The organism is Bdellovibrio bacteriovorus, from assembly GCF_001592745.1.
Lineage (GTDB): Bacteria > Bdellovibrionota > Bdellovibrionia > Bdellovibrionales > Bdellovibrionaceae > Bdellovibrio > Bdellovibrio bacteriovorus_B.
The window spans coordinates 1-57671 of record NZ_LUKD01000006.1 but is presented as its reverse complement, the minus strand read 5'-3'; the positions used below and the strand labels follow the sequence as shown (position 1 = coordinate 57671).

Annotated in this window: 58 protein-coding genes and 1 tRNA gene (1 of these 59 running past the window's edge); 39 read left to right on the top strand and 20 right to left on the bottom strand. The window is 43.0% G+C overall.

The window, feature by feature from the left end; genetic code table 11:
* The 4 genes from AZI87_RS13345 to rsmG form a co-directional block, all read right to left on the bottom strand.
* A protein-coding gene (locus AZI87_RS13345) for a TrmH family RNA methyltransferase (protein WP_063208122.1) crosses the window boundary here: on the bottom strand, positions 1-282 show its 5' portion. It extends 474 nt beyond the left edge of the window; the window shows 282 of its 756 coding nt (coding positions 1-282); it begins with the start codon at positions 280-282; its stop codon lies off the left edge, out of view.
* An 11-nt stretch (positions 283-293) separates the two neighbouring features.
* Entirely contained in the window at positions 294-710 is a 417-nt protein-coding gene (locus tag AZI87_RS13340; protein ID WP_063208119.1) for a hypothetical protein, read from the bottom strand.
* Positions 707-1831 carry a winged helix-turn-helix domain-containing protein gene (locus tag AZI87_RS13335; protein WP_063208117.1) on the bottom strand — a complete coding sequence of 375 codons (1125 nt, stop codon included), beginning with the start codon at positions 1829-1831 and terminating at the stop codon, positions 707-709. The genes AZI87_RS13340 and AZI87_RS13335 overlap by 4 nt, the downstream gene beginning before the upstream one ends.
* A gap of 75 nt (positions 1832-1906) precedes the next feature.
* Entirely contained in the window at positions 1907-2758 is an 852-nt protein-coding gene (gene rsmG, locus AZI87_RS13330) for a 16S rRNA (guanine(527)-N(7))-methyltransferase RsmG (RefSeq protein WP_063208114.1), read from the bottom strand.
* 111 nt (positions 2759-2869) lie between these two features.
* Between rsmG and pheS the strand changes: the two genes are divergently transcribed.
* From pheS to AZI87_RS13310, 4 genes are all read left to right on the top strand, one after another.
* On the top strand, positions 2870-3895 hold the full coding sequence (gene pheS / locus AZI87_RS13325) for a phenylalanine--tRNA ligase subunit alpha (RefSeq protein WP_063208111.1): 1026 nt from the start codon (positions 2870-2872) through the stop codon (positions 3893-3895).
* Positions 3892-6336, top strand: a complete 2445-nt coding sequence (gene pheT / locus AZI87_RS13320; protein ID WP_063208108.1) for a phenylalanine--tRNA ligase subunit beta — start codon at positions 3892-3894, stop codon at positions 6334-6336. Before pheS ends, pheT begins: the two co-directional genes overlap by 4 nt.
* A gap of 126 nt (positions 6337-6462) precedes the next feature.
* On the top strand, positions 6463-6801 hold the full coding sequence (locus AZI87_RS13315; protein ID WP_063208455.1) for an integration host factor subunit alpha: 339 nt from the start codon (positions 6463-6465) through the stop codon (positions 6799-6801).
* Positions 6758-7312, top strand: coding sequence for a MerR family transcriptional regulator (locus AZI87_RS13310; protein ID WP_253696814.1), 555 nt, complete (start codon positions 6758-6760; stop codon positions 7310-7312). The genes AZI87_RS13315 and AZI87_RS13310 overlap by 44 nt, the downstream gene beginning before the upstream one ends.
* On the opposite strand, the gene AZI87_RS13305 is transcribed toward AZI87_RS13310, so the two are convergent.
* Positions 7305-7709, bottom strand: coding sequence for a hypothetical protein (locus AZI87_RS13305; RefSeq protein WP_063208106.1), 405 nt, complete (start codon positions 7707-7709; stop codon positions 7305-7307). The genes AZI87_RS13310 and AZI87_RS13305 overlap by 8 nt on opposite strands.
* A 116-nt stretch (positions 7710-7825) precedes the next feature.
* Between AZI87_RS13305 and AZI87_RS13300 the strand changes: the two genes are divergently transcribed.
* Complete coding sequence (locus tag AZI87_RS13300) at positions 7826-9028, top strand: hypothetical protein (RefSeq protein WP_063208103.1); 1203 nt, start codon at positions 7826-7828, stop codon at positions 9026-9028.
* Here the strand turns inward: AZI87_RS13300 and AZI87_RS13295 are convergent.
* The gene (locus AZI87_RS13295) at positions 9025-9756 is read right to left on the bottom strand and encodes a substrate-binding periplasmic protein (RefSeq protein ID WP_155722572.1); all 732 of its coding nucleotides are present in this window, start codon (positions 9754-9756) and stop codon (positions 9025-9027) included. The genes AZI87_RS13300 and AZI87_RS13295 overlap by 4 nt on opposite strands.
* 168 nt (positions 9757-9924) lie before the next feature.
* On the opposite strand from AZI87_RS13295, the gene AZI87_RS13290 reads away from it, so the two are divergent.
* The gene (locus AZI87_RS13290) at positions 9925-11979 is read left to right on the top strand and encodes a S9 family peptidase (protein ID WP_063208097.1); all 2055 of its coding nucleotides are present in this window, start codon (positions 9925-9927) and stop codon (positions 11977-11979) included.
* 39 nt (positions 11980-12018) lie between these two features.
* Here the strand turns inward: AZI87_RS13290 and AZI87_RS13285 are convergent, their stop codons facing one another.
* Entirely contained in the window at positions 12019-12252 is a 234-nt protein-coding gene (locus tag AZI87_RS13285) for a hypothetical protein (RefSeq protein ID WP_063208094.1), read from the bottom strand.
* Positions 12253-12465: 213 nt separating this feature from the next.
* Here AZI87_RS13285 and AZI87_RS13280 point away from each other — a divergent pair, with 213 nt between their 5' ends.
* The 3 genes from AZI87_RS13280 to AZI87_RS13270 all read left to right on the top strand — a co-directional run bounded on the left by AZI87_RS13280 (position 12466) and on the right by AZI87_RS13270 (position 13383).
* Complete coding sequence (locus AZI87_RS13280; protein WP_063208091.1) at positions 12466-12933, top strand: hypothetical protein; 468 nt, start codon at positions 12466-12468, stop codon at positions 12931-12933.
* Between the two features lie 3 nt (positions 12934-12936).
* Positions 12937-13164, top strand: coding sequence for a hypothetical protein (locus AZI87_RS13275; protein ID WP_063208088.1), 228 nt, complete (start codon positions 12937-12939; stop codon positions 13162-13164).
* A gap of 142 nt (positions 13165-13306) precedes the next feature.
* A tRNA-Pro gene (locus tag AZI87_RS13270) sits at positions 13307-13383 on the top strand.
* Between the two features lie 27 nt (positions 13384-13410).
* Here the strand turns inward: AZI87_RS13270 and AZI87_RS13265 are convergent.
* Positions 13411-14307, bottom strand: coding sequence for a LysR family transcriptional regulator (locus tag AZI87_RS13265; RefSeq protein WP_063208085.1), 897 nt, complete (start codon positions 14305-14307; stop codon positions 13411-13413).
* Between the two features lie 645 nt (positions 14308-14952).
* Here AZI87_RS13265 and AZI87_RS13260 point away from each other — a divergent pair.
* The 4 genes from AZI87_RS13260 to AZI87_RS13245 all read left to right on the top strand — a co-directional run bounded on the left by AZI87_RS13260 (position 14953) and on the right by AZI87_RS13245 (position 17868).
* Entirely contained in the window at positions 14953-15465 is a 513-nt protein-coding gene (locus AZI87_RS13260) for a mobile mystery protein A (protein ID WP_063208082.1), read from the top strand.
* Positions 15422-16009, top strand: a complete 588-nt coding sequence (locus AZI87_RS13255) for a mobile mystery protein B (protein ID WP_063208079.1) — start codon at positions 15422-15424, stop codon at positions 16007-16009. The genes AZI87_RS13260 and AZI87_RS13255 overlap by 44 nt, the downstream gene beginning before the upstream one ends.
* 56 nt (positions 16010-16065) lie before the next feature.
* Positions 16066-16815 (top strand): tyrosine-protein phosphatase, encoded by a 750-nt coding sequence (locus AZI87_RS13250; RefSeq protein ID WP_063208076.1) that lies wholly within the window; start codon positions 16066-16068, stop codon positions 16813-16815.
* A 63-nt stretch (positions 16816-16878) separates the two neighbouring features.
* Positions 16879-17868: an HD-GYP domain-containing protein gene (locus AZI87_RS13245; RefSeq protein WP_063208074.1), complete on the top strand. Its 990-nt coding sequence runs from the start codon at positions 16879-16881 to the stop codon at positions 17866-17868.
* On the opposite strand, the gene AZI87_RS13240 is transcribed toward AZI87_RS13245, so the two are convergent.
* Entirely contained in the window at positions 17865-18383 is a 519-nt protein-coding gene (locus AZI87_RS13240) for a hypothetical protein (protein ID WP_063208071.1), read from the bottom strand. The genes AZI87_RS13245 and AZI87_RS13240 overlap by 4 nt on opposite strands.
* A 100-nt stretch (positions 18384-18483) precedes the next feature.
* Between AZI87_RS13240 and AZI87_RS13235 the strand changes: the two genes are divergently transcribed.
* The gene (locus AZI87_RS13235) at positions 18484-20814 is read left to right on the top strand and encodes a fatty acid cis/trans isomerase (RefSeq protein WP_081112230.1); all 2331 of its coding nucleotides are present in this window, start codon (positions 18484-18486) and stop codon (positions 20812-20814) included.
* On the opposite strand, the gene AZI87_RS13230 is transcribed toward AZI87_RS13235, so the two are convergent.
* Complete coding sequence (locus AZI87_RS13230; RefSeq protein WP_081112229.1) at positions 20799-21392, bottom strand: histidine phosphatase family protein; 594 nt, start codon at positions 21390-21392, stop codon at positions 20799-20801. The two genes, AZI87_RS13235 and AZI87_RS13230, sit on opposite strands and share 16 nt — an antisense overlap.
* Positions 21393-21446: 54 nt before the next feature.
* On the opposite strand from AZI87_RS13230, the gene AZI87_RS13225 reads away from it, so the two are divergent.
* Positions 21447-22172 carry an EI24 domain-containing protein gene (locus AZI87_RS13225; RefSeq protein ID WP_081112228.1) on the top strand — a complete coding sequence of 242 codons (726 nt, stop codon included), beginning with the start codon at positions 21447-21449 and terminating at the stop codon, positions 22170-22172.
* A 35-nt stretch (positions 22173-22207) separates the two neighbouring features.
* Complete coding sequence (locus tag AZI87_RS13220) at positions 22208-22657, top strand: Fur family transcriptional regulator (protein WP_063208065.1); 450 nt, start codon at positions 22208-22210, stop codon at positions 22655-22657.
* On the opposite strand, the gene AZI87_RS13215 is transcribed toward AZI87_RS13220, so the two are convergent.
* Complete coding sequence (locus AZI87_RS13215; RefSeq protein ID WP_063208062.1) at positions 22658-24166, bottom strand: PAS domain-containing sensor histidine kinase; 1509 nt, start codon at positions 24164-24166, stop codon at positions 22658-22660.
* A gap of 115 nt (positions 24167-24281) precedes the next feature.
* On the opposite strand from AZI87_RS13215, the gene AZI87_RS13210 reads away from it, so the two are divergent.
* From AZI87_RS13210 to pstB, 4 genes are all read left to right on the top strand, one after another.
* Positions 24282-25280, top strand: a complete 999-nt coding sequence (locus AZI87_RS13210; protein WP_063208059.1) for a PstS family phosphate ABC transporter substrate-binding protein — start codon at positions 24282-24284, stop codon at positions 25278-25280.
* 72 nt (positions 25281-25352) lie between these two features.
* Positions 25353-26228 (top strand): phosphate ABC transporter permease subunit PstC, encoded by an 876-nt coding sequence (pstC, locus tag AZI87_RS13205; protein WP_063208056.1) that lies wholly within the window; start codon positions 25353-25355, stop codon positions 26226-26228.
* Positions 26228-27145: a phosphate ABC transporter permease PstA gene (gene pstA / locus AZI87_RS13200; protein ID WP_063208053.1), complete on the top strand. Its 918-nt coding sequence runs from the start codon at positions 26228-26230 to the stop codon at positions 27143-27145. The genes pstC and pstA overlap by 1 nt, the downstream gene beginning before the upstream one ends.
* 5 nt (positions 27146-27150) lie before the next feature.
* Positions 27151-27918: a phosphate ABC transporter ATP-binding protein PstB gene (gene pstB, locus AZI87_RS13195; protein ID WP_063208451.1), complete on the top strand. Its 768-nt coding sequence runs from the start codon at positions 27151-27153 to the stop codon at positions 27916-27918.
* A gap of 9 nt (positions 27919-27927) precedes the next feature.
* On the opposite strand, the gene AZI87_RS13190 is transcribed toward pstB, so the two are convergent.
* From AZI87_RS13190 to AZI87_RS13180, 3 genes are all read right to left on the bottom strand, one after another.
* Complete coding sequence (locus AZI87_RS13190) at positions 27928-28233, bottom strand: BrnA antitoxin family protein (RefSeq protein WP_063208050.1); 306 nt, start codon at positions 28231-28233, stop codon at positions 27928-27930.
* Between the two features lie 186 nt (positions 28234-28419).
* A complete protein-coding gene (locus tag AZI87_RS13185) occupies positions 28420-29367 on the bottom strand; it encodes a hypothetical protein (RefSeq protein ID WP_063208047.1) in 948 nt (315 codons plus the stop codon).
* A gap of 30 nt (positions 29368-29397) precedes the next feature.
* Entirely contained in the window at positions 29398-29781 is a 384-nt protein-coding gene (locus tag AZI87_RS13180; RefSeq protein WP_063208044.1) for a hypothetical protein, read from the bottom strand.
* A 336-nt stretch (positions 29782-30117) separates the two neighbouring features.
* Between AZI87_RS13180 and AZI87_RS13175 the strand changes: the two genes are divergently transcribed.
* Complete coding sequence (locus tag AZI87_RS13175) at positions 30118-30429, top strand: hypothetical protein (protein ID WP_063208041.1); 312 nt, start codon at positions 30118-30120, stop codon at positions 30427-30429.
* Positions 30430-31506 carry an NAD-dependent epimerase/dehydratase family protein gene (locus AZI87_RS13170; RefSeq protein WP_063208038.1) on the top strand — a complete coding sequence of 359 codons (1077 nt, stop codon included), beginning with the start codon at positions 30430-30432 and terminating at the stop codon, positions 31504-31506.
* 22 nt (positions 31507-31528) lie between these two features.
* On the opposite strand, the gene AZI87_RS13165 is transcribed toward AZI87_RS13170, so the two are convergent.
* Positions 31529-32209, bottom strand: a complete 681-nt coding sequence (locus AZI87_RS13165) for a phage tail protein (protein WP_063208035.1) — start codon at positions 32207-32209, stop codon at positions 31529-31531.
* A 423-nt stretch (positions 32210-32632) separates the two neighbouring features.
* On the opposite strand from AZI87_RS13165, the gene AZI87_RS13160 reads away from it, so the two are divergent.
* The 3 genes from AZI87_RS13160 to AZI87_RS13150 all read left to right on the top strand — a co-directional run bounded on the left by AZI87_RS13160 (position 32633) and on the right by AZI87_RS13150 (position 36818).
* Positions 32633-34114: an LTA synthase family protein gene (locus AZI87_RS13160; protein ID WP_253696812.1), complete on the top strand. Its 1482-nt coding sequence runs from the start codon at positions 32633-32635 to the stop codon at positions 34112-34114.
* 261 nt (positions 34115-34375) lie between these two features.
* Positions 34376-35821 (top strand): hypothetical protein, encoded by a 1446-nt coding sequence (locus AZI87_RS13155; protein ID WP_155722571.1) that lies wholly within the window; start codon positions 34376-34378, stop codon positions 35819-35821.
* 139 nt (positions 35822-35960) lie between these two features.
* Complete coding sequence (locus AZI87_RS13150; RefSeq protein WP_063208027.1) at positions 35961-36818, top strand: FkbM family methyltransferase; 858 nt, start codon at positions 35961-35963, stop codon at positions 36816-36818.
* On the opposite strand, the gene AZI87_RS13145 is transcribed toward AZI87_RS13150, so the two are convergent.
* From AZI87_RS13145 to AZI87_RS13130, 4 genes are all read right to left on the bottom strand, one after another.
* On the bottom strand, positions 36815-37552 hold the full coding sequence (locus AZI87_RS13145; RefSeq protein ID WP_063208024.1) for an SDR family oxidoreductase: 738 nt from the start codon (positions 37550-37552) through the stop codon (positions 36815-36817). The two genes, AZI87_RS13150 and AZI87_RS13145, sit on opposite strands and share 4 nt — an antisense overlap.
* A complete protein-coding gene (locus AZI87_RS13140) occupies positions 37549-38796 on the bottom strand; it encodes an FAD-binding oxidoreductase (RefSeq protein WP_216635268.1) in 1248 nt (415 codons plus the stop codon). The genes AZI87_RS13145 and AZI87_RS13140 overlap by 4 nt, the downstream gene beginning before the upstream one ends.
* Positions 38797-38852: 56 nt before the next feature.
* The gene (locus AZI87_RS13135; RefSeq protein WP_063208018.1) at positions 38853-40268 is read right to left on the bottom strand and encodes a UbiA family prenyltransferase; all 1416 of its coding nucleotides are present in this window, start codon (positions 40266-40268) and stop codon (positions 38853-38855) included.
* Between the two features lie 90 nt (positions 40269-40358).
* Positions 40359-41687, bottom strand: coding sequence for an O-antigen ligase family protein (locus AZI87_RS13130; RefSeq protein WP_063208015.1), 1329 nt, complete (start codon positions 41685-41687; stop codon positions 40359-40361).
* Positions 41688-42524: 837 nt separating this feature from the next.
* Between AZI87_RS13130 and AZI87_RS13125 the strand changes: the two genes are divergently transcribed.
* The 14 genes from AZI87_RS13125 (at position 42525) to AZI87_RS13060 (ending at position 56409) form a co-directional block, all read left to right on the top strand.
* On the top strand, positions 42525-43508 hold the full coding sequence (locus AZI87_RS13125; protein WP_081112226.1) for an NAD-dependent 4,6-dehydratase LegB: 984 nt from the start codon (positions 42525-42527) through the stop codon (positions 43506-43508).
* On the top strand, positions 43501-44643 hold the full coding sequence (locus AZI87_RS13120) for a LegC family aminotransferase (RefSeq protein ID WP_063208012.1): 1143 nt from the start codon (positions 43501-43503) through the stop codon (positions 44641-44643). The genes AZI87_RS13125 and AZI87_RS13120 overlap by 8 nt, the downstream gene beginning before the upstream one ends.
* Positions 44640-45230, top strand: coding sequence for an acetyltransferase (locus AZI87_RS13115; protein WP_063208009.1), 591 nt, complete (start codon positions 44640-44642; stop codon positions 45228-45230). Before AZI87_RS13120 ends, AZI87_RS13115 begins: the two co-directional genes overlap by 4 nt.
* Positions 45223-46230 (top strand): N-acetylneuraminate synthase, encoded by a 1008-nt coding sequence (gene neuB / locus AZI87_RS13110; protein ID WP_063208006.1) that lies wholly within the window; start codon positions 45223-45225, stop codon positions 46228-46230. The genes AZI87_RS13115 and neuB overlap by 8 nt, the downstream gene beginning before the upstream one ends.
* On the top strand, positions 46223-47389 hold the full coding sequence (neuC, locus tag AZI87_RS13105) for a UDP-N-acetylglucosamine 2-epimerase (RefSeq protein ID WP_063208003.1): 1167 nt from the start codon (positions 46223-46225) through the stop codon (positions 47387-47389). The genes neuB and neuC overlap by 8 nt, the downstream gene beginning before the upstream one ends.
* A gap of 17 nt (positions 47390-47406) precedes the next feature.
* On the top strand, positions 47407-48459 hold the full coding sequence (locus AZI87_RS13100; RefSeq protein WP_063208000.1) for a nucleotidyltransferase family protein: 1053 nt from the start codon (positions 47407-47409) through the stop codon (positions 48457-48459).
* Complete coding sequence (locus AZI87_RS13095; protein WP_063207996.1) at positions 48452-49378, top strand: Gfo/Idh/MocA family protein; 927 nt, start codon at positions 48452-48454, stop codon at positions 49376-49378. The genes AZI87_RS13100 and AZI87_RS13095 overlap by 8 nt, the downstream gene beginning before the upstream one ends.
* Positions 49375-50076, top strand: coding sequence for an acylneuraminate cytidylyltransferase family protein (locus AZI87_RS13090; protein WP_063207993.1), 702 nt, complete (start codon positions 49375-49377; stop codon positions 50074-50076). The genes AZI87_RS13095 and AZI87_RS13090 overlap by 4 nt, the downstream gene beginning before the upstream one ends.
* Positions 50063-50818 (top strand): oxidoreductase, encoded by a 756-nt coding sequence (locus tag AZI87_RS13085; protein WP_063207990.1) that lies wholly within the window; start codon positions 50063-50065, stop codon positions 50816-50818. Before AZI87_RS13090 ends, AZI87_RS13085 begins: the two co-directional genes overlap by 14 nt.
* A gap of 33 nt (positions 50819-50851) precedes the next feature.
* The gene (gene hisF, locus AZI87_RS13080) at positions 50852-51712 is read left to right on the top strand and encodes an imidazole glycerol phosphate synthase subunit HisF (protein WP_063207987.1); all 861 of its coding nucleotides are present in this window, start codon (positions 50852-50854) and stop codon (positions 51710-51712) included.
* Entirely contained in the window at positions 51709-52335 is a 627-nt protein-coding gene (gene hisH / locus AZI87_RS13075) for an imidazole glycerol phosphate synthase subunit HisH (RefSeq protein WP_063207984.1), read from the top strand. Before hisF ends, hisH begins: the two co-directional genes overlap by 4 nt.
* A gap of 7 nt (positions 52336-52342) precedes the next feature.
* Entirely contained in the window at positions 52343-53557 is a 1215-nt protein-coding gene (locus tag AZI87_RS13070; RefSeq protein ID WP_063207981.1) for an N-acetyl sugar amidotransferase, read from the top strand.
* Between the two features lie 612 nt (positions 53558-54169).
* Positions 54170-55057, top strand: coding sequence for a hypothetical protein (locus AZI87_RS18155; RefSeq protein WP_155722570.1), 888 nt, complete (start codon positions 54170-54172; stop codon positions 55055-55057).
* A 2-nt stretch (positions 55058-55059) separates the two neighbouring features.
* On the top strand, positions 55060-56409 hold the full coding sequence (locus tag AZI87_RS13060; RefSeq protein ID WP_063207976.1) for a hypothetical protein: 1350 nt from the start codon (positions 55060-55062) through the stop codon (positions 56407-56409).
* Positions 56410-56464: 55 nt separating this feature from the next.
* On the opposite strand, the gene AZI87_RS13055 is transcribed toward AZI87_RS13060, so the two are convergent.
* Complete coding sequence (locus AZI87_RS13055) at positions 56465-57367, bottom strand: hypothetical protein (RefSeq protein ID WP_063207974.1); 903 nt, start codon at positions 57365-57367, stop codon at positions 56465-56467.
* Between the last annotated feature and the right edge of the window lie 304 nt (positions 57368-57671).

Here is a 57671-nt window from a genome sequence, read left to right as displayed (position 1 = left end):
ATTATAGTGTGTGCCAATCACATCGACTTCGTTAAAAAGAGCTTTGGGAAGTTTGAAGACCGGAATGCGCTGACCTTTTAAAGAGGCCGCCGTCATTGTCAAAGATTTCAGATCTTCATGAACCAGTTCTGCCTTCACTTTGAAATTTGGGTTTTCTAAAAACTCACCAATCAGTTTTTCTCCCATCAGGATGAACTCGTGGTGTTTTTTGATTCCGCGGGCAGAAGATAAATCCACCCAGCGGCGAAAGTGGTCGTTGCTTTTCGAACTGATCTCAATCACGGCGCAAATCCTTATTTCTGACGATACAGCTTCACGTCAACGTAGCGGTTGTGACCTTTGGCAATACGGAGTTTCGTGCCTTCATAGTCTTTGTAAAGAACGATGGCTGCCGAGTGGTTGGCATCCATGACCAGCTTACCCCAGAAGACGTTGTCTCCACGGTAAAGGGAGCCGACAGCTTTGTGTGTGAAAACAGCACCAGAAGAAATCGCGATGGAAGCGCGTCCGATCTCTAACGGATCTTTTTGAATGTTGATATACCAAACGGCATTGTGTTCGTAAGCGACCCAATCACCATAGATGGTCGTTTCATTCAAAGCTTCGCGCACCACACTGGTTGGCCAAGGAACGATAGGTCCATCGCCAGGTCCGGCAAAGCTGAAAGAGGTCATGATGAAGACGGCCATAAAAGAGCTTAGGAGTTTCATAGTGGAGCTTCCTCTAAATTCTTAAAATGAACATGGGTTTGTGAGTTGAAGTAATAACCTTTGCGATCACGCAGGATGTAGCGCGGACTTTCTAAGTCCGGCTCTAGCAAAGTGCGCAGACGTTTGATCGAAACATAGATCAAATTGTCATGCAGATCGGGGTCGTAAACTTGCGACCAGATTTTTTCCGCTAAATCTTCCTTTGAATAGCGTTGGCCTGGATGTTTGATGAACATCAAAGCCATATCAAAAAGAATATGCTGATTCTTAAAATCAATCGGGCCTTTAGTTCTTTCGCGCACAAATCGATTTTTTTCGTCGATCTCAAAGTCATAGTGAGCTTTATGATTGCGCTCGCTTTCCGGATAGACTTTGAGGATGCGTTTATAAAGGCGTGGCGTCTTTTGCGGATTTAAACCTTTTAAGGCCAGCTCGGCATAAAGGCGGTAGTGCTCGTGCTGTTGTTGTGCGCGGGCTACGAGTGCCAGCTCTCCTAAAACAGAGGAAATCGACGTTTGGTAACCATGACGTTTTGCCGTCTCATAATTTTTCCAAAGCGTGTTTAAGGCTGCTTCGTACTGTTGAGATTCAATATAAATATAACCGCGAACATTGTTTGCAATCAGGGAAAGCTCGGGATTTTCTATTTCCGCCAGCAGAGTTTCGATCTTGCTTAAAAGCTGAAGGGCTTGCGTGAAAGTTTTTTGATTGAATGACAGTTGGAATGCATTGATTAAAAGCGCTCTTGCTAGAACTTCAAGATCGCGACTGTGGGTTGCTTTGTTGATCGCCGAATCCAGATAGGCTTGTGATTCAGCCGCTTTTCCCTGAGCTAAAAACCAAGAGGCAATCAAAGTCTGCACAGAGGCTTGAAGAGACTCAGAAAGTTTGCCCGAAGCCAAAAGCTCCAAAGCTTCGAGCATGACTTTTTCAGCCGTGGCAATGTCTTCAAGCTCAATACAAGATTGAAGATAAACTCGCGCGCTTTCAATCCAGAAGGAATGTTGTTCCGTCTTCGCAAATGTATGCAAAGCTTCCGCCGCCGTTTCACGAGCCTCTGGCATATCCCCATTGCGGGACTGCAGTTTGGCTAGTTGTAAAAGGTGGGGAAGATTTGTCATCGTTCGGGTTTCTATTTCTATGGGGAAAGAGAGTCAATTCTTAAAATTTCTTACTTGCCGCGAGGGAGGCGTGGGTTAAGTGTATTTGGCCCAACGTCTTTTCTCGTCTCCGGAAAGTTCGTCAAATAAAAGCTCTTCGCCTTCATCCTCTTCAGGCAGAGGCTTGTTTTTGATCTTTTCGTAAACAACCAAGCGACGCTCATGCGGAGTTTGGGGAAGAGTGTAGGCGACGTCTTCAACAAGTTTGTAATACTCAGACCACTCAGTTTCTTTAAAGGCTTTGATTTCTGGATCAACTCCAGGGCCTTTCATGAAATAAACGCGGCCGCCCGTTTGAAGGCAACTGATCACGTTCCCCAAAGTATTGCCGATATCTTCCACCGCGCGAGTAATTGCTCCATTCACGGGATACATGCAGTGTTGGTTGATATTGCGACCCAAAATATCGAGGTTTTGAAGCTTCATTTCAGAGCGGACGTGCTTTAAAAATTCCACCCGGCGCTGAACGCCTTCTCCCAAAAGAATTTTTTCGTCGGGAAGCATGATTTTTAAAGGAATCCCCGGAAAGCCTGGGCCCGTGCCTACGTCTAAAAGCGGAAACTGGAGTTTCGTGTATTTCAGGATGATGATGCTATCGATGAAATGTTTAATAGCGACGTCGCGCAGTTTCAGCAGGCGAGTGAAATTCTCTTTTTCCTGATTTAACATCAAAAGACGGTAAAAATGTGCCAATTGCATGCGCTGCTCGTGGTTCACCATATCGAAACCGTGATTGCGGAAGACATCGGCCAGGCGGTCGTTGGCCTCATTGAGCTCATAAATCAGCTCAGGCTTCTTATGACGACCCATGTTCGAAGGGGAGAAGTTTCCACGGGCTTCTTGACGGGCTTTATAGGGACTGTAGTTCGATTTATTTTTATGCGCCATAAGGGTCCTGGGAAGATAGGGGGAAAGCCCTGAAACCTCAAGGATTTTCTGCGCTGTGTGTAAAAGCTAAATGCTTGAAAATACGGGCCTCTGAGGTGATTATGAGACCCTATGTCCACGACCAAACTTGATTCCATCAAAGATACAGCCCTGGCGGCTTTTAAAGCTGCTCCAACATCTAAAGACCTCTACGACCTCAAGGTTCAATACCTGGGGAAAAGCGGTTCACTTACAGAGATCATGAAAGAAATGGCCTCTTTGCCGAAAGAGGAAAAGCCTCTGTTTGGTAAAAAAGTGAACGAGGTGAAGCAGCTTCTTGAGGCTGCTTACACGGAAGCCGAAGACACTCTGAAGAAAAAAGAGATTTCGGCAAAAATGGCGGCCGAAGAAATCGATCTGACTTTGCCTGCGGCTTCGCAAGCAAAAGGCTCGGCTCACCCAGTGAATATCGTCGTGGAAGAAATCTTTACGGTGATGGCGCGTTTGGGTTACAGCGTGCGCACCGGTCCACTTATCGAAAAAGATTATTATAACTTCGAGGCTTTGAATATTCCTGCCGATCACCCTGCGCGTGATATGCAAGATACTTTCTTTATCGATAAAAGCCATGTTCTTCGCACGCACACATCTCCGATTCAAATCCACTCTTTGGAAACCGAACAGTTGCCATTGCGTGTGATTGGTACGGGCCCGGTGTTCCGTTGTGATAGCGATATTTCACATCTTCCAAACTTCCATCAAATTGAAGCTTTGTGTGTGGATGAGAAAGTTTCAATGGCCGATCTTAAAGGCACGATCAGTTTCTTCGTTCGTGAGTTCTTCGGTCCTGGTTTGAAAACAAGATTCCGTCCTAGTTTCTTCCCTTTCACCGAACCTTCGGCAGAGGTGGATTGTTCATGCCCCATCTGTAAAGGAAAAGGCTGCAGTCTTTGTAAACAATCGGGCTGGATTGAAATCGGCGGTTGCGGTCTTGTGAATCCGAAAGTGTTCCAAGCGGCGAAAATCGAATATCCAAAATGGCAAGGTTTTGCGTTCGGCTTCGGTGTTGAGCGTATGGCGATTATTAAATACGGCATCGAAGACATTCGTTTGTTCCCTGAAAATGATGTGCGTTTCTTAAGGCAGTTTGTAAAATGAAGATCAGTTTAAAATGGCTCCAAGATTATGTTGATGTGACTGAGTTCTTTCAAAAACCGGAAGAGTTGGGTGAAGCTTTAACTCGCGCCGGTCTTGAGGTGGAAGAAATCACCAATCGTGCGAAAGACTTTAACCACGTGGTTGTAGGTCACATCTTAGAAAAAGATAAACATCCCAATGCGGATAAACTTTCTTTGTGCCGCGTTTCTACAGGTGAAGGTGTTGTTCACCAGATCGTGTGTGGAGCGCAAAACCACAAAGCCGGGGACCGTGTGATCGTGGCTTTGCCGGGGGCTGTATTGCCAGGTAACTTTGCGATTAAAAAATCTGCGGTTCGTGGTGTGGATTCAGCAGGCATGCTTTGTTCTTTGAAAGAGCTAGGCTTAGCGAAAGAATCTGAAGGTATCGCGATTCTTCCTGCAGATGCTCCGGTCGGAAAACCTTACGCAGAATACGCGGGTTATGACGACATCACTTTCGAATTAAAAGTGACTCCCAATAGAGCGGACTGCTTAAGCCATTACGGTTTGGCGCGTGAAGTGGCTTGCCTGTATGGTAAAGAGTTGAAAGTTCCAAAGGCCGAACCAAAAGTAAATTCGCAATCGACTAAGAGTGAGATCTCTTTGGATGTGAAGGCTTTTGATTTATGTCCTCGCTATACGGGTCGATACCTAAAAGGCTTGAAAGTCGGTCCCTCCCCAGAGTGGTTGGTAAAGCGTCTTGAAAGTGTGGGTATGAACTCTATTAATAACATCGTCGACGTGACAAACTATGTGATGATGGAATTAGGTCAGCCTCTTCATGCTTTTGATGCCGCTTTCATTGCCGGTAAAAAAGTGATCGTGGATCGCGCGACAAAAGGTGAAAAGTTCATCACTCTTGATGGCTCTGAAATTACTTTGACGGGTGATGAACTCACAATTCGTGATACGACTCATCCCGCATGTCTTGCCGGTGTGGTTGGTGGAAAGAACTCGGGCGTCACGGATTCTACGACGGAAGTTTTCTTGGAATCTGCTTACTTCCTACCGATGAGTGCGCGTAAAACATCTCGTACACATGGTATTGATACGGATTCAGCTTACAGATTTTCTCGCGGTGTGGATCCAGATGGTGCACTTCGTGGGTTGAATCGTGCGACGGCTTTGATTTTAGAAGTTGCGGGTGGTGAAGCTTTCGGTGATCACCATGATTTCTATCCAAATCCAGTGAAGAAAGCTCCGGTGACGATCTCTGTACAAACGGTGACGGATCGATTGGGCTACCAGGCGGAAGAACACAAATTTGTGGATTTCATGAAGCGTTTGGGGTGCCAGCTTGAACAGGTAGGAACGGGTTCTTATAAAATTCTTCCTCCGACATTCCGCTTTGACCTTGAGCAAGACATGGATTTGGTTGAAGAGTACGCTCGTTTGAATGGTTATGAGCACATCCCGGAGTCTTTGCCGGTGTTTAAGACCATGCCGTCTCATCACGACAAAGCATTTATGCTGAATCGCACGACGAGCGAGTTGATGCGTGCCGAAGGTTTCCAGCAGGCCGTGAACTTTGCGTTCGTGGGCTCTAAAGCTGAAAAAGCTTTCTTAGGTTCTGTGGAAACTTTGAAAGCAGCAGGCTTGTCTGTTTCCGAAAAAGAAATCCGCATCATGAATCCATTGAATGAAGAAATGGATGTGATGAGAACTTCTTTGAGCTTCGGGCTATTCAAAAATCTGAATACAAACTTCCACGCAGGCAATATGCAAGGTCGTTTGTTTGAGATCGGAAACTCGTTCTTTATGAAAGAGGACGGTGGATACGGCGAAACAAGTCGTTTGGCATTAGCTCTTTGGGGGCGTGCATCTAACCTTTGGAATAAATCTTTGGATTATCCTGTGGTGTTCGAACTTAAAGCAGCCGTTGAAGTGTTGCTGAAGTCTTTGAATATTTCTGCTTACACGTGGGTGACACCAGCAAACAAAGCAGAAGTGCCAGCTTTCTTGCATCAAGGACAATATGCTCAACTTTTAGTTGAAGGTAAAAAGGTGGGCTTCATCGGAACTCTTCATCCGGTTCTTTTGGATGATAATAAGATTCGTGTGCCTGCGGCATTGGCAGAGCTTGATTTAGATCTGCTTTACAAAGGCCAACCTCGTCCTTACCGCATCCAAAGTATTTCAAAGTTCCCGGTGGTAGAGCGCGACTTTGCGTTTGTGATGCCGAAAACTTTGAAAGTCGGCGATGTGCTTAAGGATATTCGTAAAGCCGCGGGTTCATTGCTAGTGAATGTGGACGTCTTTGACTTGTATGAAGGCGAAAAGATGGAGGCGGGTAAGAAATCCGTCGCGATCCGCCTCTGGCTGCAAGACAAAAATGCCACACTGCAAGAAGCGCAAATCGCAGAGACGACAAACAAGGTGCTTGAGAGCTTGAAAAAGAATTTTGATCTTTCTGTGAGATAAATTCTTGATTGTTTTCAGTTACTTGTTACCCTTTGTAATAGAAATGGTTAATCCCGCCAAAGCACGGAGTGCGAAGGCGGAAATGGAGTATAAATCATGGCTGGCCAGAACTTAGGTAAATCAACGGTGACTAAGGCCGATATCGTCGAGAACGTGTATCAAAAGATCGGTTTCTCGAAAAAAGAAGCTTCCGAGCTTGTTGAGCTTTGCTTCGATACTTTGAAAGACGTTTTACAAAACGGCGACAAAGTAAAAATCTCTGGTTTTGGTAACTTCGTTGTTCGCGGCAAAAACGAACGTATTGGTCGCAACCCTCAAACAGGGGAGCAGATCAAGATTTCCGCTCGCCGTGTTCTTACGTTCCGTCCTTCGCAAGTTTTAAAAGCGATGTTGAACGGTGAAGAGTACGCTCACTTAAAAGATGAGGACGATGATGATGACGACGACTATGATGACAACGAATAGTGAGCCAGAACAACTCGAAATGGATAGTTCCGAGTTGTCTCTTGGTGATAGCCACGTTGATTTCATTGAAGAGTCCGCAGCTGCTCCGGTGACTGCGACGGCTCCGATCTCGATTCCGGCAATGCTTTGTGATGACAAGCTTTTGGAAGAGATCAATGCCATCCCGGATAAAATGGGATTTAAAATCGGCGATGTTGCTGAAATCTTGGGTATCAAACAATATGTTCTTCGTTACTGGGAAACAGAGTTTGAAATCCTTCGCCCTAAAAAAGCCTCTAACAATCAACGTATGTACACTCGTAAAGATGTCGAAAATGCGTTGTTGATCCGTAAACTTTTGCACCGCGATCGTTTCTCGATTGAAGGCGCAAGAAATGCGATGAAAGAACTTAAAGCTCATGTTCGCAAAGAAAAAGATATGAGCCAGGTGATTCATAAGCTTGAAAACTTCAACGAGACGGTTGAAGAGTTGATTATGGATATTCGCCGCGTTCGCCAAATGTTTAAATAGAATCAAAATCCGAATTTAATGGAGAGCACTGAAGTGATCTCCATCGGGTTCGATCAGAAACGTAAATTGCGATTGCTTGAATATTTTGCGATCGCAAGTCGGCACTGTGGACTCCCATAAAATAAAAAGACCTTTTAACTTCACCGTTCTGTCTAGTTTTTAAGTCGTACTCAAGGCTCCGCCGAAACTCCCGAACCTGACGTGCTTCGCACGACGTTTGAAGCTTAATTAAATAATGAGCCCATGGCTCTAGCTGTAAATTCAAAGAAGTTTTTAGCCCCTTTGCAGTGTCTTCCAGAAAGACCTGTCCCAGATTGTCGAATTCAGCTTTTGCTGAGTTGGCTTTTGATGGATTTGACAACACAAAAAATAAGGATAGGGTCAGAATAAATTTCATAACGCCTCTCAATCTTCCACTCTATTGTAGATGTTCTTTTTGCCCTTGTGTCGCAGCTAGAGGTCGGGTGTGTAAATACAGCTTCGCGCTTATTTTCTCAGTGATAATATAGCTCAATGAAAAGAGTCATATTACTTAGCGCATTGCTATTAGCAGGCTTGGTTCTTTCTCAGGTTCTCCCATTGCTACTTAGCATTCCCGTTTGGGTGTCGGAGTTGCGCGAATTCATTACCATGGTTCTTTTAGCCTACATCATGATTGAAGTCGGTCGCGAATTTGAAATTAATCTTAAAAAAAAGCGGGAGTATGGATGGGATTATTTCGTCGCAGCGACAGCGGCCGCATTCCCCTGGATTTTCTGCAGTTTATATTTCTATTGGATTCTTATGCCAGGAGCAGAAGCCTCCGAAAAAGGTCCCTTGGTAGAGTCCTTGTTGGTAGGACGTTTTGCAGCGCCAACGTCGGCTGGAGTCTTGTTCTCTATGCTGGCGGCTGCGGGTTTGGCTTCAACCTGGGCCTTTAAAAAAACGCGTATTTTGGCCATTTTTGATGATCTGGATACGGTTTTATTAATGATTCCTCTTAAAGTGATAATTGCGGGTTTCGTATGGCAATTGGGAGTCGATTTAGTTGCAATTGCTTTTATACTTATAGCTGGCGTGAAACTGTACCGTAAGGTGAGTCTTCCCACCTCTTGGCCGTGGGTGCTTTTATACTCATTTTCAATCACGGCAATGAGTGAGGGAATTTATTTTTTAACGAAGGATCCCGTCACCACTGTTGGATCGCACATTGAAGTGTTGCTACCGGCTTTTGTCTTAGGTTGTATTTTTAAACCATCCGAGTCCAAAGAAGAAATCACAACTCCAGGAGAAGATACACCAGGCAGTTCAGACGAAGAAACTGTAGGCTTGATAGTATCAAGTGCGTTCATGTTTTTAGTCGGATTGTCGATGCCTGCTGCCTTTGGTGAACGCCGTTTAGTAGCCTTGGAAATGGGTGTTTTAGAAACCTTATTTCACGTAGTGATGATAACTTTATTGGCTAATATTGGAAAATTGTTTGCAGCATTTTGCTATAGGAAAGAGGCTACCTTCAAAGAGCGACTGGCTGTTTCTATTTCACTATTTCCTAGGGGCGAAGTGGGTGCTGGTGTATTGGCAGTATCCCTTTCTTACGGTATCACTGGGGCTCATGTGACAATTGGCTTTTTGTCTTTGGCACTAAATCTTATTCTTACCGGCGTTTTTATTCTTATTGTGAAGAAGCTGTTGGAACAAAAAAATATCGAAAAAAGGTTCGAACAGACCGTGACCTAGGGATCTTTATTCAGGTTTTCTGAGATTTGTGGATACTGCCGTAGGTCGCCGCGCAGGTTTTTCACCAAAGCTCTTTCGATTTTTGGCATGTCCTTGGCGTGTTTTTTGTGGAAGGTAAGATAGAGCGGAACTTCTTTGAATACTTCCTCACTGTAAACGATTTTATTTTTTGCTTCAGGGTGAGAATTCACCGCGCTTTTTCCGACTTCTTCAATCGCGATAAAATAGTCTGCCTTGCCCTCAAGAACGGCGGTGACGCTTTGAAGCGGGCTGTTCGAGTTTATGAAATTAAGCTTCCGACGAAGAGCTTCTTCTTCGATGATCTTATTCGCCGAAGAAACGCAGCCTTTTAACTCTGCCAAGACAGCATTGGAAAAATTCTTATTTTTAAATTTCGGGTTTTCTTTGCGGTAAAAGAAACGGCTTCGTGTGTTTATTAAAGGAAACGAAGTACTTACTGTGTTTTTGCGATCCTTCTTTATATGCAGATCATCGTAAAGGATTCCATCGACACCGCCCGAAAGCATCTCGTCATAGGGAATTTTGCCAGAAGTAACTTTGATACGAGATTCAAAGCCCGCATCCTTCAAGGCTTTTTGCACGAAGTTTTGATATTCGATGATAGAGGTCACTCGTTTGACTTGATACGGAATTCCTAATGTCAGGGATTTATCCTGAGCAAGAGCCGTAACGTTCCAGAGTAAGAAAATAAAAAATAATGTCCTCACAAAAGTTAGTTTACACGGAAGTAGGCGCGGATTCAATTTGTCTTCGCAAAATGTGTAGGAAGTTTTGACTGGCTCCCATTGGTTTTTTCCGTCCAAGCATAGTAATTTACTCAAGATGCGGGCGTAATTCTCATTGAGTGTCCAATTTCTTGTGTATAGAGTAGCAACATGAAAAATAAAATTTCCATTCCTAAGGCACCTCAAAAGTTAAAAAATCTTGAACTGCACGGAGATATTCGCGTGGATCCGTTCTTCTGGTTGCGCGAAAAAGAAAATCCCGAGACGTTGAAATATCTGAACGCCGAAAATGCTTATTATGAGGCGCACATGAAACCATTGGCTTCACTGAAAGATAAGCTTTTTAAAGAAATGAAAGCGCGAATCAAAGAGGATGATTCTTCTGTTCCGGCACCATACGGCGAGTATCTTTACTACACTCGTTATAAAAAAGGGAAACAGTACTCTTATGAATGCCGTAAGTTGAAAGCCGGTGGCAAAGAGCAGATTCTTCTGGATAAAAATGTGCTGGCGAAAGGGAAGAAGTACTGTGATGTCACTTCAGTGAAAGTGAGTCCAGAGCATGATCTTCTTTCTTACTGCGCGGACTTCGATGGCTCCGAACGCTACACGGTTTATTTTAAAGATCTAACCACTGGTAAACTTCTTAAAGACACTATTCCAAACTGCAACGGGGCCGTGGCTTTTGCGGAAGACAATGAAACTGTTTTCTACGTGCGTTTGGATGAAAATCTTCGTCCTTATCAAGTGTATCGTCACAAACTGGGAAATCCGGTTGAACAGGATGAACTTGTTTATCATGAAAAGGACGCTAAGCAGTTTTTGGGTCTTAGTAAGTCTGCGTCTCACAACTTTATCTTTATCGGCAGTTACGGAAAGATCACGTCAGAAGTGTGGTATCTGGATGCTCATAATCCAAGCCTACCAGCTCGTTGCATTCAGCCTCGTATCGAAGGTCTTGAATACGATGTCGATCATGCCGCAGATAAATTCTGGATCCGCACGAATCTAGAGGCGCAAAATTTTAAGATTATGACAACGGGTCTTTTGGCGACAGAAAAAGATCATTGGAAAGACTTTGTTCCGCACAAGCCAGAAATTTTTGTGGGTGAGTTTCATCTGTTTAAAAACTTCCTGGTTCTTGGTGAGCGTGAAAATGGCCTTCCGCAGGTGCGTATCTTTGATTTGCAAAAGCAAAAAGATCACACCATTAAATTCAAGGATGCGGCTTTCAATGTGAGCATTACGCCGGATAATTATGAATATAAAACTGAAAGTTTGCGCTTGAATTATTCGTCCCCGATCACGGTGCCGACAATTCTTGAATACAATATGCGTACTAAGGCGACAAAGACCCTTAAGACAAAACAGGTGAAAGGTCATAAGTCGGCAAATTATGTTTGCGAGCGCGTGTGGGTGACAGGCCATGACGGGACTAAGATTCCTATGGTTCTCACATACAAAAAAGGTCTTAAGAAAAATAAAACCAATCCCACGTATCTTTATGGATACGGTTCTTACGGTGCGATTATTCCAGACTCCTTTCCGGAAAGACGCGACATCTTCCGTCTAGTCGATCGTGGTTGTATCTTCGCCCTGGCTCATATTCGTGGAGGCGGCGAGATGGGGCGTCAATGGTATGAGGACGCTAAGTTTTTGAAGAAAACAAACACTTTTAAAGACTTTATCTCTTGTGCCGAATACCTGAAGGATAAAGGTTATTCTCATCCGCAGAAATTGGCGATTGCCGGCGGCAGCGCGGGTGGAATGTTGATGGGTGCTTGTATGAATATGCGTCCGGATCTTTTTGACGTTGTTGTGGCGCACGTTCCTTTTGTAGACGTCGTGAATACGATGCTGGATAAAGATCTGCCTTTAACTCAAACTGAGTACAAGGAATGGGGGAACCCTGAGGATCGTGAGTACTACTTCTACATGAAGTCTTATTCTCCGTATGACAATATCGAAGAAAAGAATTATCCGACTTTGTATGTGACTTGCGGCCTCAATGATCCGCGCGTGACTTATTGGGAGCCAGCAAAGTGGGTTGCGAAACTTCGTGATAAAAAGACGGACGATAATCTAATTATTTTTAAAACGAATATGGGGGCTGGACACTTCGGAAGCTCAGGTCGCTTTGACCATCTTTATGAAAACGCGGAAGAATACGCGTTTGTTTTAAATCACTTCGGAATTAAGAAGTAAAAACAAAAAAAAGGTCTCTGGAAGCAGAGACCTTTTTCTTTATAGAACCATTGTCAGTGAATGAACCAAAGAAGCTGAAAATAATAATACAAGAATTACGTGGCCGACTTTATTTTTTAAGGCCTTCTGTTTAGTTTCCTCCCATGGCGGCAAATACGCCAAAGCTAGTATCATCATCGCAATTTGTAAGCCTTCTTGAGCGTCGCCTTTCACAAAAATAGCAAGGGCAAGAAGCGCGTAGTAGGGGGCGTATTTTAGAACTCTTTCTTTCATAACGGACTCCTTTAGTTCTTACGAAAGGTGTAAAGCGACAACCGTGCCCCCGCATCAGGTGTTCATCTCGTATAGATTTTATTTGGCGCTGAATGAGTCTGAATTTCCGGATGACTTTCCAGATTCCGCCACATGACTTTTGCTAGTGAGCCCGAGGAGTTCTTGCGGGTCTTGGAAAAGATTCCCATCCTAGATTGAGAAAAGGGAGTTTTTATGTTCTCTAAGATTTGCGTTTTCGCATTTTCGATTTTCTTTTTGTCTTTGTCTGTACAAGCCGACTGCGGAGACGAAGTCACTCGCGAATTTTCCGGGGATGAAGCCGTGACCATGGCCTATCTTCTGAAAAACACCAGTTTCGCGAAGAAGACGAATGAAGGATATGTCGCGACTTGGATATTGCCAGACCTTCAGTGTGTGCAAACAATTCGCGGCGTGAATCCTGATGTACTTCCTACTTTCGCTTGCACAAAACCAGCGAAAGTCGGGCTGATTGCCGCCAAAGATTTTTTCGATGCCTTGGCCGAGTTAGGTGTTATGCCCGAGGGTGGAATGAGTCATGTAAATATCAAAGCCAAGAATATCATTTGCAAAGTTCATCGCAAAGGGGAGGGCGGATATGCGGTGAATCCTCGATGCTCCGTCACCGCTAAATGGGGTGATGAGTGTGGGTATGAGAGGTAGCTGATGCCTCGATATAAAAACCAAAGTGGAAACTCGGGTGTGATCGCCTATGAAATTCGAAAAGATTCGATCCTTGTGACTTTTGCCGGAGGAGATGTGTATGAATACTCCTATCAGTCGACCGGAAAAGAAAACGTGGAGGCGATGAAGGCTCTCGCGGTCGAAGGGAAGGGGCTTAGTACCTTTATCAGCACTCGAGTTCGTGAAAAGTATGCCCGGAAGATAGCGTAAGTTCTTTGGGAGCTTTTGACGCTAATGCTTACTGCCGCCGTGGCAGGTAAGATAATATCTCAACTTATGTGCACCAAATGACGAGCGGCGCGAAAACTTGTGCGCTGATTTTTCCTTTAGTAAAGTTTTACACAGCAATCGTCTGCGTGTGGCTCAGCTTGGTAGAGCACTTGCTTGGGGTGCAAGAGGTCGCTGGTTCAAATCCAGTCACGCAGACCATTCTCTCACAACACTATAGATACATTTCTAAAGTTGATCCCATAGCTTGTTCAGCCATCCTAGTGCGGACGGATCCTTAGTGATTAGTCGGACATTTTGATGGCAAGAGTACGGATAACCAGTCACTTTCAGCACTTCTAAATCAGCACTTTTAACAAAGTAATCAGGCAAGTAGGCAAGAGCCGCACCCGTGCCGACTAAGTTCTCCATCAGCTTAAGACCGCACACCTTGTAGCGAATTTTTCTTGGAAATTTGTCGTCTCTCCAGCCGTCAATCGAATCCGATTTTGTTATTTTTCCTAAAACGGCAGAGTCTGGTGAAACGAATGAGTGCTGAAGCAGCTCTTCGGGGGGGATGGCTTTTTGAGATCCGTACTTTTTGTAGAGTGGATGCACTTTCGACGCCGTCGTTTTGAACTCGACTTTTGCGATGAGTTTTGAAGAAAGCTCTATAGGACTTTCTGAAGTGATGAGAGCTAAATGGGCTTCGCCATTTTTGACCTGCTCAATAGCGCTTTCGTCAGAGCGGATTAAAAACTGGATTTTTGCTTGGGGATAAATTTTCGAGATTTTTTGAACGATCTCAATACCGAAGTAACTTTGTAGTATTTCTTCAGAAGAAATAAAAACATTGAGACTGCCGGACTCTTTGCCACGCAACTCAAGCTTCGCATCTTCCTCCAATTGAAGTATTTGCGCGGCCTTTTTCTTCAATATAAGACCTTCTGGCGTAAGTTTAATTCCTCTGCCAGTTTTGAAGAATAGAGGCGTTTGCAGCTCGTCCTCAAGTCTTGATATAGCTTTACTCAGAGAGCCGGCTGAAACGTTGATGGCTTCCGCCGCACGGTTGACGTTTTCAGTTTGAGCGACGGCAATAAAATAGCGAAGTTCAAATATTTCCATAATCGAAATGAATATTTCCATTTCATTTCTTTTTCAATGAGATCAGTTTGGCTATAAGAAAAAACCTCGATACCGAGAATTAAATACTTGGAAATAAACTAAAACAAAGGAGATAAGATGAAAACATTCGCTATTCTTTTAACGATTCTCTCAGGCAGCACCGGCTTCGCAGGAGGAGTCACTTGTACACAATGTCCAGCCGAAAGCACAATGTGCGCCCCAAGAGCCGATTGTGCCGAAGATACGCACACAACTTTCAACTGCCGATTCGAGGGCTCAAATGGACAATTTCAACTTTTATTAACGAGTGGAGCGGGTCGTGACCTACGTGTGGATACCCTAAAGGGCCGCTATGTTTCCGAAAGAAACTCCTATGCAACCTTCAGATGCCTAGAAGTTCGATAAGCGTCAAACATCCTTTTGCGGTCTCAGCCGGGGCCGCAGACCTAGACCTTTCATTTTAATTACACATAATTTACATATTCGTTTGACACTTGTTTTTATGGTGATTACCGTAAAGAAGTGCTCAGTAAGAGCTAATTACATCTCACACCCACACATTTCGTCTATATATATGTAGATATATTTTGTCTAAAGGTCTACCTATATATGGACGATAATGTATAATAAGTCTATATATAGATAGACTAAAGAAGCGAGGACCGCGTGGGTGCAAAAACAGCAAAACTTCGTCGACATCAGTTGGATCGATTTTTTCGACAAAGCACGGCCGTGCTCTCTATGCCAGCTCCCAAGTACGGGTGGGTGAAGGAGATCCGCGAAGCTTTAGGAATGACGATGCAGGATTTGGGTGAACGCTTAGGTGTGATCAAGCAGCGTATCGAGCGCATTGAGAAGGATGAAATCGCCGGCAAAGTGACGCTGCAAACGCTGCAAGATACGGCGGAAGCTCTGGATTGCGAACTTGTATATTTCTTTGTTCCGAAGGGCGAAGGTTTGCAAAAGAGTTTAGAGAATCAAGCGTTGAAGGCGGCACGCGAAATAGTGAAGAGCACTGAACACACGATGGGCCTTGAAGCTCAAGATACATCCAAGCAAGCGCAACAGCACTTGCTTGAAAGTGTCGCACAAGAACTTTTAATGAAAGAAGATCGCAGAATATGGAGAACGAAGCGTGAAAATTCAAAGTCCTCCAGGGGCCACACCTCTCGACGATGAAACTTTGCAAGGATTGATTCCCGGGCTAACCACTTATCGCGAACTGGATGAGTTTGAAGCTGCGGGAATAGCACGCGCTCTTCTTTGGGCTTTTAATAGTCGCACCTTAAAAAAAGATCTGCTCTCGGCTTCAGGGCTGTGTCTTTTACATCGAAGAATGTTTCAAGACACTTGGGAGTGGGCGGGGACTTTTCGTCGCCGCGAAACAAATATCGGTGTGTCTCCAGAGAAAATTCAAAACGAGTTGGGTCAGCTGTTGGGAGACGTAAAATACTGGCTTACACATAACACATTTTCCACAGAAGAAATCGTGGCCCGCTTCCATCATCGCTTGGTTTGGATTCATCCTTTTCCCAATGGAAATGGACGTTTTTCTCGACTGGCGGCAGATCTTTTGATGGAACACATTGGTCAATCTAGACCCACATGGGGGCAGGTGAACCTTGGACAGATGGGACAGAAACGAGCGCAATACATTCAAGTGCTTCAGATTGCAGATCGCTCTGAAAACTACGCACCGCTCATTGAGTTTATGAAAAGTTAGAATAGTGAGTCCCTCCCACATCTTGTCGTGATATGATTTTCTTTTAAGGAGAATTCATGAGACTTGAGGGTGGAATTAATTTTAGAGACATGGGTGGATATGAAACTTTGGACGGACGTAAAGTCAAAAAGGGTTTCTTTTTTCGCTCGGGCTCTTTGTCTCGCTTAACTCCGCAAGATTGTGAATATCTTAAAGCCTTTTCGATCGAACATATTATTGACTATCGCGATCACCACGAATCGAGTAAAGACCAAGACATCTTATGGGATGGCGTGCAGTATGAGTGCTGCCCGGCAAATCCCGCAAGTCACGCGACGAACGCTGATCATGGTGATTTTTTTAGCTCTGAAAGTTTAGAAGCTTTGCCTTCGGACTTTATGGAGTCTTTATACCGCCAATTGCCTTTTGCAAATGCGGCCTACAAAAAACTTTTCCACAAAGTGGATTCCCTAAATCAAGGAGCGATCGTGCAGCACTGTGCTGTTGGCAAGGACCGCACGGGAGTGGGCTCGGCGTTATTACTTCTTTCTTTAGGCGTACCTCAAGATACTGTTCTTCAAGATTATCTCGTCACTGAACAAACTCTTTTGCCTTTTAAATTAAAAATCTTGAGTGTGATCGAACCTCGTTTGACTGAAAAGGCCAAAGAGCGTTTTGAATACATGATGTCAGCCAATGAGAATTTTCTGCATACGGCATTGCGAGAAATCACTTCTCGTTATGGAAGCTATGAAAGCTTTTTTGAGCACGAATACGCTCTAACGGCCCATAAACGAGATCAGTGGAAAAGCCGCTTTTTAGAATAAAAACTGTGCCTTAAATTGAGACACATCCTCTAGGAAACTTCGTTTAGTGCCGATAAGCTTCCTATGGATGCAAGTTTAAATCAGGACGATTACGTTGCCGTATCAAGGGATGAGTTTGTCGCCGGCATGCAAGTGCCCGTGGATATCTTTTTAAAACTCTCTGAAACAAACTATGTGATGATCTTGAAGGAAGGTGCGAAGGTTCACTTTGAACAAATGCATTTTCCGGAAAAAGCCGAATGGCTTTATGTGCGTCGCAGTGATTATCACAAATGCGTGGGACAAAATCTCAGCATTGCGGGTATCGTTCTTGAAAGTGATAAGATCAGTTTTGAAAAGAAAACGATCTTTCTTTCTAAAGCCGCAGATTCGATTTTTAAAGAGATCGAACATCTGGGCTTTGACCATCAGGCCTTAGAGCATTCAAAGATAGTCAGCCGCTCCATTCAAACCCTTGTCGATAATAAGCCAGACATTTCTGCCGTTATTAACATGATGTCAAATCTCAACGACGAGTTGATTCGTCATGCAATGATGGTTTCGGCGATTTCGGTGATTATCGCAAAGAACATGAAGTGGACGCTTGCGCAGAACTTAGAAAAGTTGGCCCTAGGGGCTCTTCTTCATGACGTCGGTATGAAAGAACTTCCCGATGAAATTCTTGAAACACCAAGGCATGCTATGACCCGTGACCAAACTGCCGCTTACGAGTCCCATGTCTACCGAGGAGTGGAAATCTTAAGAAGCATGCCTTCCATTTCGGACGACATTATCGCCATCGTATTAGAGCATCATGAAAATGCTCCCGGTCAGGGGTATCCACGCCGATTAAGAGATATTAAAATGAATCCGTTTGCAAGAGTAGTAGCGCTAGCTGATTGTTTTGCGGATGTGGTGATGGAGTCGGTGAATAATCCCCATCCCAAGACGCCGGCTCAGGCCGTGGCATATATCGAAATCACATTAGGGCAGCCGTTTCATAAGCCGGCATTTCAGGCTTTGAAGCAGGCCCTGCAAGGACCTGCTCCGATCGCGGTTAAAAAAGTGATCTAGTGACGAACAAGCTCAGGAGCTTTTTCGTTCGCAAGCTCATGCAAGCAATCAACAAAGAACTTGCAGATGATGAACAAGTGAACTTGTTCATTTGCTGCTAGGCTTGGTTCAAGCTCTGGAGACATGAAAAGTTCTTCGATGATGTAGTTCAGGATTTCTGGCTGACCTTCCGCTGCTGATTTAGCTTGAAGATCCGCGATCATGTCGTCGTTCAAAGCCAAATATTTTTCGAATTCAGCTTCGTTCTTTTCAAAGCGCGAAATCACTTCTTCTTCCGTCATCGCGCGAAGATCTTTGTACTGATCTTCAAAAGAGCGATTCAAGATCAACGCCATCATAAAGCCCAAATCTTGAGCGCCTTCGCTCATGTCTTCGATGAACTCCATGAAGAAACCCGCAAGATCAGGTTGCACGTCAAAAAGATGCTGGGACGCTTTTTCAAGATCACTTTCTTCCGTGATGCCGCAGATATCATCAATTGAATTTTGCACTGTTTGAAACGGAATTCTATCCATCGTCGACCTCTTTTATTTGCGCGTTTTTCTAGCTATTAAACTCTTTCCATTAAACAAGAAAGGGCTTTATAGTTGCAGAATACACGGGGAGTAAGGCTGTATGCAATTTATTAACATGCTTGTGCTTTGTTTTATTTCAGTTGTGATGACAAGCGTCTCAAAAGCAGAAGAACCAAATTTCGACCTGTATACACGCAAAGTTCAACCCATTTTCGATAACCGCTGCGTAGCCTGCCATAGCTGTTTTAATGCTCCCTGCCAGTTGAATTTGCAGAACTTTGAGGGGTTTCAAAGAGGTGCCAATAAGTTGAATGTCTACGATGGAACTCGCACCCAAAGCGTGCCTCCATCACGACTGTGGATTGATGCTCATGGCGCCAAAGCCTGGCAGGAAAAAGGCTTCTTTGATTTGAATAACTCTCGAAAATCAGAGGGAAATCTGTTTTTGAGTTTTCTCAATTTACGCGCAGAAAAACAGAACATCGAAATCGAAAAGCAGGTCGCCCAAACCCAAATCTGTGCTTCTCCCGCAGAAGATTTTAAGAAATTGCAAAAGCAGGCTCCTTATCTTGGAATGCCCTATGGACTGCCGCCGTTAAATGCTATGGAGATAGACACGATCCAAACTTGGATTGAAGGAGGAGCTCAAGGCCCCAACTCTGAAGCGCAAAAGGAACTCGCTCGTGTTCCTGTAGAAATACAAAAACAAATTCAAGTTTGGCAAAAATTTTTAAATCAGACGGACCCAACTCATAAATTGGTCAGCCGCTATTTATATGAGCACTTGTTCTTAGCGCACCTTCATTTTCCGGAAGCAAACGATATATTCTTCCGTCTGGTGCGTTCACGAACACCTTGCCAGAATGGTGTGCAGGAAATCTCCACCCGTCGACCTAATGACGATCCCGGAGTAAAAAAGTTTTTTTATTGTTTTACGAAATTCCCGGGTACGGTGGTCATGAAAACCCACATTCCCTATGCTTTAAGCCCGGCCAAGCTGGATCGTATCAAAAAAATATTCTGGGAAAAATCTTGGAAGGTCAGCGCCATGCCTTCCTATGAATCAGGCGTCGCGGAAAACCCGTTCATTGCATTTAAAGATATACCTGTGAAAGCTCGTTATCAGTTTTTGTTAGACGATGCTCAATACCACGTAAGTACTTTTATTAAAGGACCGGTTTGTAATGGCAGCATGGCGGTAAACTCCATTCAGGAACAATTTTATGTGTTTTTCTTAAATCCAAAATCAGACAACATGGTTCTTTCCAAAGAGTACGTGGGTAAAGTAGAAAATCTTTTGATGCTGCCAGGAGTTTTCGGCAGTGATGTTGACATTAAAGAGACTCCGGTCTTTTACAAAAAACTGATTGATCACCGAGAGAACTACCGGAGAGCGCGTGCGGAAGAGCAAAAAAAATTAAAACCCGAAGGCTATGCACTTTCGGATATTTGGAATGGTGATGCGGTAAATCCGAACGCTGTTTTGACGGTGTTCCGTCACGATGACAATGCTGTCGTTTTAAAAGGGGCGGTGGGTGATCTTTCTAAGACAGTTTTCATTTTAGATTATCCGTTATTTGAGCGTTTGGTTTATAATCTCGTCGTAAACTTTGATGTCTTCGGGAATGTCAGTCACCAGCTCTTAACACGAGTCTATATGGATATGATTCGCATGGAAGCTGAAGAGTTGTTCTTGATGTTCCTTCCTCCCGAAGAGCGTTTGCAGTATCGCCGTGAGTGGTACAAGGGGCTTTTAACTCAAGTGAAAATGACTTATGTGTTTCCGACCATCGGTTCCTCCGAACCCACGGCAGTTCGCTTTACAGAAGAGGGACAAACAAAAAAACAAATGGTCGAAAAAATCCTTTTCTTTCATCTGAATGAAAAAGTCAGAGGCCGCTTAGACACCGTCAATTGGAAGACCTTGCAGGTTCCTGAAAGTATGCAGCCCCAATTCCGGGTAGAGGGGTTCAACGCAGAGCTAAGAAAGATCGCGGCAATCAAAGCTGACGGGAAAACTCCCTTTGCGCAGTATTTTCCTGATGTCGCATATCTGAAAGTCGTGATGAACTCTGGGGATTTAAAAGTTTATTCTTTGATCCACAATAAAGAGCATGAAAGTGTTTCCTGGATTCTGGCAGAGTCTTTAAGAATGGCTCCAAAAGAAGACAGTTTAACAGTTTACGAAGGTTTCTGGGGCCCTTACCCGAATATTATTTTTGATGTGAAGGAGAACGATCTCTCAACTTTCGTAACAGCCGCACAAAAAGTGAAATCCGAAAAAGACTATCAGAAACTCGTTACAACCTTTGGCATTCGTCGTTCTAATCAGGCGTTTTGGACTCATTACGATGAGCTGAATTCCCATTATCGTCGCACCGATCCCGTGAACTTCGGATATTTGGATTTGACTCGTTACGAGTTAAAATGAAAAAGCTCTTTTTCAGAATCCCATTCTATTTTGTAAACCACACAATTGGGAATGGGTAAAAGCTCTTGAAGTTCGGGGCGAAGGCTGTGCAGAAAGCGACGCATGACAAGACCGTGAGTGCAAAGTCCTGCACTTTTGAACTCGTGCTTCAGGCACAAATCTTTTAAAGCTGCTGTAAAACGCTCGATGGACTTTTTAGCGCTTTCGGCTTTTGGAAAACAGAATTCAGAATGAGCCGGATCTACGGATGTCCACTTTTCCCAAGACTCCACGCCAAACTTTTCGTGAGCTTCTTGCAAAGTCAGTCCTTCCAGTTCTCCTAAATTCACTTCGCGAAAGGCCGGTGAAACATGCAGAGGCTTTGCTAAAAGAGAGTTCGCAATACGAGCTGTTTCGTGCGCACGCACAAGATCGCTCGTGACGAACAAATCGACCGCATTTTCTTGAAAATACGATTGCAGTTGAAGAGCTTGGGTTTGGCCCTCTGAGTTTAAAGGAATATCTGTGTGTCCTTGAATGCGACGAATGGCATTCCAGTCCGTCTGTCCGTGGCGAAAAAGATGGATGGTCTTTAGCATAATGTCTCTATTGAATCACTTGCATGTCTTTGCATAAAGAGAAAAGATTTAAATATGAACAGCATTTTGACTTCTTTGCACCAATCTCTTAAAGCCTTAGCCCGACCGCGCATGGCGCTTCTGATATTTCTGCCGCCGGTGCTATCGTTTGTATTTTTATTCGCTCTCTTTGTCAGTTTTTGGCCTGCCTGGATCAGTGGGCTGACCGGATTTTTTTCATCTTTGACTGCGGTGAGCTGGATGACATCAATAACGGGACTGACGGACTTTGCTTACTGGTGCAGCGTTGTCTTTTTGATCCTCTTATTCATTCCGATGGTGTTTTTGTTTGCGGTTGTCATGACATCTCTTTTTGTTATGCCCATAGTTTTAAAGTGGGTAGGTGACGTGGACTTCCGTGGGCTCGAAAAGAAAAAAGGGGGCACGTTGATCGGCAGTGTTTGGAATACCCTTTCGGCGACCTTGATATTTTTGATGCTCTTTGTGGTGACCTTGCCGCTGTGGTTTTTACCGGGACTACAAATTGTTGTTCCGCTTATGCTCGCTTCGTGGCTGAATAAAAAAGTCTTTTTGTACGACGTCCTCCAGGATTATGCGAGTAAGGATGAAAGGCATCTTATTGCAGCAAGAAACTCTAAGGCTCTCTATGGCTTGGGGCTTTTATTAGGGCTCCTTTCATATATTCCACTGGCCTTTTTCTTTGTGCCGGTTCTATTAGCTCTTTCTTACACGTATTACTGTCTAAATGCTTTACAGTCTCTGCGAAAGGGCGAATCCTAGTGGATTTCCGGGGGTAAGTGGTGTATTTATCCCCTATGTCTAAGTGTGGAAGTGAACGCAAAAATATCGATATTGACTCTTTAAATGAAAGAGTTCGTAAGGCGGGGATGAAGCTCACCCAGCAGCGTACACAGATGCTTAAGATTCTTTTAGGTCATCCTGATCCTATTTCGGCAGATGAAATCTTTAAAAAATTCGATGATAAGTCCGACGGGATGGACCTTGTCACAATCTATCGTATTCTTAAGAAGTTTGAAGAGGCGGGGCTTGTTTCTCGTCTGGAGTTTGGCGACGGTGTCGCTCGTTTTGAGCTGGCTTTAGAATCGGGGCACCATCATCACCATGTCATCTGCCGTCAATGCCAGCGTGTAGAGCCGATTCATATCTGCGATTTAGATCCGCATATAAAAATGGTTGAGACAATGGGATATAAACAAGTATCCCACCGTCTTGATTTCTTTGGCGTGTGCTCGCGCTGTCAATAATTATTCTTGAGTTTTCGGAAGAATAAAAACAAAAGTCGTATTCATCGCATCTTTGTTTAACGAAAGATGACCTTGGTGATTTTTGATTATTCCTGCAGAAATAGAAAGCCCTAGGCCCGTTCCTTTGCCCACATCTTTTGTGGTGAAGAAGGGGAGCATGATTTGTTCGGCAATTTCTTCCGGAATGCCTTTCCCTGAATCGATAATATAAAACTCAACAGCGTCCTCCGTTTCTTTCACATCCATGCGGATCCATTTTTCATCGAGCTGAGAGATCGCATCAAATGAATTATTCAAAAGATTCAAAAGCACCTGCTCGATCTGGATAATACGACATTCAACTTCGAGCTCGGGATCAATATCGGGAACTTCGACTTCGACACCGTGATTGTAAAAACGGGTGCGGCAAAACTCTAAAGTCTCTTCGACGATCTTTTTTACCGGCACAATCTCAAATGGATCATGAGAACCTTCACGTGCAAAAGAGCGTAATGATTTAATAATACGCGCGATCTTGTCAGCTGTACGACTGATACTTTCGGCCGATTGTTTGATTTTTTCAGGTTCAAGTTTGTTGTTTTCGACCATTTGTTGAAGTTGAAAAGCGCGGGCCTGTATGACGGTCAGGGGGTTGTTGATTTCATGAGCGATACCGCCAGACATTTCTCCAAGGGCGGCCATTTTAGTTGCAGAGATCAGCTTTGCTTTGGCTTCCGCAATTTGTTGTTCGGTCAAAACTTCTTCTGTCGAATCCCAGGCAACTCCGTACATTCGAGAGGCGTCATCGGCCATGAATTTTCCGTAGCAGCGAATATGATGGACTTCTTTATTTTCCCACGTGATGCGATAGGTGACATAGAAGTCTTGATGCTTCTCAGCGGCTTCACGCACTCGCATATTTACAACTTCCATGTCTGCGCGGTTGGAGCGCTTCCACACTTCTTCAAGAGGAGACAGATCCGGATTGTTGGGAATTCCGTGAATGCGGTACATCTGAGAATCCCATAGAAGCACATTTTTTTCTAATTCCCACTCCCACGTCCCCATGTTGGCCGCCGACAGGGAAAGATTCAGTTTTTGAATCGTTTTTTTTAAAGTTTCTTCGTAGGCTTTGCGGGCATCGATTTCTGTGGCGACTCCCAGCAGGGTAGCGACCTCGCCTTTTTCGTTCCGAGAAAAAACAGTGATCCGATCACTCAGCCAGTGATAATTGCCACTGTGATCTTTAAAACGGTATTCGACATTCAAAACCTCGCCATCCTTGAGGTCTTTGGATTTTTTAACGCTTTGGCGGAGTGAGTCGATGTCTTCGGGGTGCATCGTGCGGGTGTAGTACTCCGGTCCCATCTTGCGAATCTCTTCCAAAGTGTACCCATAGCGAGCTACGCCACGCTCGTTGATCCATACGAGATTTTCTTCATTCACATCGAAGATGTAAACGCTGTCAGACATCGTTCTATGAATCTGTTCCAGAAGAGTTGCTTGTTCTTTAGGCGATTTTGTATCCATACTGGTTCGAGTTTACTCTAGCATTGGGTAACGCGAAACGGCTAAATCTAAATAAAACCTTAACAATACAGAGCAGCAATCTAGTGCTAGACCAATATCTTATACAGGAGTGTGTATGATTAAGAATGCAATTCTATCATTGTGTGTGGTTCTCGGTGCGTCCGCAGCTCACGCGCAAGTTCCAGTTATTAAAATCGATGGATCGAGCACTGTGTTTCCAATCACAGAGGCGATGGCTGAAGAATTCCAAACGGCACAAAAAGGGAAGGTTCGCGTTACTGTGGGTATTTCCGGTACAGGTGGCGGCTTCAAAAAATTCTGCCGTGGCGAAATTGACATCCAAGATGCGTCTCGTCCGATTCAATCTTCTGAACTTGAAGCTTGCCGTAAAGCGGGAATCAAATTCCTAGAGCTAGCCGTTGCTTATGACGCAACAGCTGTGGTTGTGAACCCAAAAAACAAATGGTTGAACTCGATTTCTGTGGCCGACCTAAAAAAAATGTGGGAGCCCGCAGCTCAAGGTAAAATCCAAAAATGGAGTGATATCAACCCAGCTTGGCCTAAAGAAAACTTGAAACTTTACGGAGCGGGTTCTGACTCTGGGACCTTCGATTACTTCACGGAAGCTATCGTCGGTAAATCGAAGTCTTCTCGTGGTGATTACACTGCCAGCGAAGATGACAACACGCTTGTAACGGGTGTTTCAAACGACCTTCACGCTTTGGGTTACGTTCCTCTTGCTTATTATGAAGAGAATAAAGCAAAGCTTAAAGTCGTTGGTATCATCGGCGGCGATAAAGCTCCTAAAAAAGAAGCGGTGACGCCCTCTCGTCAAACAGTAGAGGCGGGTACTTACTTCCCACTTTCTCGCCCGATCTTCATTTATGTGAATGAAGCTTCTATGAAGAAAACGGAAGTTAAAGACTTCGTGAACTTCTATTTAAGCAACGCAGCTTCCATCGTTCCTGAAGTAAAATACGTTCCACTTCCGGCAAAAGCCTATGAATTAGGCAAAGAACACGTGAAAAAGAACAAACTGGGAACAGTTTTCGGTGGGCACTCTGAAGTAGGTCTTAAAATTGAAGAGTTGCTGAAACGTGAAGGTTCGTTGTAGTTTACGTCTGTGAATAAGAATCAACTCAAAAAACTAAATGAGTTTACATCCGCCGACCACCCGGTACGGCGGATGCGTCGTTTAAGAGAACGCGCTATCGAAACAGTTTTGTTTTTGGCGGCGGCGTCTTCTGTTTTGGTAACTATCGGTATCGTCGGTATCCTGGTTACGGAAAGTCTTCCATTTTTTAAAACTGTGTCGATCGTTGAATTTTTAACGGACACGCAGTGGACTCCGCTTTTTGAAAATCCTCGTTATGGCATTTTGCCTTTGCTTTGCGGAACCTTTCTTTCAACGATCATTGCTTTGTTAGTAGCCATTCCACTGGGAACAGTGGCGGCAGCATTTTTAAGTGAATATGTTCGTCCTTCATTCCGTGAGATTTTAAAACCGATTCTGGAGCTTTTGGCGGCGGTGCCAACGGTTGTTTACGGATACTTTGCTTTGCTTTTTGTAACACCTCTTTTGCAAAAACTGATTCCTTCTTTAGGCGGATTTAACGTCCTTAGTGCGGGACTTGTTATTGGGGTGATGATTGTTCCTTATGTCAGTTCTTTAAGTGAAGATGCCATGCGCTCGGTGCCCGGGCATTTGCGAGAGGCTTCTTTCGCCGTGGGTGCTTCACGCATGCAAACGGCTTTCCGCGTGGTGATTCCGGCAGCATTTTCGGGAATTACTTCTGCTTATATTTTAGGTATCTCGCGGGCTTTGGGTGAAACCATGGTTGTAGCAATTGCTGCCGGCATGCAACCTAATCTAACGATGAATCCGACAGAACCAGCGGCAACGATCACCGCATTCATCGTGCAAGTGAGCTTAGGAGATCTTCCTCACGGCTCTATCGGTTATCAGTCTATTTATGTTGCTGGTTTAAGTCTTTTGGTTCTGACTTTGTGCTTTAATATTATCGGACTTTATCTTCGTAAGAAGTTTCAGGAGAAGGAATAATGGAAGTCCAACAAGATATTTTGGCGAATATCAAACGCCGTCAGATGTGGGACTTTGTTTTTGCTTTGTGCGGGCTGATGTCTTTATTGTTCGCACTTATTACGCTTCTGACTTTGATCGTGGATCTTTCCATGACAGGTGTTGCGCGTATTAACTATGACTTCTTTACGAACTTTCCTTCTCGTTTCGCTGATCGCGCGGGGATTTTATCTGCGTGGGTAGGGTCTTTCTGTATCATGTTGACGACGGCTTTTTGCGCGATTCCATTAGGGGTCGCAGCTGGAGTTTACCTTGAAGAGTACTCTAAGAAAAATTGGATTTCCCAAATCATTGAACTGAATATCATCAATCTTGCCGGTATTCCCTCGATCACTTACGGTCTAATGGCCTTAGGTCTTTTCGTATATAAATTGAAGTTAGGGCAGAGTATTTTGACGGCAGGCCTGACTTTGGGTCTTCTCGTATTGCCCATCATTATCGTGACCACACGTGAAGCGATTCGCGCGATTCCTAATACCATTCGTGAGGCAAGTTACGCGATGGGCGCTTCTAAGTGGCAGACCATTCGCTACCATATCTTGCCTTATTCTTCTGGCGGTATTTTAACGGGTGTGATCATTTCTTTGTCTCGTGCCATCGGTGAAACAGCCCCTTTGATTACGATTGGTGCTTTGACATTTATTGCCTTCTTGCCTACGCCTCCGATTGAGGGGCATTTTCCTTTTGTGAACTTTAAGTGGCTCATGGATCCGTTTACTGTGATGCCGATTCAAATGTTTAACTGGTTGTCGCGTCCTCAGCCGGAATTCCATGTGAATGCAGCGGCGACAGGGGTTGTGCTTTTAGTGATGACCCTGATTATGAATGGCGGAGCGATTTATTTACGTTCTCGTTTCCGTAAAAAGATGAAATGGTAATAGATATGGAACTACAGCTTCGCGCCGAAGTTAAAAATTTGCTTTTCTCTTACGGGGATAAAAAAGTCCTTAACGGAGTCACTTTACCTATCTACGAAAACCGTGTGACGGCTTTGATCGGCCCTTCGGGTTGCGGTAAGACGACTTTGCTTCGTTGCTTTAATCGTATGCATGACCTTTATGCCAATGCGAACTATCAAGGCGAGATCCTTCTGCACCCGGATAAAAGAAATATTTTGGGTAAAGAGATCGACCCGATGGAAGTGCGCATGCGTATCGGAATGGTTTTCCAAAAGCCCAATCCATTTCCAAAAAGTATTTATGAAAACGTCGCTTACGGATTGAAAGTTCGTGGCGTAAAAAAGAAAAGCTTTATCGAAGAACGTGTTGAGCGTTCCTTGCAACAAGCCGGTCTTTGGAACGAAGTGAAGGATCGTTTGTCTTCTTCGGCGACAGCTTTGTCGGGCGGTCAGCAGCAGCGTCTTTGCATCGCTCGTGCTTTGGCTACAGAGCCTGAAATCTTGTTGTTGGATGAGCCCACGTCGGCGTTGGACCCTATTTCCACTCGTCATATCGAAGAGCTTATCGGGGAGCTTCGTCGTGACGTGACGATTGCGATTGTTACGCACAGTCTGCATCAAGCGGCGCGTGTTTCTGATTATACGGCGTTTATGTACTTAGGGGACTTGATTGAGTTTGGGGCGAGTGATCAGATCTTCACGAACCCAAAAGATCAACGTACTGAAAACTATATCACGGGTCGTTTTGGGTAAAAGCTCTGGTTATCCAACCGCTTTCTTTAGAATTTCATTGATGAGGCTTTGGTAAGGAATATCCTTGTTCTTAGCCTTTGCTTTTAGTTTCTTTAATACGTTCTCATCCACCCGGATAGAAATGGCTTTCCTAGGTACGTCTCCCAAAAGCGGGCGCCCAGCTCTTTTCATTTTTTTAAGCTGGTTTTTGGAAAGCTCCGGCATCTCAGAAAAGTCGATATCTTTATCATCAACCTTTCTGGCTATACGCTTGCCTTTCATTTTTACTAGCAATTCGGGCACTGATAATTCGATGATACTCGATTTTTTCTTCATATCCTGACCTCCTAGAAGTGTAGACCACGTAAAGGATGCATTCAAAATACAGTCATATATTGTATATACATAATTATAGAATTGGTCAATACTTGGATGGCAATGCAAGTTGTGTGATTGAATAACTTGTTAATAAAAAGCCCCGCTCTTGGCGGGGCAATCAAGTCTCGGACATGGGATTTTGGGTCAGAGTATGAATCTTAGGCTCAGCTTAAAGTAAAAGGCGTTTCCAATCGACACGGCATTGTCGGGATCGGGAACGTAGTTTTCGTCTATAAAGAAACGACGGTCGAAGGAGTGGCCGGCTTCTAGATCGGCGAAGATTTGTTTGCTGATCGGGGATTTAATTCCGACGAAGATTTTTTTGTCATCATAGAAAAGACGGTCGTCTTTGTTTTGTCTTCCATAAAGATAGTACGTGATTTGTGAAAAATCCACGCCGGCGTAAAGCTTCGCGAAGTCGGTGACTTTGTAATACACCGACGTCTTGATGATCCAAGGGACCAACGTGAAAAAATCCCAACCGTACTTTTCAGCAAATTGCCAGTTGAAGGTCGCAAAAGGAATTCCTAGCACCGAACGAAATTCTTTTGATGGATTGTAGAAGTAAGCAAAACCCGGCAATGGAATATTATTTAGAATCGGGCGGTTGTTTGAATAGTCGACAAGCAAAAGCCAGCGACTGGATTCATCATCGGGATAAGAATAAAATGCGGTGACTCCCAAAGTGGTGACGTCGGCACTTTCAAAAGGTCTGTCACTTGCGGAACCGTAGCGTGCATTGACGGACCATAGGCGCTTATCATCGATCACACGCGTATATCCTAAGCCAAATTTAATATCGTAAAGGCCGTAGATTTCATTTTGCGCGGGATCGACGAGATATTGAGAGCCGCTTAAGTTCAAAGAGACCGACTGCAAGTCAGTTTTATAAACGGGCGTGGTAAAGTCGAACGATTGATAAGATGTCGATGCGCGCTCTTGCGGGAACTCCGCTTTATCAAAAAACAAACCTGTATACGAAAGAATAGTTCGTTGTTGGCCGGGGGGAGTAAGTCCCTCCATCATTCCTTGAGAGTAAGCTTGGGATGTGAAGAGTAACAAATAAACTAAAATGCCAAAAGCGTGTTTCATGCTTTGTCAGCATAGAAGTTTTTTGCGTACTTACACAACAGATTTTTCCATTCTGACTACGCGAGCACAATTCTGGCAGATCTCTGAAATCGGCCACTGAAGCTCTGCCGGCTTCACTTGGACTTCGTGTAAACAGTGAGGGCATGGAACCGCGCCACTTAAAACTTTTCCTTCACTCTTGTAGCTTCGGAGGGCGAAGAAAATTCCAAGGCCAAAGAATAAGGGCACACTTACAAAGTGAAAGACGGGGATTAAAACAGAGACCAAGGCGATTCCCCAAAAGAGTGCGAGCTTTTTTAAAGCTTGAGACATCTTTTCAGGTGGCGCGAACCACTTGATGTAAACGACTCCATTTTGAATTCTTTCGTCACCGACGTTGGCGGTGACTTGGATTTTTTCTCCGGTAGTTTCCATGACGTCCTCCGTGATGAACACTCAAGATTATGGGACGATTGACAAAATGTATTGGTCCCAAAGATTAGTCCTCATTGCTGACCTTTGGCAACCGTCAACATCCTTACAGGAACTTAAGTACTCTTTTCGGATTGGATCCCGTACCGTAGTTAAGTATTTCTTGGAGTCCGCGCGACACAGCCACGGAAGTCGAAGCTATTTGCGAAGACTTAAATGTTTCGCCTTGTCGGGTTGTCGTCGTAAGCTCCAGGAAAGTCACCTGGCGGTGGTCCTGCTGCGATGTTTCCTGCCGAAAAAGATACCTCCCATACATTTCCCTCGATACCCTAAATATCTATGAAGTCACTGCACTCTGATAAATATTTTATTCGCGAATCGCTTTACAACTTGGTCGAGCTTTCTTTGTTGGCTCGTCTTTATGAAGAGCACTGCATTCCGGCGGCGAGCACCGGAAGTCTTAATCAAGAATCTCTTGCGCAGACTTTGCTTAAAATGAAGGCAACTGAAGGTAAGGGCGAGCTTCGCGTGGCTATCTTTGATACAGATCCGATTGGATTTTACTGGAAGTTTCAGGGGCAGGTGCTTGCGCACTGGGTGCATCCGGAACATCGTAATCAAGGTGTCGAACAGGGACTTTTAGGTTCTTAGATGAATTCTTCAACGTCCGCGGCTTTTTGGAAAGGCAAACGGGTTTTTTTAACTTACCCGAACTCTTTTTTAGGAGCGTGGACGGCTTTATCTCTTCAGCACCTCGGAGCACAAGTTTTTGGTTTTGGTGAATCTTTAGAATCTTCGCCAAATCTTTTTGATCTTACAAACCTTGGACAGACCATTGCTATGACGTACGGAGATCTTCGCAACGAAGAATCTTTGCGTCAGGCTTTGCAATTTGCGCAAGCCGACGTCGTTCTTCATCTTGGTGAGACGGGATTTTTAAAAGACGGCGAGCAACGACCATTAGAATTGATCTCTAAATCTGTGTTGGGAACAGCGCAGTTGATGGAGCTTCTTCGTGAAACGGCGTCGGTTCGATCCGTTGTCGTATTGGGTACAGATAAAGCTTATGTCCGTGCTAACGATAATGCAGCGGTGAGCGAATCGTCTGCGGTGGGGCCTTCGGGAATTTTTGCGACGTCGAAACTTTGTTCTGAATTTATTGCGCTTTCGTATCGTGATTCGTTTTTCTCTCCAGAGAAATATAATAAACATAAAGTGGCTATCGCGACAGCGCGGATTTCTTCGGCCATAGGTGGCGGGGATTTTTCTTCTGAAGGTTTGATTTTTCAAGCGGTGCAAAGTTTTTTGGGAAAGAAAACTTTTGAAGTTCGCAATCCTCAATCCGTCCGACCTTGGATCCATGTTTTGGATCAGGTTTCGGGGATTTTGTCTGTGGCTCAGGGGCTTTTTGAAAAAGGCCCTAAGCTTTCGTCGGCGACCTATAATTTGGGCGCCTCCGAATATGAGTCGGTTGGCGAAGTGATGAAAGAGTTTAGTGAGGCGTGGGGGAAGACTTGGTCTTCGGTCTCTGTCGCGGATTCCTCGAAATCTCTTTCGATTCATGGTCAGCTGAATAGTGAGCTGGCTTTGACGGAGCTTGGTTGGAAACCGCAGTGGGATTTGTCTCGCGCGCTGGTTGAGACGGCGAAATGGTATCAGGGGTATTATGCGGGGCACTCGTCGGTGGAGGAGTTGACGGGGGTTTTAAGAAGTTTTTACGAGGGCTGAATCGCCCCCGTAAAATTTAAGCTTAGTTTACTTTTACGATAAAGTTTACGTAAGCATTAACAGGACGAGTCTCGCTGCCGCCAGCTGCAGAAGTCGTATTGGAAACGTAGCTACCCGCTCCATTCGCTGGAACCGTACCGCCACCAGACAGGCCAACAGTGAAACTATGTGTATGTGAACGTAACTGATCGGCTTGAATTGAACCCACCGCATTACCGGCATTACCACCAGTGTTCATAGCTGAACGGCTGCCAGCATCTGGATCTCTTCCTGTGCCACCATCAACGCCACGTAAAAAGCGGCCACGAAGATCTGGTAGGCGGAATGTCGATACGCCGTCACCACCGAATGCCGTGCCAATAGCAGCAAATAAATCTGGATAATCAGCAATATTAAGAAGGTCGCCATTTGCAAAGCGATAGCCATTTGGCGGAGTAGTGCCACCGAACGGTAGTACCACGCCGACGGGTACGATCGCTGATCCACTGCTTAGTTCAACCCAGTTGTTAGACGTATCGTAACCCCAGAATTTATTATCCGATGAGTCATAAACGATTTCTCCTGGTTCTGGGTTAGTTACGTTGGTTTTCCCAAATACAGTTGGTGCTGAAAACTTTAAACCCAACGTTTTGAAGCTGTCTTTACCTTTAAAACCAAGGAAGCAGACGGCAAGAATTGAAATAAAAACGATTTTTTTTGACATAAAAGAACTCCTTTTCTTTTGTAGAAAAATGCTAAAAGTCGGCTTCTCCAAAAACAAACTATATTTGTTTATGTAAAAATAAATTGTTTATACGTCGAGGACCAGAAAAAACTCGGATTACAGATCTGTTTGCATGAAAATCTCTGGAATGGGTGGTTTTATTGCTTTACGCTAGGAGATTGATCTGAAAGATGTGGTACGGTCGTTAGAATATGGCTGCTACTGAAGGGCTTCGTTATGGAAATGAGATGGCATTGTAAATATCAGTCCCCCTTAGGGTTAGTACTTCTTAGTATCTTAAGCTTGTCTTTACAGGGGATAGTGTTCGGATATATTTTACCATCCAAATTAATTCTTCCATGGCTACTTTACTTTTCCTTTTTGATAGTTTTGCGACCTTACTATTCGGCTATAACTGTCTTTTTGATCGAATCAATTCTGTTAAGAGTTCACATAATGAAAATGTCGCACACGAATACGGCCTTTGAGGCTTCGGATATTTTTGCTTGGAAGCAGGCTTTTTTTTTGAAAGGTTACACGGATTTTCTGATTCCCGCTCTTGGAATTGGGCTGGTATTTTGTTTTGTTAAAGGATTTGCACTGCGAAAGCGTCAATTGGCCTTCTTACCGGCCGTGTTGCTTGTGACAACGTCATGTGTACAGGAACGTAATCCCACACAAAGTACGAGCAACCCGATCAGCTTTCTTTTTTCTCTCGCCAAGGTTCATTACGTCGATTGGAATTTTGCAACAAACATCAAAGAAAATGGCATCTTAAATCATGTGTTTTTAACCCTTCCGATGGGGCAGATTCCAGCTAAAGGACCTGCTCGGTTAGGTGAAAGACAGATAGCAGTTTCGCCACATGCTCCTTTAAAGCCTGATGTTTTTTTGATTTTGTGTGAATCGTGCTATACGAGTTCTTCGTCGAAGTTTGTAACTCCAATGGCTGAATTAGAAAAAGAGGGCTTCGAACGATCCACAATGATTTCCCCGGTATATGGTGGAATGACAGCGGAGGCAGAGTTTGAAGTTTTGACTGGTCTTCCAAGTCAAAGATATAAAGGGATTGATTTTCAGTACTTTGCAGAAAGTTACTCACATGAAGCCATGGGGCTTCCACGAGTATTCGTAAAAAATGGATACTCATCTTTTTCTGCTCATAACAACAAAGGTTTCTTTTGGCGCAGGGATTTAGTTCACCCTAAATTTGGTTTTCAGAAGTCTATTTTCTTAGAAGAGATGAACTGGCCGGATTTATCGGTGACCCCTGAAGACGACATTTTGTTCGAAAGTGCACTGAAACAGTATAAATCTAATCTTGATGGGAAAAAGAACACATTCGCATTTCTTATTACTATTCATACGCATGGCCCCTACAAAGAGGTGGAGGATGATGGGGGAGAGGGCGATTACAAGGCTAAGTTAGAAAAATCTTTAAAAGAGTTTTTAAGATTTCAAAAACAAGTTTATGAATTGGCGCAAAAGAACAGTCGGCCAGTCATATTTGTAATTTTCGGTGATCATAAGCCTGCCATGACGATCTCATTTTACAAAAAGCATGTTTTTAGTGACGACTTCTTCTCATCCAAGGGAGAAAGAAATGACGGATTCAGATTTTCCTCGTTGAGCGAATCACAGCGCATGATTTACGGAAGAGTCCCTGTGTTCATCAAGTCCTTAAACGTTAAAAACGGCGAACTCGCGAAGGAAATCGCAAGGACTTCCCATGATAAGCCGCTGTACTGTTTACCGAGCGTTTTAACAAAATTTATCAATGTACATCATGAGTATTACCGCTTTTTGGACACTGTTTGTAAACGTCCGTCGGTCGAGCTGGTAGACAAGGCCGTCATAGATTCAGTATTTTCCGAAGAAGCGTACGGGAATTTATTATTCGATTAATTGCAGCTCCCAAGGTGCTTAAGGAGTGGGCAATTTCTTTTGTGAGGCTCTGCAGCAATACTTCAGGCTACAATTCAGGAAGATGACGATGGATCCCAATTCTGGGAGGATGAAGTGCCTCCAATATTAGGCGATTACATTTTAGAGAAAGCTTTCCAATAGCGTGGAGTTATTTTCATGATCTCATCACTCCTTATCAATTTTTTATTGTTTGTGATCGTCGGCTATTATTTCAAAAAATTTCATGTCGTCTCTAGGACGTTGGATTTTCTATTGAAGGGGGCTCTGCTTATAGGGTGCGGATGGTTGCTCCTAACGAGCTTAGGCTATTTGTTCACGCCATTGATCTTCGACCATGCGGAAGCAAATATTGCATCTGTGGGAGCCCTTTATGGAAAGGGGCTTGAGATCTACACAGAATTAAGTGCGCCATCGAGATATTCTTTGTTATACGGTCCTTGGCCGTATTTGGTCGTGGCTTTTTTTCAATCGCTTATCAGTAATATGATTTTAGCGGCGAAGTTGCCGGGTGTGATCAACCTATTCTTGTTAGTAGGCTGCACTTATATTTTAAGCACGAAGATCAAAGGCTCGGCTTTTCAGAAACTATTAAGTATTTGCGTTATTCCTCTTGCTCTCTTGGGATACTACAATTTCAGTTATTGGAATCGTCCTGATAGTTATATCATGGCTAATTTATTTTGTGCCTTCACGGTTGTGAGCTTCGCGCCTAGAATCAGTTTCTGGGGGACTTCTCTACTTGTAGGATTATTAGCTGGTTTGGCTGCTAATAGTAAACTTCATGCATGCCTTTATTTTGTTCCCGTCGCAGTTTATTTTTTTGAAACTTATAGATTCCGACGATATTGGACCAAAATTCTGTTGGCGGCGATTGCATTTCTTTGTGCGCTCGTGATGCCCTTTCTATTACCTAACATTGGAGCTGAGAATTATTTGTTGTGGCTTCAAATGGCATCAAAACATGGATTGGTACTTGAAATTTTCTTAAAGAATATTAGCTTTGTTGCGAGCTTTTTATTATTTTTGTATTTTTCGCGTTTTAACGAAAAATTTAAGCTCTCGTTTATCGCTTTGTGTGTCGTATCGTTCTTGGTCGCCGTCGTTGCAAGTAAGCCGGGAGCGGGTCAGCATCATTTTTTACCCTTTGTTCCGTTAATATTGTGGTTGGCCATCCAACAATATTTTTCAATGGATTCTTTGGGGCGTTCAAGATTTCATCTTTTCGCTGCTGCGTTTTTGTTAACGCTAGCTATTAACGGCGTTAACAGACAAAAACAAATTGCTAAATTTCTTGCACAAACATCCGTGCGAGAAAGAGAGTTCTCGGATCTTTTGAACCTAGCGACGTCTTTACCAGGTAATGTTGAACTAGGTTTCGCGGGAAACAAAACCTATGAATCCACTTTTTATAAATCCGCGTTAATTGGTCGTAATAAGGGAATGCTTCTAGACGGCGCCGCTCTGATGGACATGGCAGCGTCAGGTATAAGTATTCCGGATTCTACGATAGCGGAAATAAAGTCTTGTCGCTCCTATTTTGTTTTTCCGAAAGGGGAAGAGCCTTGGAGCATCTTGAGCTTTTATACTGAAAAGCCGTTGTTTGATGATCAATTTAAAAGTGCGTTTAAATCGGCATACGTTTTCGAACGAAATACTGAATTTTTTGCCGTTTATAAATGCAGATGAAATCACTAAGAACTCAGAATGCCAGCGCCAAAACAGAATCATTGCATGGCGTCACCCAAATTCCGGCAGTCATTTTGTAGACTTGTGAAAGTTTGGCAGTGTATGTTTTTCATTTGAGAAAACCCTGAAAGATTTACGCATGATTTTAGAGCCCGTTCGTAATTTTCTCTTACTTCAATTCAACAAGCCACGCTGGATTAAGCGGTCGTTTGGAATTAAGTCAAAGGGGATTGCGTACGTAAAATATCAGGGCAAGAAATTTTATCTTTTCTTGGGCGATCTGTACGGGCCCTCATACCATTTAATGCACTGGGGTGTTTCCAGTTACGAGCCTTACAATCAAAAGTTTATTAAAAAAGTTTTAGGGCAAGAGGGTGTTTTTCTTGATATCGGTGCGAATATTGGAATTTTCTCTATCGTAGCCTCAATGCAAAGTTCGGAAATAAAAGCTTACGCGTTCGATCCAGATGAAAATGCTAGGGAATGTCTTACTGCCAGCGTGGTGAGCAACAGAATATCTAATATTGAAATTTTGCCATATGCGGTTTCTGGTGACGTTGGCAGTGGCGTACTTTATCTGGACTCCGAGAATCATGGGGGTAATTCACTCAATCAGGAGAGTATTCCTGGTGGGCAGACAGGGCTAGAGCAAGTGAATGTTCAACTTACAACTGTGGATAGGTTTGTATCTGATCGCGGTCTAAAGCAAGTAGATCTAATTAAGATTGACGTTCAAGAGCATGAATTCGATGTCCTTAAGGGGGCGACGAAGAGTCTGCGTAAGTACAGACCCGTAGTTCTTGTGGAGTGCAATACCGTTAATATCGGTGGAGACCGAGATATTTTTAAGAACTTCGAGGGGCTTGACTATATGGTTTTTGATCCTATCGAAGAAAAATCATATTCCTTAGATAGCGCCAGAGAAGCCTTGAGAGAGAAATCTGGAACAAACAAGTACTTTGATCTATTCTTTTTCCCTGTTGAAAAGGCCCCTTAAAGTTTAAGGCGCTTAAAAATTGTCTCTGGAATGTTATTAATGATGAACATGATCAAACGCCAGATAGGAGTTAAATAGACGGTGTTCTTCTTTTTTTCTATCGCCGTCACTATTCCCTTAGCTACAGCAGGTGCTTTCCCGAACAAAGGCGTTTTTTTGTGATCTTTCGTCATCGGGGTGTCTACAGGGCCAAGCTTGATATTGAGTACGTGCACCCCCGTAGGGTACAGACGATTTCTTAGGCCATCCGTAAATGCAGTCATGCCAGCTTTGGCAGAGCCATAGACATAGTTTGATTGCTTTCCTCTGTCACCGGCGACAGAGGAAATGACAGCGATAGTGCCGAAGGTCTGTCGCGCCATTTTCTGTGCAATATAGGTTAATAAAGAGGCGTGAGAAATAAAATTGCTAGTTAAAATATTTAACATTTCATCTTGATCAATTTCGGCTTTTCTAGGATCTCCCAAAACACCGTGAGCTAAGAATACGATATCTATATTGATATGTTCACTCCAAATTTCTTCTATTTTTGAAGCATGTACTGAAAGGTCATTTAGATCATGGCTTACGACAGAAATTTTTGAGCTTCCTCTGACTTTAAGATCTTGAGCAATAATTTGAAGCATCTGGGGGTTGCGGCCCCAAAGAATCAGCTCTTCTTTCTCCGTCGCGTACAATTTAGCTACTTCTTGCGCTATCGCTGAAGTGGCACCGATGACTAGGATTTTTTTCATTTTACACGTCTCCAGAAGCTAGAGGAAAAATTCGGATCAATATACTTTTCAAATTCATTGATTCGGGGATAGAACTCCGCAAAACTTTCTTTGCTCATACGAGCGTCTTTCGCTGGATATACAGCACCTTTCACGGAACGAACGATCTGATCACACTGTTCGAGCGTTCTGTAAAGCGTTTCTCCATGATTTGGAAAATCAAGTGCAAGTGTTACGCCTTCTTTCGGGAAAGAGAGTAATCCTTCCGACGGAATGGAGCCAAATGTTTTTAAAACCGCCAAGAATGACCCCATTTGGCTTCTCTTAAGTAGATTGAAAATTTCTTTGAGAGCTGCACCCGCATCTTGTTTATATGGGATGACGAATTGGTATTGCAAGAAGCCCCTTTTTCCGTAAATTTTATTCCAGTTATAGATAGAATCCAACGGATAAAAAAACGGCTCGTAGTGAACAATATTCCTTTTGCGGGAAGTAAGATTTTTTCGATAATAAAGTTCGTTGAATGCGCGTATCGAAAAGCTATTTAAGATCCAATCGGGAAAAAACAGTGGAATGTTTTTAAATGTTTCTGTTTTGTGCACTGAAAGACTATTAGATTCAGCAGAGTCGGAATAATTTCCGCGAATAAAGATCCCACGCACGTCTTTGCTGTCAGTTACGCAGTCAACCCAAGATACAGTGAACTCAAATTCTTTCTCTGATTGTTCTGACAGTACGAAGAATTCACTCAAGGAATTGAATTGGATTTGTTCTTGGGTGATTGAAGAAGAAAGAATTTTCGTGAGTCGAAACTCAGCCCAGGTTATTAATCCCGTCAAACCCAACCCGCCAATCGTAGCGAAAAAGAAATCACTATGACTGCTACGTGAGCAAACTATTCTTTCACCTGTTGAACGAATCAGTTCAAACGATAAAACATGATGCCCGAAATTCCCTGCGCGATGATGGTTCTTTCCATGAACATCGTTGGCGATAGCTCCGCCAACAGTCACAAACTTTGTGCCTGGAGTGACGGGGAGAAACCATCCACGAGGGACAGCAAACTGAAGAATTTCATCGAAACTTATTCCGGCCTCACAGCGGAGTATGCCTGTATTTTCATCGAAGGAGATAAAGTGGGTTAATTGATTGGATAGCAATAAAGTACCGTCTTCATTTAAGCATGAATCCCCGTAAGAGCGACCTAGCCCCCGAGGTAGGCTGGAGGAACCAAATGAAGGAATCTGTGCATTTCGGCTTGGCACAGTGTAAACACTTTGATTTTTTATAACGGGGTAAAAACCCCAGCTCGGATAATCCATTACAAAGCTGTCCCGAATACAAGACCTAGTATTGCCAAACAAATCCAACTAATTTTGTCTTTAACGGCAAAGACAACAGGATCGTCGTGGATCTCATCGCGATTGGTCAATATCCAGATGCGAGAGATCCAGAATAACAGTACTGGCGTGGTGAACCAAAGATTTTGAGGAGTGCTATAAAGAGATCTAACATCGCTGCTTTGAAGGTAGAGCAAGACTATTAAAACTGATAAGAGCCCTGACCCAACTCCCAACCCCTGAACCATGGGATAGTCAATTTGTCGGTAGCCTCTTCCGTCCAGAGTGATCTTATTTTTACTGCGTATAATCTCCGTATACCGTTTCACGCAGGCGAGGCTGAAGAAAAACAAGGTTGAAAAACTTAACAGCCATTCTGAAACGGGAACGCTTGTTGCCGCTGACCCAGCAAAGATGCGCAGCGTGTACATCATAGATAGAATTAAGATATCTACAACGACACTTTGTTTAAGATAAAATGAGTAAGCGAGATTGAGTGTAAGATAAGTTATTATCCAACCAGAGTATTGAATCGGCAAATACGATGAAATTAAAGCAACTCCGAGTAAAAGGGAGGATAAGAGTAGAACTCCCCATTTTATCTTAAGATCGCCAGAAGCGAAGGGACGATATTTTTTAGTGTGGTGGTTTCTATCGGATTTTAGATCAAGAAGGTCATTCAAAACATAGACGAAAGAAGCAGCCAGACTAAATCCAGCGAAAGCCAATAAGCCTAGAAGTATAGTTTGATAATTTAAGAATTTATGTCCAGCCAAGGCAGGTAAAAAAACTAAGATGTTTTTTATCCACTGATGCGGCCGAATCTGCTTGGCAAGCAACTTCCAAGTGGGTTTTGTTTCGTCTTTGAGAATGGTTGTTGGCTTATTTAACTTTGCAATCTGATGCTGTAAAGCCTTTGAAGGATTTACAGCAACGACTTCTGTCGATTCGCGCCAGATGGCTAGATCAGCGAAAGCATCGCCCACGTACGAAAACGGTGTTGAGCCTATGGAGCTTTTAATCGCATTCAACTTCTGTAGACCCTTTAGGTTTGTGTTTGCGTCACTTCCAATAACGTGGCTAAAAAGGTCTAAGCGTTGAGAGATCTCGTTTACCCAAACATAGGGACTAGCCGAGGCGAGTATCAAGTCACACTTATTTAGATCGCGTTGTTCCTTCAAATAAGTGACAACGTCATTTCTAAGGGGAACGAGGTGTGGAGTCTGCGGAACGTGCTGTGCAAGTTTCGTCTTAAAGTGCGCCTTGCCATAAATGAGCCAGAATGGGCTTGCCAAAAATACCAGAGGCTTTGATTTAAGCAGTACAAGCCATTGTTCGTATAGCAAGTCTGTTTTTAAGAGGCAGTCGTCCAGATCACACACAATGAAATGTTTCATTGTGGCAATTTATTTATTTATAAGGACTTGAGCAAGATTAAATTGTGCATGGCAAGCAATGGTGCGGTGACACAACATCTTCAGAGTCCCTTACCTTGTGACAGCGGGTTTTCTATATAGTTTTTTAATATTTATATTTATAGTAGTTTTGGTCTCAGTAGCGATCCAAATTAAAATAGCCCAGGAGATAACCAGCCAATTGCGGGCGACGTGAATTTCGAAGTTATTATCTGCGAAACCTGCAATCAAAAAAGCTGGCTGTATAGTGATTGCCCCAAGTAGAAGTCCTCTTTTTACCGGCTCATTCAAGCCGACCAACCGAAATGATTTTAAGCCAAGTAAAAAGAAGAGTACGAAGTTACCTATGTACAGAACCGTTCCTATAAGGCCAGTCCCTGCTAGAAACGATAGAATTTCATTGTGCGGATGTGTGTCAAATTCTGTTGTAACATTCTGCTCCTCGTACTTTTTAAGGTACGTCATGATATCCCGTTTATTGTTCATATAGCCAACTCCAAAAATGGGGTTGTCACGGAAAATTTTTAGAGAAGTTCTCCACAGAGTAAGTCTAATCGTGTCGCCCTTATTTGTTGAGAGAGTTTGGACAATGCGCCCCCTGGTTCCTCCTGCGTCCGAGATAAATAACGTTCCGAAAATTACACACGAAGCTAAAAATATTCTCAGGGCAGTCCTCTTGTTTACGAGGAAGCACATAATAGGCATTGCCAGTATTACTGATATCCATATTGTCCGGGTAAATGTCAAAAATAGGGATAAGAGTAGAGTTAGGGCTGTAAAACCTAAGATAAGAGCCAAGCGCCTCTGGTTTGATTGAATGTGCGTGACCAACAGACCTAATACCAAAAGAAATACTAAAAAATAAGAATGCGCTAAAAAATTTATATTTGTAAATGTCCCTTGGAGCCGATTTGGGTAGCCAAAAAAATTAGGGTTTTCTGGTACCAAAAAATAATGTGCAATTATGGCGGACACGGAAATCGAAGTGATGATAGCAAAGGCCGGAACAAAAAATTTTTCTGGACGCCACAAAGAAAGTACGCGAGCAAATAATGGCAAAGCTGGAATCCAAAGAAACTCTAACAAATATCCAAAACTTTTTACATGAATTGGAGGGTTTAATAGAATCGTTAAAAATATCCAAAAGTAAAAAAAATATACCCATTTATAGAACCCCGTATGATAGCTAAGGGTGTTCCATGACCAAGGTGTTGCTTTAGCCAGCGTCACAATAATAATGAATATAATAATAAGGTCGAACGAATACTCGCCTAGGTTTCTAGAGAACAAACTTACAACAAGACAAAGAGTGAATAGTATCGTTGCTAGGGTAGATACCAGATTGTGTTTTGTTTCATGCATAGTAAAATAAAAACCGTCATTTGATAGTTGTAGTAGCATTACACAGTGATAGTACTCTTAATTATAAGTCAATGCTTAGCGTTGGTTTTCTAAAGATGTGATGACGCGCGGCGATCTTTCTTATGGTCCTTATTTAGCTTGATGTATAAACCTACAAATCGAACGCGACCAGATTCATTATAAGAAGTTGCTTACTCGACACTTAATTAAGTGAAAAAAATCTTAACACTAGCTGAATACTATTTTTTTATGTTCTAGAAAAGTTAAGGCAAGAGCAGTTAGTTGTAAACTCGAGTATGCGTGATATTGTCTCGGCATTGAGTGGATCGAGTCGTTTGATCTTTCAATAGAAAATTTATTGTTCATTTGCTAATGGATGCATTCAGGCTTTGTAAGCATGTTCAACCAGTTGTTTGGAAGATGTGTTCTGTTCATTAGTTTAAACCAAAAGCGCTGGGTCGCGAGCGTCGTGATTGAGTCGGACGCAGGGTAAATGTAGATAGATCTTAAAAGATTTCGCAACCATCAGTGAGGGAGTGTTGTTGCTCAAAATTAGAGACTTTAGGTGAATGCAGAATTCAATATGACATAACAAAGAACTTTACCATGTCGAAAAAATGATGTGGGGTACACACTCTCTCAGGAATGAGTCGATTTTACACCGAGGTTTGTTATCGGTATTACGCATTAATTGGGTTTTGAGAAGGTGGTGTGTTCAGCATTTTTAATGCGACGCCCAACAGCCTCTTTATATACAATTGCGAACTAAGCTGCAGAGTTTTTTGTACGTCAGAATATTGCTTTAAGTCATTTAATCCTTTGAATAGACTCAAGAATTCCTCAGAGATAAGATTTGCGGCTCAGCGAGGTGTTGTTTTGTCAAAAAAGGTTCTTGTTACGGGTGCTGATGGTTTTATTGGTTCTCATTTAACTGAAATGTTGGTGGCCGAAGGATATGATGTACGTGCATTGGCACAATACAACTCTTTTAATTCCTGGGGTTGGTTAGATTCTTCGCCCATAAAGCAAGACATCGAAGTTGTGACGGGAGACGTTCGTGATCCTTTTTTCTGCAAAGAGATTTCGAAGAATGTAGATGTTGTTTTTCATCTAGCCGCTCTTATTGCAATTCCCTTTTCTTACATCGCTCCACAAAGTTATGTTGAAACTAATGTCACTGGTACTTTGAATATGTGTAAAGCGGCTATGGATGCAGGGGTTTCGCGTATTATTCACACATCAACAAGTGAAGTGTACGGGACAGCTCAGTATGTTCCTATCGATGAAAAACATCCCTTGCAGCCTCAATCCCCTTATAGTGCATCCAAGATAGCGGCAGATGCCATGGCTATGAGTTTCTTTAACTCCTTCAATCTTCCGCTAACAATTGCACGTCCCTTCAATACGTATGGCCCTCGTCAGTCTGCACGCGCAGTGATTCCTACTATTATTTCTCAGATTGCGTCTGGGAAAAAAGAAATCAATTTGGGCGATATGACGCCAACACGCGACTTTAACTATGTTTCAGATACCTGCCGCGGTTTCTTGGCATTGGCGAAGTCTCAGGCGACTGTTGGCAAGACTGTCAACATTGGATCGAATTTTGAAATTTCCATCAAAGACACCCTTGAGTTGATCAAAAAAATTATGCAGTCGGATGTTAAGATTATTCATGATGCCGAACGCGTTCGTCCCAAGAATTCCGAGGTTCATCGTCTCTGGTGCGACAATACGCAAATTCATTCAATGACTGGTTTTAAGCCTGAAGTTTCAATTGAAGAAGGGCTTCGCAGAACAATTGAGTGGTTCACCGACAAGCAGAATCTGGCGAAGTATAAGGCAGATATTTATAATGTTTAATGACGTTATTAGTTTTATTCAGGATTTATATAAGGGTGAAAAGTTTATTCCCCTGCATGCTCCGATCTTTTCTGGTAATGAAAAAAAATACGTCAATGAAGCTATTGACTCGACATTTGTTTCTTCAGTAGGCGCATTTGTAGATCGTTTTGAAGTTGAATTCGCAAAGTACGTCGGAGCAAAAAAAGCAGTCGTGACGGGGAATGGAACTTCGGCTCTACATGCGGCTCTGCACCTTTTAGGTGTTTCTCACGGGGATGAAGTTCTGACTCAAGCCCTGACTTTTGTGGCGACACCGAATGCTATTTCTTATTGTGGAGCTCATCCTGTTTTTCTCGACAGCGACGCCGAAACTCTAGGGCTGTCAGTGATATCTCTGCATAGGTTTCTAGAATCTCATGCGGAAGTCAGAGCAGGTGTTTGCTATAATAAGAAGACAGGGCGTCGGATTATGGCTTGTCTACCCATGCACGTCTTTGGTCATCCCGTAAAAATTGAAGACATTGTAAAGATCTGCGATTCCTATAACGTTCCCGTTATCGAAGATGCTGCCGAGTCTCTCGGGAGTTTTTATAACGGGGTTCATACAGGTCTTTTTGGTAAAATCGGAGTTTTCAGTTTTAATGGAAACAAAATTATAACCTCCGGTGGCGGCGGGATGTTGGTTACAAATGATGAGGCCCTGGGGAAGAGAGCCAAGCATTTAACGACAACGGCAAAGGTTCCACACGCGTGGGAATTTTTCCATGACGAGATCGGTTTCAACTATCGTATGCCTAACTTGAACGCGGCACTGATTGTCGGTCAGTTAGAGCAGCTTCCATTTTTTGTGGAAAACAAAAGAGCGACGGCTGAGATGTATAGGCAGTTTTTCGAGAAAAAAGGCATTCAATTTTTTGTCGAACCTGAGAAGGCAAAATCCAATTATTGGCTGAACGCTATTCTTTTAAGCGACCGAAAAGAAAGAGATGCCTTTTTGCATGAGACAAATCGTCAAGGTGTGATGACCAGACCGGTTTGGAATCTTATGCCGGACCTACCCATGTATAAATCTGCATACAGTGAAGATTTGACCGTCGCTCGATCGCTGGCTGATCGGATCGTTAATATTCCAAGCAGTGTGAGGCATTCGTGAAAGATCTCTATCTCATAGGGGCGGGAGGCCATTGTGCTTCCTGTATCGACGTTATTCGAGCGACTGGTGTCTTTAACATTCGCGGTATCTTTGATCTGGCCGAGAAGGTAGGATCTACGTTGAATGGCGTTCCCATAATTGGAACGGACGCGGATTTGCCCAAGTATATCAATAAAGAAACATTTTTTTTAATAACGGTGGGGCAGATTAAAACGCCGCAGTTGCGTAAAAAGATTTTTCAACAACTTGTGAATCTTGGTGCCCAACTTGCAACTGTGATTTCGCCGCGAGCTTATGTTTCCGCATCAGCTTCAATCGGTGAGGGAACTATTGTTCTTCATGACGCCCTCGTGAATGCGAACGCGATCATAGGCGTTAATTGTATCGTCAATACAAAGTCCTTGATTGAACACGATTCGGTTGTTGGCAGTCACTGTCATGTTTCAACAGCAGCCGTAATTAATGGCGGTTGCAACGTTCAAGAAGGAAGCTTTATCGGCAGTAATGCCGTTCTTAAAGAAGGGCTCAAAGTTGCAGCGAACTCTGTATTAAGCGCAGGAGTATTCCATAAGGTGAGTTATGAATAATGAAACTCTCATCATAGCGGAAGCTGGTGTCAATCATAACGGAGACCTGGCGACTGCATTAAAACTTGTTGATGTCGCAGTCGATGCGGGTGCGGATATTGTTAAGTTTCAGACTTTCAAAGCCAAGAATCTCGTTACCGAATCTGCTGTGATGGCTGAATATCAGAAGCGAAATCTCGGCGAAGAGCAATCACAGTTAAACATGCTCAAAAAACTGGAGCTGAGCTACGACGATCACTATGTTCTTATTGAACATTGTCGAAAAAGAAATATTCGTTTTTTGTCTACGGCATTTGATTTTGAAAGTCTGGCATTTCTCGAAACTCTGAACATGGGGCAATGGAAAGTTCCTAGCGGAGAAATAACCAACCTTCCTTATCTTGAGATTATCGGACGAAGAGGTGAACCTGTTATTGTCTCTACCGGAATGGCAGATTTTGATGAAGTTCAAGCTGCGATCAAAGTTCTCACAGGCGTGGGACTTCCGTTGGAGAAAATCACAGTTCTGCACTGTAATACGGACTATCCTACGCAAATGTCTGACGTGAACTTGCGTGCGATGAAGACTTTGGGCGAAAGGCTGAACGTTTCTTTTGGTTATTCGGATCATACCATGGGAATAGAAGTTCCTATAGCCGCGACAGCTCTTGGAGCAAAAGTAATTGAAAAACATTTTACATTAGATCGTAACGCTGCAGGCCCCGATCACAAAGCCTCCTTAGAGCCTGCTGAGCTGAAAGCTATGGTTGAAGCCATTCGCAATATCAACCAAGCGCTAGGCCGAAGCGAAAAAAGACCCACGGACAGCGAATTGAAGAATCGAGCTGTCGCTCGAAAGTCTTTAGTCGCAAAAAAAGCCATTAAGGCGGGAGAAGTCTTTACCTCTGAAAATCTAACAACACGTAGACCGGGCTCAGGTGTATCACCTATGCGCTGGTATGAGTTCATTGGGCAAAAGTCTTCGCGCGATTACCAGGAGAATGAACTTATCCATGACTAAGATCTGCGTATTTACTAGTACTAGAGCGGATTACGGAATTCTGACGCCGTTAATTGAGCGCTTGGAGAAAGAGAGCGGATTCGAATTGCGTCTTTTTGTAACGGGAACGCATTTACTGGAAGAACACGGTCAGACGGTTCAGGAAATCATATCTCAGGGGTTTAAGCCTTATTATCAAATTAAAATCGATATGAATGATTCTTCAGAGGTTTCACATCTCGGTATTATGGGGAACTCGTTAGTACGATTTGCGAAGGCTTTGGCCCAGGATAAGCCTGATGTCGCCGTGATTTTGGGAGACAGATACGAAGCATTGTCTTTCGCTATTGCTTGTAACGGTTTGGGAATTCCTCTCGTCCATTTGCACGGCGGAGAAGTGACCGAAGGAGCATTAGATGAGGCTTACCGTCACTGTATCACGAAGCTTTCTTATATCCATTTTGTGGCATCTTCAAGATATCGCGAGCGTGTTCTTTCATTAGGGGAAGCTCCAGATAGGGTGCACGATGTTGGCGCGTTGGGTGTGGATAATATCAAAAAGATTCCGTTACTTTCCAAAGAAGAGCTCGAGGCAAGTCTCGGAATTACGCTTCAGGAGCGAGTTATTGCAGTTACCTATCATCCCGAGACATTGAACCCGGAAAAAGACCGTGAACAGGTGGCGGCTCTCTTAACGGTGCTGGATGAAAAAATTAAAGAAGGTAACACAACAGTTGTTTTTACGCGCGCTAATGCAGATCACGGTAACGAAGAAATTCACAAAGCAATTGACTCTTTTGTAAGTCACCATCCAAAAACGACGGCCTATGTTTATTCTTTGGGAATGAAGCGCTATTTATCTTTGTTAAATCTTGCCTCTGTTGTCGCGGGAAATTCCTCGAGCGGTATTATCGAAGCACCGGCCTTGGGTACTCCAACAGTCAACATTGGAGACAGGCAAAAAGGTCGCGAGATGGCTGCGTCGGTTTTTAATGTTGATGGGAAAAGTAATGAAATTGCCAAAGCTATGGATGCTGCATTGAAGTTTAAACAAGAAAATGGAGCACGATCATTTTCTGTCTACGGAAGTGGGAATGCCGCTGACAAGATGATGAACATTCTTCAGCGGATCGAATTTAAATCTTTCCCGAAAAAAATGTTCTTTGACTATAAAATTTAAGGATACTTGGGGTTTATATGAAGGCTACATCCGATATTTTCGTTTCGCCACAAGACACTCTTCGTCGCGCCATGGAGATTATTGATAAAAACTCTCTGCAGATCTGCTTTGTTGTAGATAGAGATGGTCGGTTGGTTGGCGCTTTAACGGATGGCGATATCCGCCGTGCTTTGTTGAAGTCCGCGCAAATGGATCAACAAATCGAGACATTTATGAACCGCACGCCTAAATCGATCGGTGAAGGTGTACCGAAAAATGAAGTTCTCGCAAAGATGCGTCAGTGGAATATTCGTCATCTGCCTGTCTTGGATAACAACGGCCGCATCGTGCGTATCGAAGGTTCAGATGAGCTTTTAGGTCTTATTAAGCGCAACAATAAAGTGATTCTAATGGTCGGCGGCTTTGGAAAACGTTTAAGCCCTTTGACGGACAATATGCCAAAGCCTTTACTAAGAGTCGGCGGACGTCCTATTTTAGAGACTATTGTTCGACGCTTTAGCGAGCTGGGCTTCCATAAGTTTGTTTTTGTCGTGAACTATCGTGCTGAAATGATTCAAGAGCATTTCCGGGATGGCGAAAAGTGGGGAGTCTCTATCGAGTATCTTCACGAAGACACTCCTCTGGGGACGTGCGGCGGGCTTTCGATGTTGAAAAATAAACCACAAGAGCCTTTCTTTGTTATGAATGGCGATATCTTAACGCGAGCTAATTTTGCCGAAATGTTGGATGCACACGTTTCTACGGGGGCGGCCGCGACAATGGCAGTGCGTGAGCACTATGTGGAAATTCCGTACGGCGTTGTGAAGGTTGACGGCGATAAGATTCTTTCTATTGAAGAGAAACCCAAAGAGCTGACTTTCGTAAATGCGGGTATTTACATTCTTTCTCCAGAAGCGTTGACTCACGTTCCGCAGGGGCAGTTCTTTGATATGCCAAGTCTCTTTACCGTACTAAAGAAAGAGGACAATCTGGTCCGTTGCTTCAAGCTGAAAGATTATTGGGTTGATATAGGACGTCTTGAGGATTTCCATCGCGCGCAGGCGGATTTCGAGGGTTATTTCGGTGGCTAGCACTTCCGCGGAAAAGGTTCTGATTGTTGGGTACGGAAGTATCGGCAAACGTCATCTCGGGGCGTTTGAAGCTGCAGGCGCTGAAGTAGCCGTAGTTACCCAACAAGACGTAACTCATCAAAAAATTTATCGAGATGTTTCGTCGGCAGTTGTTGAGTATAATCCGGGTATTGTTGTCGTCGCGAATAGCACGGATAAGCATCTCGCAGCGTTGGAAAACTTAAAGCTAGCGGGATTCAAGGGTATCGTCTTGGTTGAAAAACCTTTAGCGGACAAAGTCATTTCTTTTAAACACTCGTTTGCCGGACTTTATGTCGCTTATAATTTGAGACGGAGCCCTCTGTTGACCCGCTTGAAAGAGGAGTTGAAGAACCGTGAAGTTGTAACCGCTCATGTCTATTGCGGGCAGTATCTTCCGGGTTGGCGGCCTCAACGTGATTATCGTGAAGTCTACTCTGCAAAAAAAGACCAAGGTGGAGGCGTCTTACGCGATCTTAGTCATGAGCTTGATTATACCCAGTGGCTTTTTGGGAATTTCGAATATCTAGCGGCTCAAGGTGGACACTTCAGCAATCTTGAGATTGATTCAGATGATGTATTCACTCTTTTAGGAAAAACTCAAAAGAGTCCCCATGTCGTTGTGAGCATTAATTATTTAGATCGTGTCGCTCGAAGAACAATTCTCGTTCACTGTCAGGATGCAACTTTATTTGTCGATATGGTTGCAGGACGTCTGATGATTAATTCTGAAGTCGTGCTGGACAATTTAAAAGTTGCCGACACTTACTTAGAGCAAGCGCGGTCTCTTATTGAAGGAAGAACTCAATCTTTAAGTTCTTTTGATGATGGGATGTCTGTACTGAAGCTTATTGAAGCCGCAGAACATTCGTCTCAAGAAAGAAAGTTTATAAATTTATGAAACGTTTATGTTCAATTTGTGCCCGTGGCGGGTCAAAAGGTGTCGTAGGAAAAAACTTGCGCGAGGTGGATGGAAAACCCCTCTTGGCCTACTCCATCGAACAGGCGCAAAAGTCAGGGCTGTTTGATGCCATTGCGTTTAGTTCAGACTCGGATGATATTTTAAATGCAGCACGTGATGCCGGGGTAAAATATCTTATTAAACGTCCTGCAGAGCTTGCGACTGATACCGCAGCTAAGATTCCCGTGATCCGTCATTGTGCTGAAGAAGCGGAAAAGATGAGCGGTATTAGGTTTGATACATTTGTAGATTTAGACTGCACTTCGCCACTTCGGGATGTGCAGGACATTATTAATGCCGTCGAGATGCTTGAGGCGGGAGGATGTGACAATGTTATCACCGGCATGCCTGCACGCCGGTCTCCTTATTTTAACTTAGTTGAGTTGAAAGACGGCTTTGTTGAGTTGTCCAAAAAATTGGATCTCCCTGTAGTACGGAGGCAGGATGCTCCTCAGTGTTACGATCTTAATGCGTCAATTTATGTTTGGAATAGAGAGTCCTTCTTTCACAGCCAATCCTTATTTACGGGTAAAACAAAAATCTATGTAATGCCGGAGGAGCGCTCTCTGGATATTGACACTCAATTTGATTTCGAAATTGTGACGTCGCTATTAAGGAAGAAAAATGAAGCTCGATAAAAAAGTAGTGGTCATAACAGGAGCGGCGGGGCTCTTGGGAAAAGTTTTTGCGAATGCCATTTCTCGAGAGGGCGGAATCGTCGTCGTTGCAGACATTAAAATTGAAAATGCCCAGGCTGCCTCTGAACAGATTCCTAACTCATATCCGATAAAAATGGATATCACTTCTGAAGAATCGGTCAGCTCCGTCATTGCCGAAGTCGCTCAGAAATTTGGCAAAATCCATGCTCTTGTGAATAATGCCTATCCTCGCAATAAGAATTATGGACGTCATTTCTTTGATGTGACCTATGAGGATTTTTGTGAAAACTTAAATTTGAATCTAGGGGGGTACTTCCTAACTTCCCAGCGTTTCCTTAAGTATTTCGAGGCTCAGGAGCATGGAAATATCGTTAATATCTCGTCAGTGTATGGTGTCGTGCCGCCGCGATTTGAAGTTTATGACGGTACAAAGATGACTATGCCTGTTGAATATGCAGCCATAAAGTCAGGTTTGATCCATCTTACTAAGTACATGGCGAAATATGTGAAAAACAAAGGCATTCGGGTTAACTGTATCAGTCCTGGTGGAATTCTTGATGCGCAGCCAGAACAGTTTTTGAATCAGTATCGTGAGTTTTGTCTAAATAAGGGCATGCTCCAGCCGTCTGATCTGGCCGGAACGTTAGTGTTTTTGCTTTCTTCCGACTCAGAATTCATAAATGGTCAAAATATTATTGTAGACGACGGATTTACGCTCTAAAAATAGAGACTTAGAAAATAGTGAAGGCGATTCATGGAAAAACAACGTTATATTAGACTTATTCCCCGACTGGATATCAAGGGGCCGAACTTAGTGAAGGGCATTCATTTAGAAGGCCTTCGAGTTCTCGGCGATCCGGATGTCTTCGCACGTCAATATTATGAGGCTGGCGCGGATGAGTTGTTTTACATGGACGTCGTTGCAAGTCTGTATGAGCGCAATAGTCTGACGGACATGGTCTCGCGAATTGCGAACGATGTTTTCATTCCTATTACGGTTGGCGGAGGGCTTCGCTCGCTTGACGATATTAAAAAAGTATTGGATAGCGGCGCTGATAAGATTTCTTTGAATACGGCGGCAATTCGTAATCCGAGTTTGGTTGAAAAAGCAGCTCATCGCTTTGGTTCCTCGACTATTGTGATTTCAGTCGAAGCCATTAAGCAGCCCGATGGCCGCTACTTAGCTTTCATTGACAACGGACGTGAAGATACCGGTGTTGAAGTGATGGAGTGGGTAAAGCGAGTTGAAAACCTCGGAGCTGGTGAGCTTGTTATCACATCCGTTGATAAGGAAGGTACCGGTGAAGGGTTCGATATCGATCTTATCAAATCCGTATGCTCGTTAGTGAAGGTCCCCGTCGTAGCACATGGGGGAGCAGGCAGCGTTGCGGACATTGTTCGTGTGGTAAAAGAAACCACAGCAAATGGTATCGCTGTGGGATCGATTTTTCATTATGACGTGGTTTCTAAACATAACACAGTCAACTCTGAGAAGGCTGAGGGAAATACGCGCTTCTTAAGTGAGAATCGCAGTTATGGGAAGATTAAACCAGTTTCCTTTAAGGAAGTTTCTGAAGCATTGAAGACAATGGGCGTGGTTTGTAGGGCGTTATGAAAAAAGTTGTTATTGTAGATTATGGATTGGGGAATATTTTTAGCATCACCCAAGCTTTGAAAGTAAATGGTTGTACTCCTATTGTTTCCAGCGACAAGAATGAAATCTTAAGCGCAGACGGAATTCTTCTTCCAGGTGTCGGTGCCTTTGGCGACGCAATGGCGAAATTGGTTGAGCTCAATTTAGTTGAAACTTTGCGCGAGCAAGCTAACAAAGGCGTTCCCTTTTTGGGCGTCTGTCTGGGATTGCAGCTTCTCTTTACAACAAGTGAAGAGTTTGGCAGCCATAAGGGCCTAGACTTGATTCCGGGTACAGTTCGTCGTTTCCCAAATAGCTACAAAGACATTTCTTTGAACGTGCCTTTTATTGGCTGGAATTTTCTTGAGAAGAAAAAGGAAGACGCTTTTTTAGAAGGACTTGAGAATAAGTCAAAAATGTTCTTGGTACACTCTTTTTACGTTGAACCGAAAGATGCAAGCTGCGTTCTTGGTACATGTAGTTATCAAGGATTTGCATATCCAACGATGGTAAGAAAGGGCAATATTTTTGGTGTTCAAGGGCATCCAGAAAAAAGCGGCCCGGATGGAATTAAGATTTACAAAAACTGGTTAAATATTTTGTGAGGTTAGAATGAGTGAGTTGGAAGTAAAGTACGGCCTTCCGCGTGAAGTGCACTACTGTAAAAAGTGTGTGATGTCGAATCAGAGACCGGCATCTACGCAAGAGTTTCGTCATACGATTGAAAGTAAAAAAGTTACTTTGAATATCGATGAGAATGGCGTGTGTGATGCTTGTCGCACAGCTGAAATGAAAAACAACATTGATTGGAAGAAACGTGAAGATGAGCTAATGGCTCTTCTTGATAAATATCGCCGTAATGACGGTCACTATGATTGTATCGTGCCTGGCAGCGGTGGAAAAGACAGTGCTTATCAAGCTCATATCTTGAAATACAAATACGGCATGAATCCACTTACAATCACTTGGCCGCCAATTCTTTACACGGACTATGGTTACAAGAATTGGAAAAACTGGCTCGACGTCGGTGGTTTTGACAATCTGACTTTCACGCGCAATGGCCGTGTGATGAAAACTTTGACGAGATTGTCGATCGAAAATCTTCTTCATCCGTTCCAAACGTTTATTTTGGGACAAAAGAATTTGGCTCCGAAAATTGCGGCTAAATATGATATCCCTCTAATTTTCTACGGTGAGAACGAAGCGGAATATGGAAATCCCATTGCGGACAATACGACTTCATTGCGTGACAAATCATATTTCAGCTTTTCAAACATCGATGATATCTATCTCGGCGGTGTTTCTGTTAAGGAACTGGAAGAAAAACACAATATTAAGAAGCGCGACTTGATGTCTTTCTTGCCAATTGAATCTTCAGAGCTTGCAAATAAGAAAATTGAAGTTCATTACCTAGGTTATTACCTAAAATGGACTCCTCAAGAAGTTTACTACTACGCAGTAGAAAACACAGGCTTTAAAGCTCGCCCGTTCCGTACACAAGGGACATACAGCAAGTACAATAGTATTGATGATAAGATTGATGATCTTCACTACTATACAACATATATCAAGTTTGGTTTGGGACGCGCTACTTACGATGCTTCTCAAGAGATTCGTAATAAGCATTTGACTCGTGACGAAGGTGTTGCACTGGTTAAAAAATTCGACGGTGAATTCCCTGACAAATACTTCAATGAAGTTATGGAATATATCGAAATGAAGCCAGAGCGTTTTCACGAATTGTGTGACCAATTCCGTTCTCCTCATCTATGGACAAAAGAGAGTGGTGATTGGAAGCTCAGATATCCTATTTGGGAGCAAGGTTAGTTGTTCGATTGGCACTCATGGATCTATTCATGAGTGCTTTGAATACATATATTCTGTTATCTCCAAGAGTCATTATAGTTGTTTGTCTTAAGCAAACTTTTATTTGATTGTAAAATAAGAATTCGCAAAGGAAGCAAGTACAACGACCTGAGGCTGGATTTAGTGGAAAATTCTCTCAATAATTTACGAAATAGAATGACTAGTTGGGAAGTGATTGTTTTTTCGATTGTAATCACCATCGCCAACAGCGGGGACGTTTTGTACCATGCTTCCAGAAAATTCGGCTCTGACCCATCGCTGATTTATCTGTCGTTATATATTTTTGTGTTCGCAATTTTTCTCTTCATGAAGAAAAAGGTGAAACTTACGCGCGCTTTTTTTGTTTCGGGAGGCCTTTTTCTTTTATATCTGGTCTTGCAATTGTTAAATGGATTTCGCCACGCTACATCTGAACTTAATCCCTACGTCGCTTTCATATGCTTCATAGCGATACCTTATTTTTGGATTATTCTACGATCTAAGGATTTTTACTTTACCTTGGCAACTCTCGTTAACGTGTATTTTCTTACTTTTGCCTTGTACGTATTTTGTGACATAGGAAGCATACTTTATATGGGTAAAAGTCAACATGTGCTCATGTCCAATGTATTGCCACTTCAAGCGTTACTTCTGATATGCATTGGTATTCATTTTCCTGACTTGAAAACTCTTCGTAGTATTGCCTTTAAATCATTTATTGGTTTCGCTTTTTATATTTTATTGTCTGTGAGTATTTTTACTGAAGACCAACGCCTTCAAGTTAAAGCAATAATTTTAGTTCCTGGTGTAGTCTTTGGATACTATATGTTAACTCGTGTTCGACCTTTGCTTATGGACAAGCTGTTTGCAGCCAAGGATAGATACTATTCAATCTCGTTGCCTGTCGGTTCATTAGCTGTATTGCTCTTGTTTGTCCCTTTAGCTTTATTAGTTGTTTTTAGGTATATCGATTTAGCGAGTGTCCTAAATCGAGGAACCTCGGGCGCATTACGTACAATTGTTGGTTCCACGCGTATTTCCGAGGTGCTTGGAACGGTTGAATCCACGGTGATCGGCTTTGGGCTGGGAAGCTCTTCTAAGATTGATCTATTTTATCTTCATAAAGGATTTCATCATTTAAAAAGTCATTCCGGGATCGTAAGTTTGGTTTACGAGCACGGCGTGATTGGTTTCATTTTGCTGTTTGGTTTATTCACATTTGCAGTTTTTTCCTGCGATAAAAAAGCAGAAGATGAGTTCTTTACGCAGGCCAATAAGGTTCAAATTTTTAATGCGGTCGCGCTCCTGTTTATCCTGTTTTTAAGTTGGACTTTTTTAAATGTCATATATCTCATTGCACTTCCAACATCCAATTACGTGGATCAAGCGCAGATATATACAGTCGTACTAATTGTATATTCGTTGAAACATTTGATAAAAATAAGCCCGCATAAAGAATTTATTGGGAAGGTGTCTACATAAGCATGAAAGATTTTTTAATTGTTTACGAAGTGAAGAAGCGAGAAATCGAGAATGCTTACCTATTAAAAGTTTTTCTCGAGCATTTAGGGTATAGTTGTGACATTGCAAACTTTTATGAGTCGCAATACTACAGTCTTTTTGGTAAGCAGAACTATAAAGTAATTATAGTTCCACAACTTTATCACACAGAGTATGTAGCCAGAGTTTTTTCACGCTTTGGTCCTGCAAATACGATTTTTAATCTTCAATGCGAACAAGTTCTTAGCGACGATTTCGAGGCAATTGATTTGCATACTCCAAAAGGGGAAGCGAGACTTGCCCACCATGTGTGTTGGGGAAAGAGAACTCATGAAAAACTTGCCAAATCTGGAATTTCCAAGGAGAAATTGCCCGTTCTTGGCGCGTTATCTGTCGACTTCATCAGAAAAGAAATCGCCTCTATACTTTGCCCAAGTCGGGAGGAAATCGCAGAGAAATTTAATCTTGATCCTGCGAAGAAGTGGTTGCTCTTTACTTCAAGCTTCACGTTTGCCGATATGCCCGAAGATCGTAGGAAGATGGATGAGCGCCTTCTTGGTATTGATTTGTCAGAAAGAATCGAGCTATTTACGAAATCAAGGCTTTTATTTCTTGAATGGCTCGATAAATACTTGCCTACAATTGATCACATTCTGATTTATCGACCTCATCCGGATGAATACAGCTTGCTTCCTCTTTATAAGCTACAGGAGAAATATCCGAACTTTAGAATCATCCCTGACTACAGTGTCAGAGTCTGGACATATCTCTGCGACTCGATTTTGAATTGGTATTCTACATCGTGTGTTGAGGCTTATTTCCTTAAAAAACCATATTTTGTTGTGAGGCCTCTTCCGATTCCTGCGGATATCGAGCTGACTCTCATGCGCAACATTAAAAAAATTGAAACGTTTGAAGATTTTAAGAAAACAGATTTTTTTGTGAATGATGAAGGTTTTCACGATAACGCTTGCATGGAATCTTTTTACTCTTTTGATGTAAATGAGGAAAGCGTCACAAAATACGTTCGGGAATTAAGTGCTGTTCATTCGAACAACACAAAAGTTGAATATACTTTGCCATGGAAACTCATGTTAAAAAGTAATATCAAAACCTATCTGGTTTTTGGACTTCATCAATTCTACGGCCTGTTCTTGAAAGGAATTCACAAGCCTAGCAGAAGCGGTCGTGGCTTTATATTTGGAACGTGGTTTAGAGCATTTTATTATAACATCGCAAATCCCGAAGACAGACGTGAAGCACTTGAAAAAGCCATGATCATTCGGCAGAGGGTGAAAACGGAAAACTCTCAAACAACATGTGCCGAAGTTTGAAAAACACTATCTTTTTGTGTTTTCACTAAATTTCATGCTTGTTCGCTTGCTAATGCTAATGACTATTCTTAGATGTTGATGCGAAGTTCATGACGGCTGATTTAAATTTAAAAAAACCTTCAGACGTAGGTTTCAAATGAAAGCCATCAGAAAAATCGCTAGCATGGGAAAGAGTAATTAAATTATTTGGAGTTTCATTATCTAAAATAGGGCCTAGTTGTGCCAAATAGTTCTTATAAAAATTGATTTCATCAAATAATTTTTTTTGATTAACCACGGATGTCCAAATACTCGGATGCATCGGGGGAGTTACAAAAACAAGATTTATGTTATTCTTTTTGCAGTACTCAGAGATGTTCTTCAAGCTTTCAAGAACAGTCATATTTATTTCATAATTATCGGCAACTACAGAGTTAATCGCATCAGCATATTTTCTATATGTTTCGTAAGATGCAACCGGATTTTCTGTGGCTTCAATTGGGAAAAGCGCGTCATTCAAGGTAAGCTTGAAGTACTCTAAATTGACTAGATATTTACCTGGATTTTCAGCAAGTTTAAGGCGTTCAAAAAACCTGTTGGTATTATAGTTCTTATTCATCGTATAAAAACTGATCGACATTATTACATTTTCAAGTTTTTGCTGTTTGGCCGCCCACCAAAACATTTCAATAGATTCAAGCATACTTGCTCCGCCGAACGCGAGATTAGAGTAGCTTTGGTCTTCCTTAAGATATGGTGCTGTGGCTTCATCAAAATGTGCCACTCTTGAGTCGCCAATAATGATATTCTTCTTCGGAGCTCTCATGTAATCACGAAACCGATAGATAATAATTCCTTTATAGCTGTGAAAATTCCTCCGGAAGCCCCAATAGTTATTGTAGTCATTTATAATGAATACTGAGTACAAGAAGCTAAATGGCAAAAACAAGATAAAAATCTTTTTAATAAACTTTGACATGTCTCTCCTAACGATTCTAGGTTTGAAATTTCTGTTCATACTGTTTTTTTAGTTAGAATATTGGTTGCATTAGTATTATTAGTTCATTTAAAAAATAAATGAAAGTTTATTATATGGACGTGGAAGAAGTACGAAATGATTTTTAATTCATTTGCTTATGCGATATTTTTGCCAACAGTATTCCTATTGTATTATGTACTGCCGCATAAGTTTCGAAATGTGATGTTATTAGGAGTTAGTTATTATTTTTATATGAGTTGGAACTATAAACTAATAGTTCTAATATTATCTACGACTGTCGTTT

Excerpts from the sequence above, each read along its gene's own strand:
- pstA (WP_063208053.1), top strand. The coding sequence starts at position 26,228 with ATGGAAGTCCAACAAGATATTTTGGCGAATATCAAACGCCGTCAGATG.
- AZI87_RS13145 (WP_063208024.1), bottom strand. The coding sequence starts at position 37,552 with ATGAAAAAAATCCTAGTCATCGGTGCCACTTCAGCGATAGCGCAAGAA.
- AZI87_RS13245 (WP_063208074.1), top strand. The coding sequence starts at position 16,879 with ATGGATGCAAGTTTAAATCAGGACGATTACGTTGCCGTATCAAGGGAT.
- AZI87_RS13225 (WP_081112228.1), top strand. The coding sequence starts at position 21,447 with ATGAACAGCATTTTGACTTCTTTGCACCAATCTCTTAAAGCCTTAGCC.
- AZI87_RS13120 (WP_063208012.1), top strand. The coding sequence starts at position 43,501 with ATGTTTAATGACGTTATTAGTTTTATTCAGGATTTATATAAGGGTGAA.
- AZI87_RS13130 (WP_063208015.1), bottom strand. The coding sequence starts at position 41,687 with ATGCTACTACAACTATCAAATGACGGTTTTTATTTTACTATGCATGAA.
- pheS (WP_063208111.1), top strand. The coding sequence starts at position 2,870 with ATGTCCACGACCAAACTTGATTCCATCAAAGATACAGCCCTGGCGGCT.
- pstC (WP_063208056.1), top strand. The coding sequence starts at position 25,353 with ATGCGTCGTTTAAGAGAACGCGCTATCGAAACAGTTTTGTTTTTGGCG.
- AZI87_RS13055 (WP_063207974.1), bottom strand. The coding sequence starts at position 57,367 with ATGTCAAAGTTTATTAAAAAGATTTTTATCTTGTTTTTGCCATTTAGC.
- AZI87_RS13250 (WP_063208076.1), top strand. The coding sequence starts at position 16,066 with ATGAGACTTGAGGGTGGAATTAATTTTAGAGACATGGGTGGATATGAA.
- AZI87_RS13305 (WP_063208106.1), bottom strand. The coding sequence starts at position 7,709 with ATGAAATTTATTCTGACCCTATCCTTATTTTTTGTGTTGTCAAATCCA.
- AZI87_RS13210 (WP_063208059.1), top strand. The coding sequence starts at position 24,282 with ATGATTAAGAATGCAATTCTATCATTGTGTGTGGTTCTCGGTGCGTCC.
- AZI87_RS13285 (WP_063208094.1), bottom strand. The coding sequence starts at position 12,252 with ATGAAAGAAAGAGTTCTAAAATACGCCCCCTACTACGCGCTTCTTGCC.
- AZI87_RS13170 (WP_063208038.1), top strand. The coding sequence starts at position 30,430 with ATGAATTCTTCAACGTCCGCGGCTTTTTGGAAAGGCAAACGGGTTTTT.
- AZI87_RS13335 (WP_063208117.1), bottom strand. The coding sequence starts at position 1,831 with ATGACAAATCTTCCCCACCTTTTACAACTAGCCAAACTGCAGTCCCGC.
- AZI87_RS13240 (WP_063208071.1), bottom strand. The coding sequence starts at position 18,383 with ATGGATAGAATTCCGTTTCAAACAGTGCAAAATTCAATTGATGATATC.
- AZI87_RS13340 (WP_063208119.1), bottom strand. The coding sequence starts at position 710 with ATGAAACTCCTAAGCTCTTTTATGGCCGTCTTCATCATGACCTCTTTC.
- rsmG (WP_063208114.1), bottom strand. The coding sequence starts at position 2,758 with ATGGCGCATAAAAATAAATCGAACTACAGTCCCTATAAAGCCCGTCAA.
- AZI87_RS13310 (WP_253696814.1), top strand. The coding sequence starts at position 6,758 with ATGAGGACGATGATGATGACGACGACTATGATGACAACGAATAGTGAG.
- pheT (WP_063208108.1), top strand. The coding sequence starts at position 3,892 with ATGAAGATCAGTTTAAAATGGCTCCAAGATTATGTTGATGTGACTGAG.
- AZI87_RS13290 (WP_063208097.1), top strand. The coding sequence starts at position 9,925 with ATGAAAAATAAAATTTCCATTCCTAAGGCACCTCAAAAGTTAAAAAAT.
- AZI87_RS13135 (WP_063208018.1), bottom strand. The coding sequence starts at position 40,268 with ATGAAACATTTCATTGTGTGTGATCTGGACGACTGCCTCTTAAAAACA.
- AZI87_RS13190 (WP_063208050.1), bottom strand. The coding sequence starts at position 28,233 with ATGAAGAAAAAATCGAGTATCATCGAATTATCAGTGCCCGAATTGCTA.
- AZI87_RS13070 (WP_063207981.1), top strand. The coding sequence starts at position 52,343 with ATGAGTGAGTTGGAAGTAAAGTACGGCCTTCCGCGTGAAGTGCACTAC.
- AZI87_RS13235 (WP_081112230.1), top strand. The coding sequence starts at position 18,484 with ATGCAATTTATTAACATGCTTGTGCTTTGTTTTATTTCAGTTGTGATG.
- AZI87_RS13175 (WP_063208041.1), top strand. The coding sequence starts at position 30,118 with ATGAAGTCACTGCACTCTGATAAATATTTTATTCGCGAATCGCTTTAC.
- neuB (WP_063208006.1), top strand. The coding sequence starts at position 45,223 with ATGAATAATGAAACTCTCATCATAGCGGAAGCTGGTGTCAATCATAAC.
- AZI87_RS13300 (WP_063208103.1), top strand. The coding sequence starts at position 7,826 with ATGAAAAGAGTCATATTACTTAGCGCATTGCTATTAGCAGGCTTGGTT.
- AZI87_RS13085 (WP_063207990.1), top strand. The coding sequence starts at position 50,063 with ATGAAGCTCGATAAAAAAGTAGTGGTCATAACAGGAGCGGCGGGGCTC.
- neuC (WP_063208003.1), top strand. The coding sequence starts at position 46,223 with ATGACTAAGATCTGCGTATTTACTAGTACTAGAGCGGATTACGGAATT.
- AZI87_RS13060 (WP_063207976.1), top strand. The coding sequence starts at position 55,060 with ATGAAAGATTTTTTAATTGTTTACGAAGTGAAGAAGCGAGAAATCGAG.
- AZI87_RS13275 (WP_063208088.1), top strand. The coding sequence starts at position 12,937 with ATGCCTCGATATAAAAACCAAAGTGGAAACTCGGGTGTGATCGCCTAT.
- pstB (WP_063208451.1), top strand. The coding sequence starts at position 27,151 with ATGGAACTACAGCTTCGCGCCGAAGTTAAAAATTTGCTTTTCTCTTAC.
- AZI87_RS13280 (WP_063208091.1), top strand. The coding sequence starts at position 12,466 with ATGTTCTCTAAGATTTGCGTTTTCGCATTTTCGATTTTCTTTTTGTCT.
- AZI87_RS13220 (WP_063208065.1), top strand. The coding sequence starts at position 22,208 with ATGTCTAAGTGTGGAAGTGAACGCAAAAATATCGATATTGACTCTTTA.
- AZI87_RS13090 (WP_063207993.1), top strand. The coding sequence starts at position 49,375 with ATGAAACGTTTATGTTCAATTTGTGCCCGTGGCGGGTCAAAAGGTGTC.
- AZI87_RS13230 (WP_081112229.1), bottom strand. The coding sequence starts at position 21,392 with ATGCTAAAGACCATCCATCTTTTTCGCCACGGACAGACGGACTGGAAT.
- AZI87_RS13180 (WP_063208044.1), bottom strand. The coding sequence starts at position 29,781 with ATGGAAACTACCGGAGAAAAAATCCAAGTCACCGCCAACGTCGGTGAC.
- hisH (WP_063207984.1), top strand. The coding sequence starts at position 51,709 with ATGAAAAAAGTTGTTATTGTAGATTATGGATTGGGGAATATTTTTAGC.
- AZI87_RS13265 (WP_063208085.1), bottom strand. The coding sequence starts at position 14,307 with ATGGAAATATTCATTTCGATTATGGAAATATTTGAACTTCGCTATTTT.
- AZI87_RS13150 (WP_063208027.1), top strand. The coding sequence starts at position 35,961 with ATGATTTTAGAGCCCGTTCGTAATTTTCTCTTACTTCAATTCAACAAG.
- AZI87_RS13185 (WP_063208047.1), bottom strand. The coding sequence starts at position 29,367 with ATGAAACACGCTTTTGGCATTTTAGTTTATTTGTTACTCTTCACATCC.
- hisF (WP_063207987.1), top strand. The coding sequence starts at position 50,852 with ATGGAAAAACAACGTTATATTAGACTTATTCCCCGACTGGATATCAAG.
- AZI87_RS13215 (WP_063208062.1), bottom strand. The coding sequence starts at position 24,166 with ATGGATACAAAATCGCCTAAAGAACAAGCAACTCTTCTGGAACAGATT.
- AZI87_RS13165 (WP_063208035.1), bottom strand. The coding sequence starts at position 32,209 with ATGTCAAAAAAAATCGTTTTTATTTCAATTCTTGCCGTCTGCTTCCTT.
- AZI87_RS13100 (WP_063208000.1), top strand. The coding sequence starts at position 47,407 with ATGAAGGCTACATCCGATATTTTCGTTTCGCCACAAGACACTCTTCGT.
- AZI87_RS18155 (WP_155722570.1), top strand. The coding sequence starts at position 54,170 with ATGGGTAAAAGTCAACATGTGCTCATGTCCAATGTATTGCCACTTCAA.